Annotated in this window: 49 protein-coding genes and 1 pseudogene (1 of these 50 running past the window's edge); 32 read left to right on the forward strand and 18 right to left on the reverse strand. The window is 69.6% G+C overall.

Annotation, left to right across the window (positions count from 1 at the left end; genetic code table 11):
- The coding region (locus ACSGC5_RS10730) for a hypothetical protein (protein WP_434970612.1) at positions 1-1,101 on the reverse strand (1,101 nt) is incomplete at its 3' end.
- 742 nt (positions 1,102-1,843) lie between these two features.
- Between ACSGC5_RS10730 and ACSGC5_RS10735 the strand changes: the two genes are divergently transcribed.
- A complete protein-coding gene (locus ACSGC5_RS10735; protein WP_434970613.1) occupies positions 1,844-4,489 on the forward strand; it encodes a LuxR C-terminal-related transcriptional regulator in 2,646 nt (881 codons plus the stop codon).
- Here ACSGC5_RS10735 and ACSGC5_RS10740 read toward each other — a convergent pair.
- Positions 4,400-5,689, reverse strand: coding sequence for an MFS transporter (locus tag ACSGC5_RS10740; protein WP_434970614.1), 1,290 nt, complete (start codon positions 5,687-5,689; stop codon positions 4,400-4,402). The genes ACSGC5_RS10735 and ACSGC5_RS10740 overlap by 90 nt on opposite strands.
- A 354-nt stretch (positions 5,690-6,043) precedes the next feature.
- Between ACSGC5_RS10740 and rplM the strand changes: the two genes are divergently transcribed.
- The 3 genes from rplM to glmM are packed head-to-tail and all read left to right on the forward strand — an operon-like array spanning position 6,044 to position 8,388.
- Positions 6,044-6,490, forward strand: a complete 447-nt coding sequence (rplM, locus tag ACSGC5_RS10745; protein ID WP_434970615.1) for a 50S ribosomal protein L13 — start codon at positions 6,044-6,046, stop codon at positions 6,488-6,490.
- Between the two features lie 41 nt (positions 6,491-6,531).
- The gene (rpsI, locus tag ACSGC5_RS10750) at positions 6,532-7,002 is read left to right on the forward strand and encodes a 30S ribosomal protein S9 (RefSeq protein WP_434970706.1); all 471 of its coding nucleotides are present in this window, start codon (positions 6,532-6,534) and stop codon (positions 7,000-7,002) included.
- A 21-nt stretch (positions 7,003-7,023) separates the two neighbouring features.
- Complete coding sequence (glmM, locus tag ACSGC5_RS10755) at positions 7,024-8,388, forward strand: phosphoglucosamine mutase (RefSeq protein WP_434970616.1); 1,365 nt, start codon at positions 7,024-7,026, stop codon at positions 8,386-8,388.
- Between the two features lie 515 nt (positions 8,389-8,903).
- Here the strand turns inward: glmM and ACSGC5_RS10760 are convergent.
- Both ACSGC5_RS10760 and ACSGC5_RS10765 read right to left on the reverse strand, forming a co-directional pair.
- Positions 8,904-9,836, reverse strand: a complete 933-nt coding sequence (locus tag ACSGC5_RS10760; protein WP_434970617.1) for a Ppx/GppA phosphatase family protein — start codon at positions 9,834-9,836, stop codon at positions 8,904-8,906.
- Positions 9,837-9,918: 82 nt separating this feature from the next.
- The gene (locus tag ACSGC5_RS10765; RefSeq protein WP_434970618.1) at positions 9,919-10,494 is read right to left on the reverse strand and encodes a YdcF family protein; all 576 of its coding nucleotides are present in this window, start codon (positions 10,492-10,494) and stop codon (positions 9,919-9,921) included.
- Between the two features lie 133 nt (positions 10,495-10,627).
- Here ACSGC5_RS10765 and coaA point away from each other — a divergent pair, with 133 nt between their 5' ends.
- The 11 genes and pseudogenes from coaA to ACSGC5_RS10820 all read left to right on the forward strand — a co-directional run bounded on the left by coaA (position 10,628) and on the right by ACSGC5_RS10820 (position 25,501).
- On the forward strand, positions 10,628-11,590 hold the full coding sequence (gene coaA / locus ACSGC5_RS10770) for a type I pantothenate kinase (RefSeq protein ID WP_434970619.1): 963 nt from the start codon (positions 10,628-10,630) through the stop codon (positions 11,588-11,590).
- A 167-nt stretch (positions 11,591-11,757) separates the two neighbouring features.
- The gene (locus ACSGC5_RS10775) at positions 11,758-13,059 is read left to right on the forward strand and encodes an esterase/lipase family protein (RefSeq protein ID WP_434970620.1); all 1,302 of its coding nucleotides are present in this window, start codon (positions 11,758-11,760) and stop codon (positions 13,057-13,059) included.
- 156 nt (positions 13,060-13,215) lie between these two features.
- Positions 13,216-15,069 carry a glutamine--fructose-6-phosphate transaminase (isomerizing) gene (glmS, locus tag ACSGC5_RS10780; RefSeq protein WP_434970621.1) on the forward strand — a complete coding sequence of 618 codons (1,854 nt, stop codon included), beginning with the start codon at positions 13,216-13,218 and terminating at the stop codon, positions 15,067-15,069.
- A gap of 151 nt (positions 15,070-15,220) precedes the next feature.
- Positions 15,221-20,503 carry a lamin tail domain-containing protein gene (locus ACSGC5_RS10785; protein WP_434970622.1) on the forward strand — a complete coding sequence of 1,761 codons (5,283 nt, stop codon included), beginning with the start codon at positions 15,221-15,223 and terminating at the stop codon, positions 20,501-20,503.
- A 66-nt stretch (positions 20,504-20,569) separates the two neighbouring features.
- Positions 20,570-20,917 (forward strand): annotated as a pseudogene (locus ACSGC5_RS10790) (holo-ACP synthase); the annotation flags it as partial.
- Between the two features lie 164 nt (positions 20,918-21,081).
- A complete protein-coding gene (gene alr / locus ACSGC5_RS10795) occupies positions 21,082-22,221 on the forward strand; it encodes an alanine racemase (RefSeq protein ID WP_434970623.1) in 1,140 nt (379 codons plus the stop codon).
- Positions 22,218-22,724, forward strand: coding sequence for a tRNA (adenosine(37)-N6)-threonylcarbamoyltransferase complex ATPase subunit type 1 TsaE (tsaE, locus tag ACSGC5_RS10800; protein WP_434970624.1), 507 nt, complete (start codon positions 22,218-22,220; stop codon positions 22,722-22,724). Before alr ends, tsaE begins: the two co-directional genes overlap by 4 nt.
- A gap of 50 nt (positions 22,725-22,774) precedes the next feature.
- On the forward strand, positions 22,775-23,521 hold the full coding sequence (gene tsaB, locus ACSGC5_RS10805; RefSeq protein WP_434970625.1) for a tRNA (adenosine(37)-N6)-threonylcarbamoyltransferase complex dimerization subunit type 1 TsaB: 747 nt from the start codon (positions 22,775-22,777) through the stop codon (positions 23,519-23,521).
- Positions 23,518-24,018 (forward strand): ribosomal protein S18-alanine N-acetyltransferase, encoded by a 501-nt coding sequence (gene rimI / locus ACSGC5_RS10810; RefSeq protein WP_434970626.1) that lies wholly within the window; start codon positions 23,518-23,520, stop codon positions 24,016-24,018. Before tsaB ends, rimI begins: the two co-directional genes overlap by 4 nt.
- Complete coding sequence (tsaD, locus tag ACSGC5_RS10815; protein ID WP_434970627.1) at positions 24,015-25,136, forward strand: tRNA (adenosine(37)-N6)-threonylcarbamoyltransferase complex transferase subunit TsaD; 1,122 nt, start codon at positions 24,015-24,017, stop codon at positions 25,134-25,136. Before rimI ends, tsaD begins: the two co-directional genes overlap by 4 nt.
- Complete coding sequence (locus ACSGC5_RS10820; RefSeq protein ID WP_434970628.1) at positions 25,133-25,501, forward strand: hypothetical protein; 369 nt, start codon at positions 25,133-25,135, stop codon at positions 25,499-25,501. The genes tsaD and ACSGC5_RS10820 overlap by 4 nt, the downstream gene beginning before the upstream one ends.
- Positions 25,502-25,602: 101 nt before the next feature.
- Here ACSGC5_RS10820 and ACSGC5_RS10825 read toward each other — a convergent pair whose 3' ends face one another.
- Positions 25,603-26,802: a THUMP-like domain-containing protein gene (locus ACSGC5_RS10825; RefSeq protein ID WP_434970629.1), complete on the reverse strand. Its 1,200-nt coding sequence runs from the start codon at positions 26,800-26,802 to the stop codon at positions 25,603-25,605.
- Between the two features lie 40 nt (positions 26,803-26,842).
- Positions 26,843-28,207 (reverse strand): extracellular catalytic domain type 1 short-chain-length polyhydroxyalkanoate depolymerase, encoded by a 1,365-nt coding sequence (locus ACSGC5_RS10830; RefSeq protein WP_434970630.1) that lies wholly within the window; start codon positions 28,205-28,207, stop codon positions 26,843-26,845.
- A 348-nt stretch (positions 28,208-28,555) separates the two neighbouring features.
- On the opposite strand from ACSGC5_RS10830, the gene groES reads away from it, so the two are divergent.
- Complete coding sequence (gene groES, locus ACSGC5_RS10835) at positions 28,556-28,852, forward strand: co-chaperone GroES (protein ID WP_341577724.1); 297 nt, start codon at positions 28,556-28,558, stop codon at positions 28,850-28,852.
- Positions 28,853-29,239: 387 nt separating this feature from the next.
- Positions 29,240-30,181, forward strand: coding sequence for an EamA family transporter RarD (rarD, locus tag ACSGC5_RS10840; RefSeq protein ID WP_434970707.1), 942 nt, complete (start codon positions 29,240-29,242; stop codon positions 30,179-30,181).
- Between the two features lie 363 nt (positions 30,182-30,544).
- Here rarD and ACSGC5_RS10845 read toward each other — a convergent pair whose 3' ends face one another.
- Genes ACSGC5_RS10845 through ACSGC5_RS10855 form a run of 3 tightly spaced genes read right to left on the reverse strand, consistent with a single transcriptional unit; the run spans position 30,545 to position 33,509 of the window.
- Positions 30,545-30,913: a metal-sensitive transcriptional regulator gene (locus ACSGC5_RS10845; RefSeq protein WP_434970631.1), complete on the reverse strand. Its 369-nt coding sequence runs from the start codon at positions 30,911-30,913 to the stop codon at positions 30,545-30,547.
- Positions 30,910-33,306: a heavy metal translocating P-type ATPase gene (locus ACSGC5_RS10850; RefSeq protein WP_434970632.1), complete on the reverse strand. Its 2,397-nt coding sequence runs from the start codon at positions 33,304-33,306 to the stop codon at positions 30,910-30,912. Before ACSGC5_RS10850 ends, ACSGC5_RS10845 begins: the two co-directional genes overlap by 4 nt.
- Positions 33,303-33,509: a heavy-metal-associated domain-containing protein gene (locus ACSGC5_RS10855; protein ID WP_434970633.1), complete on the reverse strand. Its 207-nt coding sequence runs from the start codon at positions 33,507-33,509 to the stop codon at positions 33,303-33,305. Before ACSGC5_RS10855 ends, ACSGC5_RS10850 begins: the two co-directional genes overlap by 4 nt.
- A 241-nt stretch (positions 33,510-33,750) precedes the next feature.
- Here ACSGC5_RS10855 and ACSGC5_RS10860 point away from each other — a divergent pair, with 241 nt between their 5' ends.
- Positions 33,751-35,022 (forward strand): ABC transporter substrate-binding protein, encoded by a 1,272-nt coding sequence (locus ACSGC5_RS10860; RefSeq protein ID WP_434970634.1) that lies wholly within the window; start codon positions 33,751-33,753, stop codon positions 35,020-35,022.
- Between the two features lie 221 nt (positions 35,023-35,243).
- Here the strand turns inward: ACSGC5_RS10860 and ACSGC5_RS10865 are convergent, their stop codons facing one another.
- The 4 genes from ACSGC5_RS10865 to ACSGC5_RS10880 are packed head-to-tail and all read right to left on the reverse strand — an operon-like array spanning position 35,244 to position 39,306.
- Positions 35,244-36,008, reverse strand: a complete 765-nt coding sequence (locus ACSGC5_RS10865) for an ABC transporter ATP-binding protein (RefSeq protein WP_434970635.1) — start codon at positions 36,006-36,008, stop codon at positions 35,244-35,246.
- The gene (locus ACSGC5_RS10870) at positions 36,005-37,018 is read right to left on the reverse strand and encodes an ABC transporter ATP-binding protein (protein ID WP_434970708.1); all 1,014 of its coding nucleotides are present in this window, start codon (positions 37,016-37,018) and stop codon (positions 36,005-36,007) included. The genes ACSGC5_RS10865 and ACSGC5_RS10870 overlap by 4 nt, the downstream gene beginning before the upstream one ends.
- A gap of 4 nt (positions 37,019-37,022) precedes the next feature.
- Positions 37,023-38,003: a branched-chain amino acid ABC transporter permease gene (locus tag ACSGC5_RS10875; protein WP_434970636.1), complete on the reverse strand. Its 981-nt coding sequence runs from the start codon at positions 38,001-38,003 to the stop codon at positions 37,023-37,025.
- 13 nt (positions 38,004-38,016) lie between these two features.
- Positions 38,017-39,306 carry a branched-chain amino acid ABC transporter permease gene (locus ACSGC5_RS10880; protein ID WP_434970637.1) on the reverse strand — a complete coding sequence of 430 codons (1,290 nt, stop codon included), beginning with the start codon at positions 39,304-39,306 and terminating at the stop codon, positions 38,017-38,019.
- 237 nt (positions 39,307-39,543) lie between these two features.
- Here ACSGC5_RS10880 and guaB point away from each other — a divergent pair, with 237 nt between their 5' ends.
- The 8 genes from guaB to ACSGC5_RS10920 all read left to right on the forward strand — a co-directional run bounded on the left by guaB (position 39,544) and on the right by ACSGC5_RS10920 (position 46,165).
- Positions 39,544-41,046 carry an IMP dehydrogenase gene (gene guaB / locus ACSGC5_RS10885; protein WP_434970638.1) on the forward strand — a complete coding sequence of 501 codons (1,503 nt, stop codon included), beginning with the start codon at positions 39,544-39,546 and terminating at the stop codon, positions 41,044-41,046.
- Positions 41,047-41,271: 225 nt separating this feature from the next.
- Positions 41,272-41,919, forward strand: a complete 648-nt coding sequence (locus ACSGC5_RS10890) for a hypothetical protein (protein ID WP_434970639.1) — start codon at positions 41,272-41,274, stop codon at positions 41,917-41,919.
- A gap of 162 nt (positions 41,920-42,081) precedes the next feature.
- A complete protein-coding gene (locus tag ACSGC5_RS10895) occupies positions 42,082-42,360 on the forward strand; it encodes a DUF2277 domain-containing protein (RefSeq protein ID WP_434970640.1) in 279 nt (92 codons plus the stop codon).
- Between the two features lie 47 nt (positions 42,361-42,407).
- On the forward strand, positions 42,408-43,202 hold the full coding sequence (locus ACSGC5_RS10900) for a HesA/MoeB/ThiF family protein (protein WP_434970641.1): 795 nt from the start codon (positions 42,408-42,410) through the stop codon (positions 43,200-43,202).
- Positions 43,199-44,422: a molybdopterin molybdotransferase MoeA gene (locus ACSGC5_RS10905; protein ID WP_434970642.1), complete on the forward strand. Its 1,224-nt coding sequence runs from the start codon at positions 43,199-43,201 to the stop codon at positions 44,420-44,422. Before ACSGC5_RS10900 ends, ACSGC5_RS10905 begins: the two co-directional genes overlap by 4 nt.
- Entirely contained in the window at positions 44,419-44,889 is a 471-nt protein-coding gene (gene moaC, locus ACSGC5_RS10910; protein ID WP_434970643.1) for a cyclic pyranopterin monophosphate synthase MoaC, read from the forward strand. The genes ACSGC5_RS10905 and moaC overlap by 4 nt, the downstream gene beginning before the upstream one ends.
- Positions 44,886-45,932 (forward strand): DUF6457 domain-containing protein, encoded by a 1,047-nt coding sequence (locus tag ACSGC5_RS10915; RefSeq protein WP_434970644.1) that lies wholly within the window; start codon positions 44,886-44,888, stop codon positions 45,930-45,932. The genes moaC and ACSGC5_RS10915 overlap by 4 nt, the downstream gene beginning before the upstream one ends.
- Positions 45,932-46,165 carry a MoaD/ThiS family protein gene (locus ACSGC5_RS10920; RefSeq protein ID WP_434970645.1) on the forward strand — a complete coding sequence of 78 codons (234 nt, stop codon included), beginning with the start codon at positions 45,932-45,934 and terminating at the stop codon, positions 46,163-46,165. The genes ACSGC5_RS10915 and ACSGC5_RS10920 overlap by 1 nt, the downstream gene beginning before the upstream one ends.
- A 189-nt stretch (positions 46,166-46,354) precedes the next feature.
- On the opposite strand, the gene moaA is transcribed toward ACSGC5_RS10920, so the two are convergent.
- Genes moaA through ACSGC5_RS10940 form a run of 4 tightly spaced genes read right to left on the reverse strand, consistent with a single transcriptional unit; the run spans position 46,355 to position 50,842 of the window.
- A complete protein-coding gene (moaA, locus tag ACSGC5_RS10925) occupies positions 46,355-47,473 on the reverse strand; it encodes a GTP 3',8-cyclase MoaA (protein ID WP_434970646.1) in 1,119 nt (372 codons plus the stop codon).
- Positions 47,470-47,928, reverse strand: coding sequence for a molybdenum cofactor biosynthesis protein MoaE (locus ACSGC5_RS10930; protein ID WP_434970647.1), 459 nt, complete (start codon positions 47,926-47,928; stop codon positions 47,470-47,472). Before ACSGC5_RS10930 ends, moaA begins: the two co-directional genes overlap by 4 nt.
- Positions 47,928-48,485 (reverse strand): MogA/MoaB family molybdenum cofactor biosynthesis protein, encoded by a 558-nt coding sequence (locus ACSGC5_RS10935; protein ID WP_434970648.1) that lies wholly within the window; start codon positions 48,483-48,485, stop codon positions 47,928-47,930. The genes ACSGC5_RS10930 and ACSGC5_RS10935 overlap by 1 nt, the downstream gene beginning before the upstream one ends.
- On the reverse strand, positions 48,482-50,842 hold the full coding sequence (locus ACSGC5_RS10940; protein WP_434970649.1) for an FdhF/YdeP family oxidoreductase: 2,361 nt from the start codon (positions 50,840-50,842) through the stop codon (positions 48,482-48,484). The genes ACSGC5_RS10935 and ACSGC5_RS10940 overlap by 4 nt, the downstream gene beginning before the upstream one ends.
- Before the next feature lie 216 nt (positions 50,843-51,058).
- Here ACSGC5_RS10940 and fdhD point away from each other — a divergent pair, with 216 nt between their 5' ends.
- A complete protein-coding gene (gene fdhD, locus ACSGC5_RS10945; RefSeq protein WP_434970650.1) occupies positions 51,059-51,937 on the forward strand; it encodes a formate dehydrogenase accessory sulfurtransferase FdhD in 879 nt (292 codons plus the stop codon).
- A gap of 6 nt (positions 51,938-51,943) precedes the next feature.
- On the opposite strand, the gene ACSGC5_RS10950 is transcribed toward fdhD, so the two are convergent.
- Positions 51,944-53,434, reverse strand: a complete 1,491-nt coding sequence (locus ACSGC5_RS10950; RefSeq protein WP_434970651.1) for a DHA2 family efflux MFS transporter permease subunit — start codon at positions 53,432-53,434, stop codon at positions 51,944-51,946.
- A 67-nt stretch (positions 53,435-53,501) separates the two neighbouring features.
- Here ACSGC5_RS10950 and ACSGC5_RS10955 point away from each other — a divergent pair, with 67 nt between their 5' ends.
- The 5 genes from ACSGC5_RS10955 to guaA all read left to right on the forward strand — a co-directional run.
- The gene (locus ACSGC5_RS10955; protein WP_434970652.1) at positions 53,502-54,113 is read left to right on the forward strand and encodes a TetR/AcrR family transcriptional regulator; all 612 of its coding nucleotides are present in this window, start codon (positions 53,502-53,504) and stop codon (positions 54,111-54,113) included.
- 166 nt (positions 54,114-54,279) lie between these two features.
- Complete coding sequence (locus ACSGC5_RS10960) at positions 54,280-55,398, forward strand: GuaB3 family IMP dehydrogenase-related protein (RefSeq protein WP_434970709.1); 1,119 nt, start codon at positions 54,280-54,282, stop codon at positions 55,396-55,398.
- Positions 55,395-56,237 (forward strand): SURF1 family protein, encoded by an 843-nt coding sequence (locus ACSGC5_RS10965; protein WP_434970653.1) that lies wholly within the window; start codon positions 55,395-55,397, stop codon positions 56,235-56,237. Before ACSGC5_RS10960 ends, ACSGC5_RS10965 begins: the two co-directional genes overlap by 4 nt.
- Before the next feature lie 9 nt (positions 56,238-56,246).
- Positions 56,247-56,783, forward strand: a complete 537-nt coding sequence (locus tag ACSGC5_RS10970) for a DUF3817 domain-containing protein (protein ID WP_434970654.1) — start codon at positions 56,247-56,249, stop codon at positions 56,781-56,783.
- A 28-nt stretch (positions 56,784-56,811) separates the two neighbouring features.
- Positions 56,812-57,671 carry the 5' portion of a glutamine-hydrolyzing GMP synthase gene (gene guaA, locus ACSGC5_RS10975; protein WP_434970655.1) on the forward strand. 724 nt of this gene lie beyond the right edge of the window, so 860 of the gene's 1,584 nt are visible here — the first part of the coding sequence; its start codon is at positions 56,812-56,814; its stop codon lies beyond the right edge, outside the window.

Genomic DNA, 57,671 nt, shown 5'->3' on the forward strand with positions numbered 1-57,671 from the left:
AAGAAGCGCAGCGCTCAACAACGTCACCCGAAGGAACTCGAGTTGACGCAGGGGAGAGGTCTGGGCGTGCAGGCCGATCAGTCGACGGATGGCCTCAGCCGAGTCGCCGGATCCCACCGCGACGGCTTCGCGCAGCACGCGATAGATCGCCGGGCGCTCATCGATGCCGCTGAGAAGCACACGGGCCTGCGGGACGTCGCCTCGCAGGAGTGCCGCTGTCGCATGAGCCGCCGCGAACACACTTCCGGGCACGCCCTGGCCGGGAACGAATCCCGAAGCCGCGGGCTGAAAGCGAGCCACGCTCGCCTCAGCTTCATCGAGTCGCCCGCGACGCAGATGAAGTCGGAACAGGACATCCACGCGGTAGGGCCAGAGCTCACCCAGAAGCGGCACCGGGATCCGCTCGACCTGCTCAACCGCATCATCCAAGCCGCCGTCGCCGGCGACCGCTGCCGCTGCCAGCGCGGCGTGCGCGTCGATGACGTGCTCGACCCAGCTGGAGGTGCGCGGCAGCTCCGCGGCCAGCGCGAGCTTGCGCCGCGCTGTCCGAGGATCGCCGTGAAGCGCGTGTACGAGTGCCGGCTTCACATATGCGTCACGAAGGAGCGCGGTAAGCGGAGCCGGGGGCGGCGTCCGGCGCGCGAGCGTGAACGACGCCAGTGCCTCGGCCAGGTCGCCTGTCAGCATCTGTGACAGTCCCAGTTGCACGGCCTGGAAGGTCGCCATCCCGGCGGTCTCATCGAACAGCGCATTCATCCGGGGGGACTCGGAGGCCCGTCGCATGACGTCGGCTGCCTCGCGCGCCTCGCCGCGAGCGCGGGCATCGAAGAATGACGCCGCCATCTCGCTGGGGTCAAGGTCCGTCGTTGAGTGAGCCACAACGGGCCCGTTCAGGAACAGGCGGAACGCGCGCACCGCGCTGCCAGCCGGGATCGAATCCGGCGGGATGGCGCGCAGGATCTCGCGCATCTGGTCAGGAGGCACTCCGAACCACGCTTCGAGCGGGGAGCGGGTGATGATTGCGACGACCTCATCCGCATTGCCGGCATCGTGGGCCGCGAGAAGGCGCACCCCAGTGGTGACCTCGATCTGCGGCTCCATCGCGAACCCTTCACCCCCACCGCCCGCCGGGTATCGGGCGTCACCTGCACATCTTCACGCGCATTCGGCACGAGTCTAGGACGCGGCACCCGTGTCCCCAGCGCATTGGAGAGTGCGCGTCGAACCCCCGTGAGTTCCGCCGCGTGAGCCGCTGAGACGGGTCGAGCGATGGCCGCTCGGGAAAGCGGCCATCGCTCCGGCCCGAAGGCCGCCCCCCACGCGATCGCGAGCGTGATCTCCAGGTCGCATCGGATCGCGCTCCGCGGCAGGGATCGCTGCCGCACGAGTCGACGCTAGCCAAGCCGCCGTGCCGCCGAGAACCAGGGTGCGCAGGTTCACCCGACAGATCACCCGGGTCGCGGGTCTGAGGGCAGCCGCGCCAGGGTGAATGGGCGGGCGAATTTCGCGGTCGGTAGCTCCTACCTCGACGGCGGGGTGCTTACGCTCGCCACGGGACTCCCAGATCCCTCCAGCGGCGGGCCGCGTAATCTCCCCGAGTGGCGGCCCGCCGTCTGGATCCGCGCACCGATCATCCGCGCTAGAAAGGCACGCCCGTCATGACGAATCTGCGCTTGGCCCTCGCGTTCGCCAGCCTGTTTCTTCTGGGCACGTGTCTTCTGTTGGTCGGAGCAATCGTGCGCGGCACCGTTACGGGGCCTGTGCCCCTGTTCTGACGGCCCGTATCCTAGGGGAGGCGCCGCCACGCCCTCCCTCGCCCCGTGGCGATGCCGAGGTCGATTCGATGGGTCTTGCCGGAGTTCCGCGCCTTCCCGGCGCGCTGATCGATCGCGCACGCCTCGAAGCCGTTCTCGAGGAAGACTATGGCCTGGGTGTGCTGTGTGCGCCAGCAGGTATGGGAAAGACCGTCGCGATGGCCCAGTGGGCAGCCCGGACTCCACGCCGCGGCCTCTGGCTCCGCGTCACGGACGGCGGAGGCTCGCCGACCGTCTTCGCGGGCCACCTCGCCCTGGCCCTCCACGACTATGGCCTTCTCGACTCCGGGAACCCGCTCGCGGCAGGGCCCGCCGCCTTCCAGTTCGTCGCCGAGCCCTGGGATACGCTCCGCCGAGGGCTCGCCCGGCTCGGAGAGCTCGCACTCGCGATCGATGAGAGCGAATATCTCGAACCCGACACCGTCAGCGGCGTCATCCGGCTTCTGAACGATCTGCCATCGCTGTCGGTGCGCACCACCACCCGCGTGGCGAACGGTTTCGTCGAGCCCGCCCTCACGATCGCGCTCGACGTCGTCGTGCTGCGCGACGACGAACTCGCCCTCACTCGGGGTGAGACGGCGGCGCTCCTTCACGCCGATGAAGACACTCCGATCGTGTCGGATGTTCTCGACCACGGGGGCGCGCCCGGGCTCGCTCGGCTGCTGACCTTCGACGAGAGCGCGACGGGAGGGCGCGGCGGCGACCGGACCCTGCGGGAGATCGACTCGTCTCGCGTCTCGGAGATCGTCGACTCGTTCCTGCGCATCCGAAGGCCGTCCTGGGACTCGCGGTTCATCGACTTCCTCGAAGCGATCTGTCTCGCGGATGCCGTCGACATCGAGCTCGCTGTCCGCCTGACCGGAGAAGCCGATGCCGCAGCACTCCTCGACCGCGCGGAGCGGGAAGGGCTCGGTCAGTGGCGTGGGCACGGCAGCCACGGCCTCCGGCGGGAGGCTGCCGCCCTGTTCGAACCGTCGCCGTTCGCGCAGCGGGCACTCTCGGCATCCGCTCGCCGCAACATGCAGGCAGAGCGGCTTCGGGAACTCGAACTCTCAATTGCGCGCTGGGAGAGCGAGCACGGCCGACCGTTCGAGGCGTTGCGGAGGGCAACCACCCAACGGGACTGGCCGTTCGTGACCGACATCGTGCGGCGTTCGTCGAGCGAGTTGCTCCCGTATGGCGGGCAGATCAGCCAGCTGTTTCGCGACGTTCCGCTCACCACGCTCGGTCGCCTTCCCCTCGTGACCACCCTGTTGGCGCTCATCGCCAACGCGCGACCCGATCACCGGCTGCGCGCGCTCGAGTACTTCCTCCTGGCGGCCTACGGATCCCGCCAGCGGTCGGCGACCCGAGACCCCGCGGACCGCGTGCTTCTGGGCACGCTCGAATCCGTGGCGCAACGTGTCTCCGGCAGGGACGGTGGAAAGGCGGCGCGGAAGGCGTTCGATACAATCGAGGCGCTGTCCCCCAGCGACCGCTCACGGCTGGGGCGCAACGAGCCCAGTGTCTGGAATCAGATCGGGACGAGCCTGCTCTACAGCGGTGATGTCCCCCGGGCCATTGCCAGTTTCCGGCAGGCCATCGCCGCCAGCGACGCCGGGGGGTATCGAGCCGGACTCCAGGGACTCGCGCTCCTAGCCGGCACGCATGCGCTGAACGGAGAGATGACGCAGGCACGCGCCGTCGCGGATCGAGCCGAATCGCGCGAGTGGCCCGACCGGTGGAAGACCGGCTACCCCGGGAGCTTCCTCCAACTGGCGCATGCGCTGATCGCTCTCGAGTCCGGGGACGCCGCAACGGCACAGGCTCACCTGCACACACTCGACGAGCATCGCGAGACGATCGAGCACTGGGCCCCACTCCTGCACGTGGACGTCCTCATCGAACTGCGTCTTCACCGAGCCGACACCGCTCGCGAGCGCATCCGGAGCATCGCGAGCGCACAGCGGGCCCGGCGGGCAGTGTCACATTTCACGGGCGATCGGCTGCGACACACCAGCGCGCTGGCCGCTCTCGCGGCAGGGGACCTCTCAGGCGCTGAGCGAATCCTCGGCCGTGCCGGTGACCCGCGCACCGCCGTGAGCCGCGCGCGCATTGCTCTCACCGGCGATGACCCCGAGCGCGCGCTCCGGCTCCTCACCGCGGCCCCGGGTGAAGCCATGTCGGCGCGGACGCGCGCCGAACACCTCGCCCTCACCGCTGCTGCCGTCGCTGTCCTGGGACAAGACGATGCGCATGCTCGCGCCGCGAACCAGCGAGCCGACGCTGCGCTCGCTGAAAACGCGCAGATGCTCGCCCTGGCGCTGGTGCCGGATGCCGCACTCGAGAAGTTGGCCACCAGCGCACATCGCCTCGCGCAGCGCGCCTTCGCGAGGCGGGTGGAGCGAGCCCGGGGCTGGGGGATGATTCCATCCCCGGGTGTGGCTCCACGACTCACATCCCGTGAACTGGCCGTTGCCAGCGAACTCGGCCGCCATGAGGGTGTGTCGCAGATCGCCGCCGCCCTCAACGTCTCGCCCAACACCGTCAAGTCCCAGTTGCGTGCGCTCTACCGCAAGCTCGGCGTGAACACCCGAACCGACGCGCTACGCGTGCTCGCGGCCTGGGGGCTCGTACGGCCGGGCGTCGACACCGGCTTCGACGACCTTGACGCTCGCGGACCGCAGGAAGGGTAGGACCGCCAAGCCGGCGAGGCTCACCACGGCGGCGCCTACGCACAGGGCCGTGAAGTTGTCGGCGGCGCCCGAGATCGGATCCGAGCCGCCGAGGGTGAGCAGCCAGGCGGCGATGCTCGGGACCATGATCTGGGGCAACGTATCGGCGATATTCAAGGCGCCCAGATATCGGCCGCCGGCGCCGACGGGGATGCGACCCAGCGCTGTCGTGAGATTCACCGCTAGGAACATCCCCATGGCGATCCCGCCCAGAACCGCGCTCACCACCAGGGCCGGCGCGCTCCCGGCGCCCGCCCGAACGATTGCTGCGATCGCCAGGAGGAGAGCCGAGGCAGCGAGCAGGATGCGCGGATCGATCCGGTCGGCGACCCAGCCGACGGCGAGGGCTGCGCCGACGATCGCCGCGCCGCCCGCCAGCGTCGACAGCGATGTGAGCGCGGTGGCGCCGCCCGCCGTTCCGGTGATTCGGTCTGCCACGAGGTAGAGCATGAACGAGGTCACGAGACCGAACGCCACCGACTGGATGAACCGGCTGACCCACACCGGGGCGAATCGGCGGATCGAGCCGATGCCGCCAGGTCCGGCATCCGGGGTTTGCTTCGCCATCACGGCGCGCGGCGGGAGCATCGCTGCCGCGATGACGGCAATGGCTACTGCCACAAGCGACATGGACATCGTCACCGTTCCGATGTGATCAGGAAGAACACTCGACAAGAGCAGGGGAGGGACGGTGCCGAGGAACGCCGCAGCAGAGAAAGCTCCCGACGCCCGCCCACGCTCGGCATCCGGAACGGCGTCAGCCAGAAGGCCCGCCGCCGCTGCAAGGAGTGCGTTGTAGGACACCTGCACGAGAACCCACGCCGTCAACAGGATCCCGATCGAGGGCGCGACCACGAGCAGGGCGGTCGAAGCGAGCCCGAAGACGGCGCCGCCGATGATCCACGGATGCCGCGCCCCGAGCCGCGAGCGCGTGCGGTCTGAGAGTGCCCCGAAGAGAGGATTGGCGATCGTCGCCGCCACCGCGCCAAGGGTCACAGCCAGCGCGAGGATGCCGGTTCGCTCTGTCGGGGGAGCGAGAAGATCAACAGCCAGCGGCAGACCGGTAATCGCGGGCGCCGTCATTGCCCCGATCCCGACAAGGTTCAGGGCCGCCGGAACCAGTGCCCCCCGTCCCAGTCGACGACGCAGGGCAGGAGGCATGAGCGCCAGGGTAACCTCTCGCGAGTTCGGGTGCCGACGAAAAGCGCCGGGAGCGACCGGGATGCTAGGTCGCAACGGCGCACCGTTTGGCGCACACGCCGGCGCCGCCGCCACGCCTGCGGCGTGTCGCGGTCGGGGTGCGCCGTTGCGACAGGGCTGGTACCACGGGCACGGCGCGGATGGTTCGCGCGCAGCATCCGGATGCCGTAAGCTATCCCTTTGGTGCTTGCCTCACTGCGGCAGACACCTGCGAACGTGAGCCCTCCACTGGCGTGTTCGGCGGCCTTCGGCCTCGGAACCACCCCGGAGCGGGATTCACGAACTCCTCCGTTCGAACCAGAAAGCAGCACTATCGTGACGCGCACATTCACCCCCAAGGCTGGCGAAATCCAGCGCGAATGGCTCGTGATCGACGCCACCGACGTCGTTCTCGGCCGCCTCGCCTCCCACGCCGCAGCGCTCCTGCGCGGCAAGCACAAGGCCACCTTCGCGCCGCACGTCGACAGCGGCGACCACGTCATCATCATCAACGCCGACAAGGTCGCCCTCACCGGCCAGAAGCTCGAGCAGAAGAAGGCCTACCGCCACTCCGGTTACCCGGGCGGCCTGAAGGCCGTCTCGTACAGCGAGCTGCTCGAGAAGAACCCCGTCCGCGCCGTCGAGAAGGCCATCCGCGGCATGCTCCCCAAGAACAGCCTGGGTCGCCAGCAGCTGTCCAAGCTGAAGGTGTACACGGGTGCCGAGCACCCGCACGCCGCTCAGCAGCCCAAGACGTACACGCTCGACCAGGTCGCCCAGTAAGCGCCGGACAGACCCAGAAGGACATACTCGTGGCGAACGACATCACCGCAACCGAGCCCACCAGCTACACCACCGAATCCGCCGTCGACGTCGAGGCCGTCGAGGCCGCGCGCCCCGTGCTCAACGTGCCCGGCGCAGCCGTCGGGCGCCGCAAGGAGGCCATCGCGCGCGTGCGCCTGGTCCCGGGCACCGGCACGATCACCGTCAACGGCCGCACGTTCGAGAACTACTTCCCGAACAAGCTGCACCAGCAGCTCGTGACCGACCCGTTCACGCTGCTGAACCTCACCGGCGCCTACGACGTCATCGCCCGCATCCAGGGTGGCGGCCCCTCGGGCCAGGCGGGCGCCCTGCGCCTCGGGATCGCGCGCGCTCTCAACGAGATCGACGCCGAGAACAACCGCCCGGCTCTCAAGAAGGCCGGCTTCCTCTCGCGCGACGCCCGCGTGAAGGAGCGCAAGAAGGCCGGTCTCAAGAAGGCGCGCAAGGCTCCGCAGTACTCGAAGCGTTAATCGCTTCGCGCAGCGCGTACCATGCCGCTTTTCGGCACGGACGGCGTGCGAGGGCTCGCCAATGGCGCCCTCACCGCCGATCTCGCACTTTCCCTGGCCCAGGCGACCGCCGTCGTCCTGGGCCAGGGGCGCACCGCTGAGGCCCGCCGCGCGGCGGGTAAGCGGCTCACCGCTGTCGTCGCACGCGATCCGCGCGTGTCGGGGGAGTTCCTTGTCGCCGCCGTCTCGGCAGGCCTTGCCTCCTCTGGCGTGGATGTGCTCGATGCCGGCGTGCTGCCGACCCCGGCGTTGGCGTACCTCGTCGGCGACCACGATGCCGACTTCGGCGTCATGGTCTCGGCATCCCATAACCCTGCCCCCGACAACGGAATCAAGATCTTCGCGCGCGGCGGGGTGAAGCTGCCCGACGTCGTCGAGCAGCGCATCGAAGCCGCCATGAGCGGTGACAAGCTGCAACCGACCGGCGCCGCCGTGGGTCGGATCGCTCGGTTCTCGGATGCGGAGGACCGCTACGTGCTGCACCTGCTGCAGTCCCTGCCGCATCGCCTCGAGGGTCTGCACGTCGTGCTCGACTGCGCGCACGGCGCGGCATCCGGGGTCTCGCCGCAGACCTTCTCGGATGCCGGAGCGCGCGTGACCGTCATCGGCGCCGATCCCGACGGACTGAACATCAACGATGGTGTCGGGTCGACCCACCTCGACCAGCTCGCGGCCGCGGTCGTCGCGCACGGCGCCGACCTCGGCATCGCCCACGACGGCGACGCCGACCGCTGCCTGGCCGTGACGGCCGAGGGCACCGTCGTCGACGGCGACCAGATCATGGCGATCCTCGCCGTCGCGCTCAAGGAGCGCGGGGAACTCACCGCCGACACGCTCGTGGCGACCGTCATGAGCAACCTCGGTCTACACCGGGCGATGGCCGCTCACGGCATCCGTGTCGAACAGACGGCCGTGGGCGACCGGTACGTACTCGAGCGGATGAACGAGGGCGGCTTCGCGCTCGGCGGCGAACAGTCGGGCCACGTCATCATGTCGCGGTTCGCGACCACCGGAGACGGACTGCTGACGGGCCTGCACCTCATGTCGGAGATGGCGCGGACGGGGCGCTCGCTCGCCGAACTCGCCTCGATCATGACCGTCTACCCGCAGGTGCTCGTGAACGTGACGGGAGTCGACCGTTCGCTGGTGGCGACAGACGAGACCGTGCAGGAGGCCGTTGCGCGAGCATCCGCCGCCCTGGGGCTGTCGGGCCGCGTGCTGCTGCGCCCCTCGGGGACCGAGCCGCTCGTACGCGTCATGGTCGAAGCGGCGGATGCCGAAACCGCCCACGCCCACGCCGAAGCGCTCGCCGACGTCGTCCGCGAGCGGCTGAGCCTGCCCTCCTGACACCGGAACGGGCATCCGTCCCCGGCGTGGCGGGTGTGACGGGCGTGGTGAGGCGGCGCAGCGGCGCGCGGGGGCTAACTCCTCAATCCCGGCCGCCGCACCGCCGCGTCCGCGCGCACGTGCGCCCATCGGCGTCGACCGTTGAAGAGTAGGCAACGGTCGAGATCCCTGTGCTGCCTCCGCGCGCTCGGGGATTCGTGTGTAGAGGACGCGCAGAGGCGCCGACACGACGACGGCGACTGGAGGCAGCGTTCCGGCGGGTGGGTCCGGGCGGCCCTGAGGTCCAACGGCGCAGGTATCCGGCGACACGCCGCGGGCTGCGTCCTGGGGCCGGCGTGTCGGGCACGGTATGCGCCGTTGCGTTAGCGGACCCCGTCGCGCTGCCGAGCCTGATCAGCCCAGCCCGCCCGCCGACCCCACAAGTCCGGCGCCGAACCCTCATGTTTCGGCAGCGCAGGGGTGTGTGTTCGCAACCGGAGCTGTGGGTTCGCGCCCTCGAGGGGGAGGGGGAGGGATCAGCCCCAGCCCATGGACTCGATGTACCGCAGCAGCACGCCCTCGCGCAGCGCCCACGGGCTCACCTCGAGCTCGTCGACATCCATCGCCCGCATCGCCTCGTGCAGGACGACCGCGCCGGCGACGATCTGGAAGGTGCGGTCGGCGGTGATTCCGGGAAGCTCTTGCCGGGCGGATGCCGGGATCCGCGCCAGCCGCGGAATCCACGACCCGAGTGCGGCGCGAGGGAGCATCATCCGTTCGCTTCCGGACCATCCTGGAAGCGGGTAGCCGACGAGTTTGGCCAGCGACCGGATCGCCTTGGAGGAGCCGACGGTGTGGTCCGGGCGGGGAAGCGCACCGAACGTCTTGGCGAGCGGCTTGAGCGTCTGGCGGGCGTGGGCGCGCAGCCGATCGACAGCCTCCTCGCCGGGCGGATCGTCGGGAAGGTAGGCGAGGGTCATCCGTCCGGCACCGAGGGGAACGGATGCCGCCTCATCGGGAAGCTCGTCGGCGCCCGCTGCGATCTCCAGGGACCCGCCGCCGATGTCGAAGAGCAGGATCTGACCGGCGGACCACCCGAACCAGCGGCGGACGGCGAGGAACGTGAACCGGGCTTCGGCGACCCCGCCGAGCACCTGGAGCGGCTGACCCAGCGCCTCCTCGATGCGGGCGATGACCTCCGGTCCGTTCGTCGCCTCGCGCACGGCCGACGTCGCCGTCGCGAGGAACTCGTCGACGTTCTCGCTCTCGGCGACGGTGCGGGCCTGCGCGACCGCCTTCACCAGTGCTCGGATTCCGGCCTCACTGATTGCGCCATCCGCCGTCAGGTAAGTCATGAGCCGGAGGACGGAGCGGTGACTGGTGGTCGCCAGGGGGCGGCCGCCGGGGTGCGCGTCGGCAACGAGAAGATGCACGGTGTTCGAACCGATGTCGAGAACTCCCAGACGCACGGGGGACAGCCTATCGGTGGTGCGGATCGGGCCGCCGACCGGCGCCGGGGAGGGTGAGCCCAGACCAGGGCCCAGACCACGCTCAGGTCAGGGCGTCCGCGGGCGGCTCGGCGCAGCCGAGGATCCACGCCTTCACGAACGCGGCAGTTTGGTAGGCGTAGTTGTAGATCCACCGCGACAGGGTGAGGTGCTCGTCGACGGGGATCACGGTGGTCGCGGCATCCGCGCACAGCCCGAAGATGTAGCTCGTGCGCAGGACGTGCGGCGTGTATGTCAGGACGATGACGTCGTCTCCCGCCGCGGCGTACGCCTCGAGCATCGCCGCTTCGCCTCGCGTCGTGAACGGATCGGGAGTGCGGCAGGTGACGTAGGAGCGCCAGCAGTAGGCGAGGTCATCGGCGGAATCGGCGCCCGACGGCGGAACGGACACGAGCACCTCGTCGGCGACGCCGCGTTCCCGCAGGCTCTCGGCATCCGCGATCCGGGGCGCCGTGGGCGGTCCGATCACGTAGATCAGATCGGCCTTCGGCGGCGTCGGGGTCGGCGGGAAGACATACAGCGGAAGCCCGACGAGTCCCACGAGCGCGAGAGCACTCAGGATGCCGAGAGCAGCACGCCGGGCCCACCGCGCTCGCCTGATGATCGACTCGTCGTCCACGCACAACCTCCGTCTCCTCCTGCGGCGACCTCGGCGTCGACGTGCTCCGACGAGCCACAGTGTACTGAGCCGATGCGGACTCGAGCTGCCCGCAGGTGCAGGAGGATCGCGTGTGCGGGGATACGATGGCCCCGTGCCCAGCGATGCCGCCGCCCTCGACGCCCGCGAGCAGCTGAATCCACAGCTGTACCGAGAGATCCTGCGACACGACTGGGCGCGGCTGGCCGCTGACATGCGCCAGCCCCTCACCGAGACCGAGATCGTGTCGCTGCGGGGACTGGGCGACCGCCTCGATCTCGACGAGGTCCGCGAGGTCTACCTTCCGCTCAGTCGCCTGCTGAGCCTGTACGCCGGCGCCACCCGCCGGATCGGCGCCGACACGAGCGCATTCCTGCAGGAGGCCGACACGACGACCCCGTTCGTCGTGGGCGTGGCCGGGTCGGTCGCGGTCGGAAAGTCCACGATCGCCCGTCTGCTGCGCGAACTCATGAGCCGCTGGCCCGACACCCCCCGCGTCGAGCTCGTGACAACCGACGGCTTCCTCTACCCCAACGCCGAACTCGAGCGTCGCGGCATCATGCACCGCAAGGGGTTCCCGGAGTCCTACGACCGGCGCGCACTCGTGCAGTTCCTCACCGACGTCAAGAGCGGAGCGCCCGAAGTGCGCGCTCCGTTCTACTCCCACATGAAGTACGACATCGTCCCGGATGCCGTCATCACGGTGCGCCGGCCGGACGTCGTGATCGTCGAGGGGCTGAACGTGCTGCAGCCGCCGCCCTCGCCGAACGAGGTAGCCGTCAGCGACCTTTTCGACTTCTCGATCTACGTGGATGCCGACCCCGAGCACATCACCCAGTGGTTCGTGGACCGGTTCCTCGCGCTCAAGCACAGCGCGTTCGCGGATCCGGGATCCTTCTTCAACGTGTTCTCGGACCTCACCGACGAGACTGCCGTCGAGACCGCGTTGGGGTTCTGGAACGAGATCAACCTGCCGAACCTCATCGAGAATGTCCTCCCGACCAAGCATCGGGCGACACTAGTCCTGCAGAAAGCTGCCGACCACGCCGTCGACCGGGTGCTGCTTCGCAAGGTGTGATCTGACGCAGTCGCCAACGCTCTCGAGCTGAGAGCGGTCCCATACCGCCCCCGCGCACCCCGATATCGCGACACGCCGATCGTCATGATAAAGATGAACTATGCGGGGTGGTCACCGGGGGCCGTATGAAAGCGCTGCACCCTAAGAGGTACGCGCGCTCTTTCGGCGTGACGTTCCTGTCGGCGATAGCGGCAGGGGCGCTGATCGGAGTTCCCGGATTGGCGTCCGCGGCGCAGGCCGATCCGGCGGTCTCTGCCGCATCCGTCGCCGCGATCGTCTCCGCCGCCGCCCGTCCGATGGTGTCCAGCACCGCCCCCGCGCCGGGCACCGTGACGGATGCCGCATCCTGCCTGTCGGGAACGTCCCCGTATCTCATCCGGCTCACGGGGACCGACGGCGACCCCGTCCGAAACCCCGTGCTGCTGGTACACGGATGGCTCAGCACCGCCATGCCCGAGGCCGAGGCAGGGCCTCGCCCCGTCACGACGAGCACCGGGATCGCGAACTCTCCGTTCTCGCGCCCTGTGGAGTGGTCATCGGACGGCGAGCCCGCGGTGGATCTGCGTTCGCTGCAGGAGCGACTCACGGAACTGCCCGACACATCGGTCTTCGCCTTCGACTATTCCTCGATCGCCGCGCTCTGGGTCGGCCACACGGCCACCTCGCCGGCGCTGGCGGGCGCGATCGAATGCCTCGCGGCTCTGTCGGGGGAGAAGGTCGACATCGTCGCGCACTCGATGGGCGGGCTCGCCCTGCGCTATGCCCTCGGTGGCAGCGACGAGGGCGTCACCGTGCACGTCGGGCAGGTCATCACCGTCGCGACGCCGAACGAGGGGTCCGAGGTCGCCTCCGTCGTCTCGGGGATCGGTGAGGCGACGGAGGCGGTGTTCTCGTCGGCATCCGTGCTCGCGCAGATCGCCCTGCCGGCGATCGTCGGCATCTGCAACCGCGAGATGGAGTCGGACGCGCGTGTCGGGTGCGACATCCCGCCGAGCGTGCGGACGGTGTTCGCGGTCGCGGGAGACGGTGGCCAGGCCCTGCGGGCGGGGTCGGTCGAACTGTCGAGCGTGCCCGCCTGGCCGACGAGTCTGCGCATCCACGCCATCGCGGGCGACTACCGCATCCACCTCACCTCGGGGCTCGTGCCGCCCGAGGCCTTCACGGCGATGCGCGACCTGGCGCGCGGGTTCGGATTCGATCTGGCCCCGGCCGTCGACGAGACGATCGAGGCGGGCGACGGGATCGTGGAGGTCAGTTCCTCGACCGCGGACGCCGCATCGACCTTCATCGCGCGCTGCGAGGTCTCGATCGATCTCACGACGACCGACGGCGCGGCGCAGTTCGGTGACATCGCCGATCGTTTCGGCGGCATCCCGCCGCTGGCGGGCCCCTGCGCGCACGACCGGTTGTTCGAGAACGACGACGTCGTCCGGGACATCGTCGAGACGCTCGAAGCGTCCCGCGGATAGGTCGGTCGAGACGCTCGAAGCGTCCCGCGGATAGGTCGGTCGAGACGCTCGAAGCGTCCCGCGGGGAGGTCGGTCGAGACGCTCGAAGCGTGCCGCGGACCGTATTCCCGGCGGCGACGCAGGATGACGGCATCCATGCCCCGTACCATGTGTGGAATGTGTGGAATCGTCGGCTACGTCGGGCCCCGTGAGAGCCAGCCCATCCTCATCGCCGGACTGTCGCGCCTGGAGTACCGCGGGTACGACTCGGCCGGCATCGCCGTCATCGACGCGGAGGGCCACCTCGGGATGCGCAAGCGCGCCGGAAAGCTCAGCGTGCTGCGGAACGACCTCAGCGAGCATCCGCTTCCGGCCGGTACGACCGGCATCGGCCACACCCGCTGGGCCACCCACGGCGGACCCACCGACGCCAACGCCCACCCGCACCTCGCCGACGACGACAAGCTCGCGCTGATCCACAACGGCATCATCGAGAACTTCGCCGGCATCAAGGATGAGCTCCGCGAGGAGGGCTACGAGTTCCGCAGCGAGACCGACACCGAAGTGGCGGCGGTGCTGCTGGGCCGGGAGTACCGTGCCCACGAGGGGGATCTCGTCGCCGCGTTCCGCGCCGTCGTCCGCCGCCTCGACGGGGCGTTCACGCTCCTCGCGATGCACCGCGACAACCCGGGCCTCGTCGTCGGGGCGCGTCGCAACTCCCCGCTCGTGATCGGCCTCGGCGAGGGAGAGAACTTCCTCGCCTCCGACGTCGCCGCGTTCGTCGAGCACACGCGCCAGGCCCTCGCGATCGGTCAGGACGAGATCGTCGCCATCACGCCCGCCGGCGTCGAGGTGACCGACTTCGACGGCAACCCGGTCGGCGTCGAGCCCTTCGAAGTGCTGTGGGATGCCGCGGCCGCCGACAAGGGCGGATGGTCATCGTTCATGGCCAAGGAGGTGTCGGAGGAGCCGGAAGCTGTCGCGAACACCGTGCGTGGCCGCGTCCGCGACGGTCTCGTGTCGATTCCCGAACTCGACGGTCTCGACGATCTGTTCGCGGGCATCACCCGGGTCATCATCGTCGCCTGTGGCACCGCCGCCTACGCCGGCATGGTCGGCAAGTACGCCATCGAACAGTGGGCGCGAGTGCCGGCGGATGTCGAGCTGGCGCACGAGTTCCGCTATCGCGATCCCGTGATCGGCCCCGACACCCTCGTCGTCTCGATCAGCCAGTCCGGCGAGACGATGGACACGCTCATGGCGGTCAAGTACGCCCGAGAGCGGGGAGCCAAGACCCTGTCGATCTGCAATACGCAGGGCGCGACGATCCCCCGCGAGTCCGACGCGATCGTCTACACGCACGCCGGCCCCGAGGTCGCGGTCGCCTCGACGAAGGCGTTCGTCGCGCAGATCACCGCGCTCTATCTGCTCGCACTGCACATCGGGCATGTCCGTGGCACGCTCAGCGACACCGAGATCCGGCAGCAGGTGCTCGAGCTCGAGGCGGTTCCGACCAAGATCGCGCGCGTGCTGGAGGGCGAGCAAGAGCACATCGAGCAGTTCGCCCGGTGGATGGCCGACACGCAGTCGGTGCTGTTCCTCGGTCGGCACGTCGGTTACCCGATCGCGCTCGAGGGTGCGCTCAAGCTCAAGGAGATCTCGTACATCCACGCCGAGGGCTTCGCGGCCGGGGAACTCAAGCACGGCCCGATCGCGCTCATCGAGCCGGGTCAGCCGGTGTTCGTCATCGTCCCGTCCCCGCGGCACTCGCCGCTGCTGCACTCCAAGGTCGTCTCCAACATCCAGGAGATCCGCGCGCGCGGCGCCCGCATCATCGCCGTCGCGGAAGAGGGCGACGCCGCTGTTCTGCCCTACGCCGACGAGGTGCTGCGCATCCCGCTGGCCGACCCGCTCTTCGAGCCGCTGCTGGCTGTCGTGCCGCTGCACATCTTCGCGATGGGACTCGCGACGGCCAAGGGGCTGGACGTCGACCAGCCGCGCAACCTCGCCAAGTCCGTCACGGTGGAGTAGTCGCCGCTCGGCTCGCGGGGCATCCGTAGAGCTGGCCGCACCCGTAGCGCACCGAGATCTCACCCGCTGGTTACGCCGTGTTCACCCGGGCGTCGCCGGTGGTCACGTGGGCTTCATAGGTTCGCAGGGTTGCTCCAGACGAAAGCTGTTCATGCCCCTCTCCACCCCCGCACGCCTGTTCCGCCCCTTCTCCCTCCTCACCGCCGCCGCAGTCTTGGTGACACCTCTTGTGGTCGCCGCTCCCGCTGCTGCAGCTCCCGAGACGCCGAGCCTGCTGATCACCGAGATCGCGCCCGATAACTCCGGGTACGACGACTTCGAGTTCATCGAGGTCCACAACGCGGGAGGCACCGCGGTCGACCTGAGCGCTGAGGGCATCGAGCTGTCGTACATCTACGCCGACAGCGACGACACCGCCTCGGACGTGCCGCTGACCGTCGCGCCGGGCACGACGGTTGAGGCAGGGGAGACGATCGTCCTCTGGTTGAGCTACGCCACCTCGACGGTCGACAGCTTCGCCAAGACGGTCGAGGACTTCCGAGCGCACTTCGCCGCGACGCAGCCCGAGCTGGGGTACGACGTCGTGCGCGTCACCGGCCAGGCGGGGATGGCCAACGGTGGCGACCGCGGGGTCCGGCTGAGCGCGGATGACGTCGAGATCGCGCGCTCCTTCGTGCCCGTCGGGGCCGCGGGAGCAGACCTCAGCGTCCACTTCCAGGTGCCGGCATCCGGAATCTCGGCGGCTGTCCTCGAGACCCGCTCCGCTCCCACCCCCGGCGCGATCGTGCCCGAGGCACTCGTGGCCGAGGAGCCCGAGCCGGTCGTCGAGATCGCCCCGCGCGACCTCGTCATCACCGAGTTCGCGCCCGACAACGCCGGCACCGACCGGTGGGAGTACGTCGAGGTCTACAACACCACCGACCACGACATCGACCTCACGGCGACGGGCACGAGCGTCGTCTACGACTACGTCTCGAACGCCAAGGCGCTCGAGGTCCCCGCGGGCAGCGTCATCCCCGCCGGCGAGGCCGCGGTGCTGTGGCTGCAGTACTCGCCCAACACCGACGGCTACACCGCTGCCGACTTCCGCACTTTCTACGGCGCGGATGCCGATCTCACGGTGATCCCGATCACCGGCCAGTCCGGGTTCGCCAACGGCGGGGGCCGCGGCATCCGTCTCGTCTCGGGCGAGGAGGTCATCACGGAGGCCTGGTACGCCGCCGGGGAGGTGGGGAGCGCCCTGAGTGTGGACTACCGCCTGCCCGCACGCCTCACCGAGACGATGATGGCGGTGCTCGCGACACAGGTCGCCCCGACGCCGGGCGTCATTCCGGCAGACACCCTCGTTCCGGCCCCGTTCGACCCGCAGCCCGACGCCGACCTCGTGACGGCGCCCCTGCAGGTCACCGAGGTGGCGCCCGATACGTCCAACATGGGCGGCTCCGACGCGTACGAGTTCATCGAGGTCTACAACGCCACCAGCGCACCCGTCGACTTCTCGGACTACACCCTGAAGTACCTGTACCCGCTGGCCGACCTGACCAACTCCTCGACGACGCTGTGGCCGGCGACCGTCCGGAATGCGACGATCCCCGCGGGCGGTGTGATCGTCTTCTGGATCAAGAACGGCGCCAATGACGCCCTCACGGCTGCCGACTTCAACTCCCACTTCGGCAGTTCGCTGGTCGCCGACGAGAGCCTCTTCGAGATCCGCTCCGGCGGAATGGCCAACTCGGCAGCGCGAGGGCTCGAGATCACGACGAACACGGGCTTCACCGTCAACCGCGCGTACTACAACCTCGGTGGCGTCGACGACACGACCCCCGACCAGCCGATCCAGTACGCCGTCAACCACGACGACCTGACCCTGCAGACCAAGCTCGGTACCGCGAGCGCCACGCCCGGCGCGATCGCGCCCGAGCAGGTCGACGACGGACTCATGATCGTGCCCGGTGACACCACGGCACCCCAGATCACCGACCAGACGGCCGCCGAGATCGCCGCGGGCGTCGACTTCGAGATCGCCGTCGTGGCGACCGACGATGTGCAGGTCAAGACCGTCTCGATCGCCGTGCGCAGCAACCTGGATGCCGAGCCGGTGCGCTACGAGATCGTCTCGGACGGTGCCGATCGCTACGCCCTGCCGATCGCGGCCGCGGACCTCACCGGCAAGCGCTGGTTCGAGTACACCGTCGTCGCCGACGACGGTGCGAACGAGACCGTCGTGGGTCCGGTGCGGGTTCCGCTCGCCGGGGTGGACACCTCACCGGTGCGACTCAACGTCACCGACGAGCAATGGGTGCGCGGCAACGTCGACCTGATCGCCGGCGGCGATACGTATCCCGCCGACGTCGAGCTCACGATCGACGGAACCCCCGTCGAGGCCTCGCCCCAGCTGGAGGCCGCACCGGTCTTCGCGTTCGAAGCCAGCGGCGTCGACACGTTCTTCCGCAACGGTGTCAAGGTCGGCGGCGACGTCCTCACGATCTTCGACGACGGGATCTACTCGGGCTGGGAGACGATCTCCACCTCCGTACCGCTCGCGTACGTCACCGCGGGGCAGACCGTGACCGTCAGCGTCTGGGCAGGCACGAAGGCCGCACCCGAGATCGACCCCGACGAGAACAACGACGACTTCAGCATCCGCGGTCTGCGTCTCATCCTCCCCGACGGCCGGACTCTCACGCCGACCGGGTACGACGACCCCACCCTCGTGCTCTCGATGGGTGACAGCGCCGGAAAGTACGAGTTCTACGAGGCGACCTTCACTGTGCCGTCCGACGCGGCCACCGCCGTCGGCTACACGTGGGACACGACGACGGTCACCGACGGCGAGCACGTGGTCGCGGCATCCGTCACCGGCACCGAGGTCGACGCGAACGTCCGGGTCGACAACACCCTGCCCGAGATCGTGACCGACCTCGAGACCGGCAGGCTCTACCAGGGGGCGTTCACGATCGATGCGCAGGCGACCGATCTCGGCTCGGGGCTCGTGTCGCTCGAGACGACCCTCGACGGTCGTGTCGTGACGCTGCCCTACGCGACCTCGTCGCTGATCCTCCCCGAGGGCGACCACGAGGTGGTCATGACCGCGACGGATGCCGCCGGCAACGTCGCCGAGAGGATCATCACCTTCCGCACCCCCGTCGAGAACCCCGCCGTCACGCTCGTGACGCCGGAGGACGGCGCGACAGTCGAAGAGGGCTCGGTGACGCTCGAGGCCCGGGCCGTGGACCCGACCGGCGACGTCCTCGACGTCACCTTCGCCGAGGGTCACGCGCTGAGGGTCGGTGACGGTGTGACGGCGTCGACCGGGACCGTGGGCACCGCCGACACCACCGACCGCACTGCCGCGCGGACGCTCACTGCCGACGAGGTCAGCAGGATCGGGGAGTTCGACGGTCAGACGCTTGTCGAGACATCCGGAACTGCCTTCCCGTACCAGCTGTTCGACGTCGCGGTGCCCGCGGATGCCGGAGACGACGCCCGCGTTCGCGTGCACTGGGAGGGTTCGGCCAACGCCGACGCGAAGCTCCTGCTGTACGCGCTCGGAACCGACGGCAGCTGGGACGAGGTGGATCGCCTCGTCACCGAGGACGACGTCACGACCGTCGCGCTGGACGCGGTCCTGCCGGTGGCCGGCTACGCCGCAGGCGGCACCGTGCGTCTGCTCGTGCAGCACTCCGAGGGCTTCGCCGGCGAGAACCTCTCGACCCGCGACAGCGTCGTGGAGCCCGAGCACGCCGAAGACACTCCTCGGTCGGACTACGACTTCACCCTCGCGGTCGAGTCGGACACGCAGTACTACAACGAGGAGTTCCACCAGCACCAGACGGCGATCCACGACTACCTGCTGCGCGAGCGGACGGATCTGAACCTGCAGTACCTGTTCCACACCGGCGACATCGTGGACGACTACGACCAGCTGTGGCAGTGGGACTTCGCCGACCCCGAGTACCAGAGGCTCGACGACGCCGCCCTGCCCTACGGCGTGCTGGCGGGCAACCACGACGTGGGCCACAAGGAGGTCGACTACACCAACTACGGCACGTACTTCGGCGCCGACCGCTTCGACGCCAACCCCTGGTGGGGCGGGGACTACGCGAACAACCGCGGCCACTACGACCTGGTCACCGCGGGCGGCATCGACTTCCTCATGCTCTACATGGGCTGGGCGCCCGGGGACGCCGAGATCGCCTGGATGAACGAGGTCCTCGCGCAGTACCCCGAGCGCATCGCCGTGCTGAGCCTGCACGAGTACATGCTCACGACCGGCGGGCTCGGACCCATTCCGCAGCAGATCTACGACGAGGTCATCGCCACGAACCCCAACGTGCGCATGGTCTTCTCGGGCCACTACCACGACGCCTACACCCGCATCGACGGGTTCGACGACGACGGTGACGGCACGGACGACCGGCAGGTCTACCAGATCCTGTTCGACTACCAGGGTCTGCCCGAGGGCGGTCTTGGCTACCTGCGACTGCTGCACTTCGACAACGAGGGCAAGCAGGTCATCGCGCGCACCTACTCGCCCTCGCTGGGCGACTACAACGCCGATGACCCCTCGCTCGACCCCGAGCACCAGGAGTTCACGATGCCGTATGCGGCGCTGGGCATCGAGCCTGCTGAGAAGGTGCTGCGCACCGACGGCGTGCGGGTCGACGTGCTGACCTCGCACACGATCGGTGCCGTGAGCGATGTCGAGAGCGGCTCGACCCCGTCGGTGACGTGGGATGCCGCACCCGGCGAGTACGGGTGGTACGCGTCGTCGGTCGACCCGTACGGGGCGACCGCGGACTCCGAGGTGCGCACCCTGACGGTGGTCGCGCCCTCGGGCGGTGACGGTGGCTCCGGTGACGGTGGCTCCGGTGACGGCGGCTCCGGTGACGGCGGCTCCGGTGACGGCGGTTCGGGTGATGGTGGTTCGGGTGACGGTGGCACCGGTGACGGTGGCGCGGGTGATGGCGGCTCGGGCAACGGCGGCATGCCGACCCAGAACACGGTTCCCGTGAGCGTCCCAGACCTCGATCCGTCCCTCGAGGGTCTCATCGCGCCCACTGGCACGCTGCGGGTCGGCGACCCGGTGACGATCTCGGTGCCGGGCCGCGACGGCGAGTGGGTGCAGGTGTGGTTGCACTCCACACCCACCCTGATCTCGGGATGGACGCAGGTGGCAGGCGGAACCGTGACGGCCACCGTCCCGGCCTCGATCCCGGCGGGCACGCACACACTCGTCGTGCAGAACAGCAGCGGCGTCATCGGCTGGGCCACGGTCACCGTCTCGGCGGCGACCGGTCAGGCCGCCATCAGCGACGGCGTGATCGCCGACACGGGCGCCGATGCGCGACCGCTCGGCCTCCTCGCCGTCATCGCGTTCGCCGTGATCCTCGCCGGTGGGGCGATCCTGGTCCGGCGTCGCATCGCCTCCTGACAGGAGCCGGCGGTAGGGTGGCGGATGCTGCGGCATCCGTCACCGCCGCCGGCTGAGGAGTGGTCCATGATCGTCGGGATCGGCGTCGACCTGGTCGACATCGCGCGGTTCGAGCGCACGATCGCCCGGACCCCGAAGCTGCTGCCCCGACTGTTCTCGCCGAACGAACGGATGCTGAAGCCGCGCTCGCTCGCGGCCCGTTACGCCGCGAAGGAGGCGCTCATCAAGGCGCTGGGCGGATCCGACGGCGTGCACTGGACCGAGATCGAGGTCACGCCCGAGGCATCCGGCCGCCCGTGGTTCACCCTGACCGGATCGACGGCCGAGGTCGTCGCCGCCCGGTCGATCACGACCCTCCACCTCTCGATGTCGCACGACGCCCACCTCGCGACCGCCTACGTCATCGCCGAGTCCGGCACCGTCATCGAACCCGGCGTCAGCCCGGGGGCGCGAACCCACACATCCGGCACCGAGCCCACAGCATCCGGCGCGCGAAAGGTGTGGGCTGGTGCAGATGGTGTGGGTTCGGCGGCCGAGGCTGGGGCCGAGGTCGGGGGCGGCGCCGGGGTGGAGGAGCGATGAGCGTCATGCCTGGGTCGAGGGTGCCGGAGGGCGTGCTGCGGGAGGCGGTCGTCGACGTCGCTGCCATCGCCGCGAACGTGCGGCACCTGCGCACCCTGACCGCGTCCGAGGTCATCGCCGTCGTCAAGGCCGACGGCTACGGACACGGCGCGACCCGGTCGGCCGTGGCCGCGCTCGCGGGAGGCGCGACCAGGATCGGCGTCTCCGACATCACCGAAGCCCTCGCGCTGCGCCGAGCGGGCATCACGGCGCCGATCGTCGCGTGGCTGCATGCCCCCGGGACCTCCTTCCGCGAGGCGGCGCACGCGGGGATCGAGCTCGGCATCTCGAGCTTCGCTCAGCTGCAGGAGGCGGCAGCTGCCGCATCCGTCGACCGCCCCGTCGGGGTGCACCTCAAGCTCGAGACGGGCCTCGGTCGCAACGGCATCGCCCCCGTCGACTACGGCATCGTGTTCGCCGAGGCCGCCCGACTCGAGCGCATCGGGAAGCTGCGGGTCATCGCCCTGTTCAGCCACCTCTCGAACACGAGCCCCGAGGACGATCGGGCGGCGCTGCGCGTGTTCCTGGATGCCGCCGGCTCGGCGGCCGCGCTCGGCCTTGCCCCGCCGCTGCGTCACCTTGCCGCCACCCATGCCGCGATCGCGCTGCCCGAGACGCGCCTGGGCTGCGTGCGCCTGGGCATCGGAATCTACGGGCTATCCCCGTTTGCAGACCGTACCTCCGCCGACCTCGGGTTGCGTCCCGCCATGACCCTGCGCGCAGCGGTGGCGGCGGTGCGCCGGGTGGATGCCGGACACGGCGTCTCGTACGGCTATCAGCACCGCACCGAGCGCGAGACGACCCTCGCGCTCGTATCGATCGGGTACGCCGACGGCGTCCCCCGGAACGCATCGGGACAGGGGCCTGTCACGATCGGCGGGCGAACCTTCCCGGTGGCCGGACGCATCGCGATGGACCAGTTCGTCGTCGACGTCGGCGACCACCCTGTCTCGGTGGGGGACGAAGCAGTCCTGTTCGGCGACTCCACGCTGGGCGTGCCCTCCGCTGATGCCTGGGCGCGCGCGGCCGACACGATCAACTACGAGATCGTCACACGCATCGGCCCGCGTGTCCCGCGGCGGCAGGTGTCCTCGTGAGCGGTCTCGACGACCTCGTCGGCGAGCGCCAGATCGCGAGTCCCGCCGACATGCACGCCCTCGGGGTCGAGATGGGACGGATGCTTCGCCCGGGCGACCTGGTCGTCCTCACCGGTGTGCTCGGGGCCGGCAAGACGACTCTGACGCGCGGTATCGGCGAGGGGCTGGGGGTGCGAGGCCCCATTCAGAGTCCGACGTTCGTGCTCGCGCGCACCCATCCGTCACTGGTCGGCGGGGCGCCGCTCGTCCACGTGGACGCCTACCGTCTGGGATCCGCCGCCGAGCTCGACGATCTCGACATCGACTACGACGGATCGGTGGTCGTCGTGGAGTGGGGTCGCGGCATGGTGACGGGCCTGCGAGATCACTGGTGGGATGTCGAGCTGCAGCGCGAATGGCACGGCACCGGCGTCGACACCGCCTGCGGCACCTACGGGCCCGCCGCGGCCGAGCTCGACGCCGACGCACCGCGCCTGGTCAGCATCCGTCGCGAGCCCTCGTGACCGCGCCTGACCGCGCCTGACCCGGGTCGTCTCGCGGATACCCTGGAAGGATGATTCTCGGCATCGATACCTCGGTCGGCACCGCGGTCGCGGTCGTCGAGGCCGACGGTGTGGTCTTGGCCGATGTCTCGAGCGCGAATCCGCTCGGACACGCGGAGGTCATCGGCGACCTGCTGCAGACGGTGCTCGGCACCGCGCGCGCCGATGCTCCCCTCGGCCACGCCGGAGCCGGCACGCCGGGAGAAGCGGCGGACATCACGGCGGTCGCCGCGGGCATGGGCCCCGGCCCGTTCACGGGGCTGCGCGTCGGCATCGCCGCCGCCCGCACATTCGCGCTGGGGCGGGGCGTGCCGCTCATCCCCGTCGTGAGCCATGATGCGGTAGCTCTCGGCATCCTGCTCGACGAGGCGCTGCGCGAGGGCGCGACGGCGACGGATGCCGAACCGGCGCGTTTCGCCGTCGTCACGGATGCGAGGCGCCGTGAGTTCGCTTACACGGTCTACGCCGGCATGGACGACGACGGTCTGCCCGTACGGGTCACCCAGCCCGCGCTGAGTCCGCGCGATGACCTCGATGCCGTCCTGGCCGAGGTGGGCGCGCAGCGACGCGACGCCTCGGCAGTGTCAGCGGCGATGATCGCGCTGGTCGCGGCGCGCGCGTCGGCGGCCGGGCGAGAGGTCGGCCCGCGCGACGCTCTGTATCTGCGCTCACCCGACGTGACCGTGCCAGCCGGGCCGAAGGCCGTGTCCGCCGGGCCGAAGGCCGTGTCCGCCGGGCCGAGGAGGGTGGGCGCATGAGTCTGCGCCGTGCCACCAGCGCCGACCTCGACGCGATCATGGCGATCGAGCGGGCCTCCTTCCCGACGGACGCGTGGTCGGAGGCGATGATGGCGGCGGAACTGGCCTCGCCGCATTCGATCTACCTCGTCGTGGCCGACAGCGACCGGGTGATCGGCTACGGCGGTGTGCGCGCCGTGCGCGGGGCCCCGGATGCCGACATCCAGACGATCGCGCTCGCCGAAGCCGCCCGCGGCACGGGGAGGGGGCGCGACCTCCTCGTCGCTCTGCTGGCCGAGGCGCTCGCCGCGGGCGCGAAGACCGTGTTCCTCGACGTGCGCGAGGACAACTCTGTGGCCCGCGCCCTGTACCGCAGTGTCGGGTTCCTCGAGGTGGGGCGCCGGCCCCGCTACTACCAGCCCGACGACATCGACGCGGTCGTCATGCAGCTCGACCTCGCTTCCTGGGACGCCGCACGCCAGCCCGGGGCGATCGCGACCGGGGGAGTGTGCTCATGAGCGTCATCCGACCGCCCCGCGAGCCTCTCGTGCTCGGGATCGAGACCAGCTGCGACGAGACCGGCGTCGGGATCGTCCGCGGCCGCACCCTGCTCTCGAACACCATCGCCTCGAGCATGGACGAGCACGCGCGCTACGGCGGCGTCGTCCCCGAGGTCGCGGCGCGCGCCCACCTGGAGGCGCTGCAGCCGACGATCGAGGCCGCCCTCGCGGAGGCGCAGGTCGAGCTCACCGACATCGACGCTGTGGCGGTGACCTCCGGCCCGGGCCTTGCCGGCGCCCTCATGGTCGGGGTGGGAGCGGCCAAGGCGCTCGCGGTCGCCCTCGATGCGCCGCTCTACGCCGTGAACCACCTCGTGGGTCACATCGCCGCCGACCTCCTCGATCCGGATGCGCCGCCGCTGGAGTACCCGACCGTCGCGCTGCTCGTCTCCGGAGGCCACACGTCGCTTCTGCTGGTGCGCGACCTCACGAGCGATGTGGAACTCCTCGGCGAAACCGTCGACGACGCCGCCGGTGAAGCATTCGACAAGATCGCCCGGATCCTCGGGTTGCCCTACCCCGGCGGGCCCGAGATCGACCGGGCGGCGGCATCCGGATCCGACGGGCGCGGCGGCACCCGCGCGGGCGACCCGAACGCGATCCGCTTCCCGCGCGGACTCTCTCGCGCCAGCGACATGGCCGAGCACCGATACGACTTCTCGTTCTCGGGCCTGAAGACCGCCGTGGCCCGGTGGGTCGAACAGCAGGAGGCCGCCGGCCAGCCCGTCTCGACCGCCGATGTCGCGGCATCCTTTCGGGAAGCGGTGGTCGACGTGCTCGTCACGAAGGCGCTCGCGGCGTGCGCGGACCTCGGTGTGCCGCGCCTGCTGCTCGGCGGGGGCGTGATCGCCAATCGGCGGCTGCGGGAGGTCGCGCTCGAACGGGCGGCTGCGGCGGGAGTCACCGTGCGGATCCCGCCGCTGTCGTTGTGCACCGATAATGGGGCCATGATCGCCGCTCTCGCATCGGAACTGATCATGTCCGGACGGGCACCCTCGACGATGGCGTTCGGCGCGGACTCGACCCTGCCGGTCACCGAGATCCAGGTGGCCTCCTCGGTGGGGGACGAAGCATGAGCGATCGCGGACGCGGATTCTCGCGGTTGCCCACCGCGCCGGTGGACGTGCCGACGACCCTCAGCGGACCCGACCTGTCGGAGGATCGTCCCGGCTGGGAACCGGATGCCGCCCCCGTTGACGCATCGAGCTTCGACCGGGGGTTCGCCGCGTGGGCCCTCGGCTTCGGGATCGTCGGACTGGCCGTCTCCCTCTTCGTCGGGTGGGGCTTTGTCATCGGGATCGTCGCAATCGTCTCGGGCATCATGGCGCTGCGGCATCCGCGGGACAGCCGCCGCGTCGCGGTGTGGGCGGTCGTTCTCGGCGCCGTCTCGATCGTCTACAGCCTCGGCTGGCTCGTCTACGCCTGGACCGTGCTGACCTGACCGGCGCGTCAGCGGGCGGGCACGCGTTTCGGTCGCGTCGCGGTGCGGGTACCGTGCGACGGATGCGCAGAAGGGCGCGACCGAACGGAAGGGTGGCCAGGTCAGGATGCGGGTGGCACGCGGTCGGCAAGGATCGCGGCGCGGGCGCCGGCGATGCGCGTCATGATGAGGGTCGCTGACTCGTCGCCCTTCAGACGCAGGCTCTGACGCAGCGCAGCGGGGTCGACATCCACCCCGCGCTTCTTGATCTCGAGGATGCCGATGCCGCGCTCCCGCAGCGCCCGCGCGAGCTTCTTCGTGTCGGCCGGCAGCACCTCTCGCACGCGGAAGGTCTGCACGAAAGGGCTCGTGAGCGGCTCATCGGCGGTGAGGTACGCGACCTTCTCCGACAGCATCCCGGCGCGCAGCGACCGGGCGACCTGCCCGATGAGCCGGGCACGGATGACGGCACCGTCGGGCTCGTGGAGGAACTCCCCGATCGCGCGCACGGGTTCGTCCTCGGTGTCCGCGGGCGCCGTCAGCTCGGCAGCATGCTGCCCGCGCAGCACGAGGGCCGACCGGGTCACTCCCTCGCGCGCGAGCTGCCCCGACCACAGGACGAGCTCGACGGTCGAGCCGTCCGCGCTCACCCACTGCGCCTCGAGCCCTCCCGGGATCCGGTCGCGATCCAGACCCGGACCCAGCTTTGCCCCACCCGGCATCCTGCCGAGGAGGTCGAAGACCCATTCCAGCGACGGGGACCAGTCGTCCGCGCGCGATCGGCCCGTCTCGCCGTGCCCCGACGTGCGGCGCGCCGGATCCAGCCAGACCGCTTCCACGTCCGCGAGATCCTGGTCCTCGGCGCGGCCGACCCGGACGGTCGCGGACGGCCCGAACGGGGAGAGGTTCACGGTCGCGAGGGCGGCGGTCACCTCGTCGGCATCGACGGCGTCGACACGGATGCCGAGACTGGCCAGCGCGAGAGCGTCGCCGCCGATCCCGCACCCCAGGTCTGCAACGCTCGCGATCCCGGCCCGCTGGAAGCGACCGGCGTGGTGGGCGGCGACCGCGAGCCGCGTCGCCTGCTCGAGACCGGCGCGAGTGAACAGCATCCGTGCCGCGAAGTCGCCGAACTTGGCACGCGCCCGCTCGCGCAGCCGCGCCTGCGTCACGACCGCCGACACCAGGTCGGGGGAGTGACCCGCGTTCCGCAGCCGCGACACCGTGCGGGCGACCTCATCGCTGGAGGTGACGGGGTCCAGACTGTTCAGCAGTTCGAGCCCCGCCGGCGTCAGCAGCGCCCGCACCTCGGCGATGTCCATTCATCCACCCTAGGTGCGGGCGCCGCTCACGCTGAGCGCGTCAGCTGCAGCCGCTGACGAGGTCCCACGAGGATGCCGAGACCCGCTGCAGGCTCGTGACGGTGGCGTCTCCGAGCCCCAGATAGTCCTGGGTCCCCACCGCGTAGTAGGGGTTGTAGGGGTTCACTCCGTACGACGTGGCCCGGCCGGCGGTCTTGTGGGTCGCGTTCGTCGCGGTGACGCAGTCCGTCGGCGTCGGCGTGCTGGTCGGCGTCGGCGTCGGGGTGGCCGTCGGCGTCGGGGTGGCCGTCGGCGTTCCGGTCGGCGTGGGCGTCGGTGTGGGGGTCGGTGTGGGGGTGCCCGACCGGTCGACGCGCCGGTTGTTGTCGAAGAAGAAGTCGGTCACGTACGCCGGGTAGTCGATGCTGTTCGCGCTGATGTAGGAACCGCCCGCGCCCGCGCCGGCTGGCCAATTGTGCCCGAGACCCGTGTTCTGGATCACCGACACCCGCGGTCCCTCGGCGTCGGAATACAGCGTCCCGCTGCCGGAGGTGTTGGTGCCCGCCAAGCCGGACAGACCGAAGGTGGAGGCCTGGTCGGCGTCATAGATGTCCGCCATGATCTGTCCGTTGAGCGTGTTGTACCCGGTCGCGACCGTGGAGTCGTTGTTCCCGTAGACGACGGAGGTCAGCTGCGTCTCGAACGCCCCGGATGCCGACCCGGCGAAGCTCGTGCAGGTCGACACACCCTGGTTCTTCGACACCGCCACCGACGAGATCTGCCCCGAGGAGGTACCCACGGTGGGACCGGCGTTGATGCCGATGCCGGCGAACACGTCGGGCGCGAGGCATCCCATCACCATCGTCTGTCCACCGCCCGAGGACAGCCCCGACACGTACACCTGGTCGCCGTCGATTCCCAGACTCGCGCGCGCCGTGAGGGTGGAGGCCAGGGAGAGCAGGTTGTCGTCGTGTCGCGCCGGGGCGGTGCGCGAGTGGTTCGCGTCGTAGTAGTCCCAGCATCCGAGGATCACCCCGCCGTTGGGGGCGTCCGGAAGCGCAACGACCATGCCGTACTCGTCGGCCGTGCGGGCCCAGTTGCCCGCGGACTGCAGATCCGACGCCTTCTGCACACAGCCGTGGAGCGAGATCATCAACGCCCGGCCGGCGGGAAGCGCGGCATCCGTGGTCGGAGTGTAGAGCCGCACCGACATCCCGGCGATCGTCTCGGTCGTCCACGTGCCGGTGCCGTCCGTCGATCCGCCCGAGCCGCCACCGCCCGAGCCATTGGTGCAGCCGGGCAGGGTTTCGAACCCCGGCGGACAGGTGATCGCCTGAGCCGCCGGAGCGAGAGCGGTCAAGCCTGCCACGGCCACGCCGGCTGCCACGAGCGCGCCGAGAGCGCGCTGTCGGAAACGAGAGAGCATGCGTCATCCCTTCGTCGACTCCGGCCATCGCCCCGGGCGCCATTGCGCGGGCATCCCGGTCGGAGCCAGCATCCGTCTGCGTCGAGCGGATGCCGAACGTGCGTCATCGCACGGGGGTCACGCTATATGAAAGATGATTCAGTTACCAGGTTAAGCAGGGGTGGATGGCAGCTTTCTCACGCCCGGAATCTCCGGAGCGGGCGGAGCGGGCCTTGTGAGGCGGTGAGCCGGGATTCGTGTTGGCACTCGCGTTGCGTGAGTGCCAGTGCTTCAATACACTGGCGTTAGCACTCTCAGTGTGTGGGTGCTAACGAGTCTTGGTATCTCAAGGAAAGCAGAGGTAGACCCGTGTCGGTTTCCATCAAGCCGCTCGAGGACCGCATCGTCATCAAGCAGGTCGAGGCCGAGCAGACCACCTCGAGTGGTCTCGTCATCCCCGACACCGCGAAGGAGAAGCCCCAGGAGGGCGAAGTCATCGCGGTCGGACCCGGTCGCATCGATGACAACGGCAACCGCGTTCCCCTCGACGTCGCCGTCGGCGACCGCGTCATCTACAGCAAGTACGGCGGGACCGAGGTGAAGTTCGGTGCCGACGAGTACCTGGTGCTCTCGGCCCGCGACGTGCTCGCGGTCGTCGTCCGCTGAGTCGACAACTCTTCGACGGGGCTCGGATGCTGCGGCATCCGGGCCCCGTCTGTCGTTTCCGCATGACCGCCTCTGCGTGGCGTGCCGCCCACCGGCCTCAACCCCCCCACGCCTCTCGCGCCGAGCCCACGCCTCTCGCGCCGAGCCCACGCCTCTCGCGCCGAGCCCACGCCTCTCGCGCTGAGCCCACACATTCCTTGTGACGGATGCTGTGGGTTCGGCGGGGAAGGTGTGGGTGCAGCGCCAGGGAGCGGGCGGAGCGGGGACCGGGCCTAGAGTGAGGGAGTGACGCGCGACTCGCTCCCCGGGGACGGGGGTTCTGCACCGGCGACGGGGGATGTTCCCGCATCCGGCGCTGCCCAGATCGCGGGCTCCGACGCGGCGGGGCTGGCTCAGGAGGCTCCCGCGGACGCTGCACGCGAGCGGTTTATCGGCGGTGTGTTCGCGTTCTCGGCCTACTTCCTCTGGGGCTTCCTGCCGCTGTACTTCATCCTGCTTGCTCCGATGACTGGCTGGGAGCTGGTGGGATGGCGCATCCTGCTCTCCCTCGTCTTCTGCGTCCTCCTTCTGACCGTGATGCGCGCCTGGCGGCCATTTCTCGCGATCGTCCGGCAGCCTCGACTGCTCGGCTGGACGGCGCTGGCTGGCGCGGTGATCTACGTCAACTGGCAGGTGTTCATCCTCGCGGCCCTCTCGGGCCACGTCATCGAGACAAGCCTCGGGTACTTCATCAACCCGATAGCCACGGTGCTTCTCGGCGTACTCGTCCTACGAGAGCGGCTGCGCCTGACGCAGTGGGTGGCGATCGCGATCGCCGGGCTCGCAGTCATCGTCACGATCGTCGGCTACAACGCGGTGCCGTGGGTCGCGCTTACCCTTGCAGCATCCTTCAGCATCTACGGTCTGATCAAGAAACGCATCGGACCGTCGGTGGATGCGGTCAGCGGGCTGACACTGGAATCGGCCTGGCTCGCACCGCTCGCGGTCGTGCTGCTTGTCGTCACGTCGCTCACCAGCGGACTCACCGTCGGATCGTACGGGATCTGGCACACGGTCCTGGTCAGTCTCGCCGGCGCCGCGACAGCCGTGCCCCTCCTGCTCTTCGCGGCCGGCGCGCGGCGCATACCCCTCACCGTCGTCGGACTGCTGCAGTTCATTGCGCCGATCATGCAGTTCATCACGGGCGCATGGATCCTGGGCGAACCCATGCCGCCGGAGCGATGGATCGGCTTCGGCCTGGTCTGGGTCGCGTTGGCGGTTCTGACCGTGGACTCGCTCGTGTTCGCTCGCCGTTCGCGCGGGGTCAGCGACGTCGCCGAGGTCACCTGAACCGAGCGCGCCGCGGAGCCGCATCCGCGTCGGCGACCCTCGAGCGGCGTCCCGCCGCGATTCGTTTGCCGCAACACGCCGCATCTTCTTCGCGAGCAGGCGGTGTGCGGCAACTGAACGGCCGCCGTCGCCGGCGCGCTCGATTCGTTTGCCGCAACACGCCGTATCTTCTTCGCGAGCAGGCGGTGTGCGGCAACTGAACGGCCGCCATCGCCGGCGCGCTCGATTCGTTTGCCGCAACACGCCGCATCTTCTTCGCGAGCAGGCGGTGTGCGGCAACTGAGCAGCGGCCACCGCAGCGGGCCACCGCAGCGGGCCGCCGCAGCGGGACCAGGCCGACCCGGCCGTGCAGTGAGCTGATCCTCAGCGCACGAAGCGCGCGATAGCCGCTGTGGCCTCGCGGATCTTCTCCTCGGCCTGCTCATCGCCCTGTCGCGCTGCATCCACGACGCAGTGCCGCAGGTGATCCTCCAGCAGACCGAGGGCGACGGACTCCAACGCCGCCGTCACCGCGCCGATCTGAGTGAGGATGTCGATGCAGTACTTCTCGTCCTCGATCATCGACCGGATGCCGCGCGCTTGACCCTCGATGCGCTTGAGGCGGTTGAGATACCGCTGCTTGTCGCCGATGTACCCGTGGTGGGACGCCGCGGCCTCCGGGGGCGTCGCCGCCTCCGTGGGGTGCGCGATGGCGGAATCGGCCGCTGCCGGGTGCCCGGTCACGTGACTCATCCCTGTCTCCGTTCGTTCACTGCTGTGCTCTCTTTCGCCGCTGTGCGCGACCCGACGGCGGGGTCCACGCTCTGAAAGCGACGCAGCCGCAGGCTGTTGCCCACGACGAAGACGCTGGATGCCGCCATCGCCGCCCCGGCGATCATCGGGTTCAGCAGCCCCAGCGCGGCGAGCGGAATCGCCGCGACGTTGTAGGCGAAAGCCCAGAAGAGGTTCCCGCGGATCGTCCGCAGCGTCGCGCGCGACAGCCGGATCGCGTCCACCGCCCCCAGCAGGTCGCCGCGCACGAGGGTGAGATCGGACGCCTCGATGGCGGCATCCGTGCCCGTTCCCATCGCGATACCGAGGTCGGCCTGCGCGAGGGCGGCGGCATCGTTGACGCCGTCGCCCACCATCGCCACGACACGGCCGCGTCCTTGAAGGGCGGCGATCTGGGCCGACTTCTCGGCCGGCAGCACTCCCGCGATGACCTGACGGATGCCGACCTCGTCGCCGACCCGCCGCGCGACGGTGTCGTGATCGCCCGTGAGCAGGATCGGCTCCAGCCCCAGCCCGCGCAGCCGGGCCACGGCATCCGCGCTGGAGCTCCTCACCGAATCCGCCACGGTCAGCAGGCCACGCGCCTTTCCGTCCCACGCGACGAGGACGGCGGTCATCCCCTGCGCGCGAGCGGCGTCCGCGGCACGGCCGAGTTCGGCATCCGGGTGCACCGACCATTCGGCCAGCAGCGCGACCGACCCGACCACGACGGCGTGACCGGCGACGACCCCCGTCGCGCCGCGCCCGGGAGCCGAGGAGAACGACTCGACGGCGGGGAGGCGAACCTGCGCAGCATCCGATGGCTCCGCGTCGCTCCCGACGCGGAGAGCCTCCCGCGCGGCCGCCGCGATCGCCTGGGCGATGGGGTGCTCGGATGCCGACTCCACGGCTCCGGCCAGGCTCAGCACCTGCGCGGGGTCCTCCCCGGCGGCGGGCACGACCTCGACGAGTGACATCCGTCCCTCGGTGACGGTGCCGGTCTTGTCGAGTACGACAGTGTCGACGCGTCGTGTCGATTCCAGGATCTGCGGGCCCTTGATGAGGATGCCCAGCTGCGCGCCGCGGCCGCTGCCGACCAGAAGCGCGGTGGGCGTTGCCAGGCCCAACGCGCACGGGCAGGCGATGATGAGCACCGCGATGGCGGCGGTGAGCGCCATCGCCACACCGCCGCCGATCAGAAGCCACGTCGCGAGCGTCGCTGCGGCGATCACGATGACGATCGGGACGAACACCCCCGCGACGCGGTCGGCGAGCCGCTGCACCTCGGCCTTGCCCGCCTGCGCCTGCTCGACCAGGCGTGCCATCTGCGCCAGCTGGGTCTGCTCTCCGACGCGGGTGGCCCGGACGATCAGCCGCCCGCCGACGTTGACGGTCGCGCCCACGACCGCGTCGCCCTCGCGTACCTCGACCGGCACCGACTCACCGGTGATCGTGGAGGTGTCGACCGCCGAGGTTCCCGACACGACCACGCCGTCGGTGGCGATGCGTTCGCCGGGCCGCACGACGAACTCATCGTCGACCCGGAGCTGGGCGACCGGAACCCGCGTCTCGACGCCGCCCCGCAGCACCGCGGCATCCTTCGCGCCGACTTCGAGCAACGCGCGCACGGCGCGACTGGCCTGCCGCTTCGCGCGCACCTCGAGGTAGCGTCCGAGCAGCAGGAACATCGTCACACCCGCCGCGACCTCGAGATAGATCGTGCTCCCCGCCTCTCCCGGCTGGGCGATCCACGTGAAGCCGTGCGACATACCCGGCATCCCCGCCTCGCCGAGGAACAGCGCGTAAAGGGACCACAGATAGGCGGCCGACACCCCCATCGAGACGAGGGTGTCCATCGTCACCGCGCCGTGACGGAGGTTGATCGCCGTCGCGCGGTGGAAGGGCCACGCCGCCCACACCACGACCGGGGACGCGAGCGCCAGCGACGCCCACTGCCAGTAGGTGAACTGGAGGGCGGGGATCATGGCGAGAAGGATCACGGGCACCGACAGCACGACGGCCCCGATGAGACGCTGTCGCAGCGCGTGGAGCTCGGGGTCGGCGTCGGGCTCGGACGCCGGTTCGTCGTCACGGGGTGGTGCGGGCAGCGTCGCGGTGTACCCGGTGCGTTCGATCTCGGCGATCAACGCCGCGGTGTCCGGCCGGTCGAGAACCGGTGCGCCGGCGGCCGCGGTGTCGTCGGCGATCCGCACGATCGCCTTCTCGGTTGCGTAGTTGACGGATGCCGAGACTCCCGGCATCCGGTTGAGGCGCTTCTCGATCCGTGCCGCGCACGACGCGCACGTCATCCCGCCGATCTCGAGCTCGATCGGGGCGGGGGAGGCCCCCCGATCGGCGCGAGCGGCAGTGGTCACAGCCGGGCCGCGTCGTAGCCGGCCTCGTCGACGGCGCTGAGGACGGCATTGTCATCGAGGGTCTCGGCGCTCACGGTGAGCAGGCCCGTCGACGCGCTGACCTCGATGGCCGTGACGCCGGGGATCCGCGAGACCTCATCGCGCACTGCCCGCTCGCAGTGGCCGCAGGTCATTCCGGTGACGAGGTATTCGTGTTGTGCCATGGCGGTTTCTCCCTGTGCTGTTCGCATCGATACCCGTACCCCCTAGGGGTATGGAGCACAACGATACGCGCCTTCTCGGTGTTTCGCACGGGTTGACCGGCTGGCGGGGGCGTTTGGTAACGATTCGTCGGCGTTACACATCGTTAACGCACCGCAACACCCGCGAGACCAGTCCACGGATAGGTTATTGGCACTATGCGGGTGCCCCACGGGCCCGCGTCCATCCACAGCAAGGAGCATCATGGGCGTCTTCACACGATCCCGCGCAGGCTCGATCCTCGGCGGTATCGCCGTCGTCGGTGTCAGCGCGGTCTTCCTGGCGGGTTGCGCCGGCGACTCTGGCGGCGGGAGCGGTTCCACTGAGCCGGGCGAGTCCCTCGATCTCAAGATCGGCACGGCGCTGCCCGTCACCGGTAACCTCGCCTTCCTCGGCCCGCCCGAGATTGCGGGCACCGAGTTCGCCAAAGCAGAGATCAACGCCGCCGACATGGGCATCCAGGTCGAACTCATCCAGGGCGACTCGGGTGACACCGACAACAAGGCCTACGAGACCGAGATCCCGCGTCTGCTCGGTGAAGGCGTGTCGGCCATCATCGGCGCCGCATCCTCGGGTGTGTCGTTGCAGTTCATCGACCAGGTGGTCGGGGCGGACGTGATCCAGTTCTCGCCAGCCAACACCTCGGCGGCCTTCACGACCTACGACGACAACGGCCTGTACTTCCGGACCGCGCCGTCGGACATCCTGCAGGGTGAGGTGCTCGGCAACCTGATCGCCGAGTCGGGTGCGCAGACGCTCGGCATGATCGTCCTCAACGACTCGTACGGAACCGGACTCGCCGAGTTCGTCACCGAGGCGTTCGAGGCTGCCGGCGGCGAGGTCGTTGCGGCCCCGACGTACAACACCGGTGACACCAACTTCTCGGCTCAGGTCTCGGAGGTCGTCGCGGCCAACCCCGACGCGATCGCCCTGATCACGTTCGAAGAGGTCACGACCATGCTCCCCGAGCTGTTCGCAGCCGGTGTGACGGCAGACCAGCTGTACTTCGTCGACGGCAACCTGTCGAACTTCGGCACGAACGGTGTCGACGTCGGCGGTTCGCTCGAGGGCGCGAAGGGCACGTACCCCGGTCTCTCCCTCGACACGATCGAGGACTTCACCAGCGCGCTGCAGGAGTTCTGGGTCGGCGAGGGCAACGAGGAGCTCGCAGAGTTCGTCTACGCCGCCGAGTCCTACGACGCGGTCATCCTGCTCGCGCTCGCCGCGCTGGCTGCCGGTTCGACCGACTCGCTCGCGATCGCGGAGAAGCTGCAGGAAGTCTCGGGCGGCTCCGGTGACGGCGAGGTCTGCACGACGTTCGCGGAATGCGCCGAGATCATCAACAGCGGAGGTGTCGCCAACTACGACGGTCCCTCCGGCCCGATCACCTTCGACGAGGTCGGCGACCCGACCGAGGCCACGATCGGCATCTACGAGTACACCGCCGAGAACAACTACGTCCCCTACGCGGGCTGAGTCGTCTCGACACCAGCGGGGCCTCGACCTTCGGGTCGGGGCCCCGCCTCTGTGTCTCCGCCATCCGACGCGGCATCCGTCGTGCGGCATCCGGTGCGGCACGCCGAACCCACAGCATCAGTGCCGAACCCACAGCATCCGCAGGACCAAAGGTGTGGGCTCGTGAGTGAATGTGTGGGTTCGCGCGGGTCCGGAGAGTTGGATGCCTCGCGTGGCGGGCCTTACGCGCCCAGGGTGCCGAGGTACAGACCGATGACCTTCGGGTCGTTCAGGAGGTCGCGACCCGTGCCGGTGTAGGCATCCTTGCCCTGATCGAGCACATACCCGCGGTCGCAGATCTGCAGGCACCGGCGGGCGTTCTGCTCGACCATGATCGTCGTGACCCCGGCCTTGTTGATCTCGCTCACCCGCAGGAAGGCGTCGTCCTGACGTGCCGGCGACAGTCCCGCGGAGGGCTCGTCGAGCAGAATGACAGCCGGGTCCATCATCAGTGCGCGGCTCATCGCGACCATCTGGCGCTCACCGCCCGACAGCGACCCGGCACGCTGGTTGAGGCGCTTGCCGAGTTCCGCGAAGATCCCCGTGACGAACTCCAGCCGCTCGGCGTAGAGCTTCGGGCGCTGGAACAGGCCCATCTGGAGGTTCTCGGCGATCGTGAGGCTCGGGAACACGTTGTTGGTCTGCGGCACGAACCCGACGCCCTTCGCGACGAGCTTGTTCGCCCGCAGGCCCGTGATCTTCTCGCCGTTGAGCGAGATGTCGCCCTGCCGCACCTTGACCTGTCCGAAGATGGCCTTCAGCAGCGTCGACTTGCCGGCGCCGTTCGGTCCGATGATGCCGATCAGCTCGCCGTCCCAGGCAGTGAGCGTCGTGCCGTTGAGGATGTTCACCCCGGGAAGGTAGCCCGCGTGGACGTCGTCGACGAGGACGACCGGTGTGCCCTCGCGCGCGGCAGGACGCTCGTCGGTGGAGATCGCGTCGGTCATGAGTTCTCCGTCTCCGTGCCCTGAGCCGGCCGCCGTGCGCCGTCGGACTCGTGATGGTGTGACTTCTCGATCGCGGCGTCGAACTCCGCGACCTCGTGCTGCAGCTCGATGGCCGCGGTGTTGAGCTCACCCGGCACCCGACCGGTGACGACGCCCAGATCGACGTCCTGGTGCGATCCGAGATAGGCGTCGATGACGGCGGGGTTCTGCATGACGGAGTCGGGTGGCCCTTCCGCGACGATCCTGCCCTCGGCCATCACGACGACCCAGTCGGCGATGTGACGGACCATGTGCATGTCGTGTTCGACGAACAGCACCGTCATCCCCTCTTCCTTGAGATCGAGGATGTGGTCCAGCAGCGATTCGGTCAGCGCCGGGTTCACGCCGGCCATCGGCTCATCGAGCATGACGAACTGCGGAGAACTCATCAGGGCGCGGGCCATCTCGAGAAGCTTGCGCTGGCCGCCGGACAGGCTCGCGGCGAAGTCGGACTCCTTCGCGTCGAGCTTGAACTTCTTCAGCAGGACCCGCGCGCGCTCTTCGATCTCGGCATCCTGTGTGCGCCACAGGAACGGGAACAGGGAGGCGAAAAATCTCTCGCCGCGCTGGTGGGTGGCGCCCAGCTTCATGTTCTCGAGCACCGTGAGCAGACCCAGCGCCTTCGTGAGCTGGAACGTGCGCACCGCTCCCATCCGCGACACCTTGAACGCCGGAACCCCGGCAAGCGCTGTCCCGTCGAAAGTCCACGACCCCTCGTCGGGCTTGTCGAAGCCGGTCAGCAGGTTGAAGAAGGTCGTCTTTCCGGCGCCGTTGGGGCCGATGAGCGCCGTGATCGCGTTCCGCGGAATCTCGAGGTGCTCGACATCCACGGCGGTGAGTCCGCCGAAGGTGCGCTTGACACCATCGGCGACGATGATCGGGTCGACCTTCGCGACTCCCGGCCGGATCTGCCCATCGGGGTCCTCGCCTTTGTGGAGCCCGGTCGTCTTGGGGCGCGCTACGGGCGCCAGTGGCTCATCGGACAAAGCTCAACTCCTTCTTGTTCCCGAGGATCCCCTGCGGGCGGAAGATGATCAGCAGCATGAGCGCGACCCCGATCAGCACGAACACCAGCTGCTGCGCCTGCTCCCGGGAGAGGAAGGGCAACAGCCCCGCATCCACCATGGCCGGCAGCAGGTTCGACAGCAGCGCGCGCACGACCCAGAACAGCACCGCGCCGAGCACGGGACCGAAGATCGTCGCGGCGCCGCCGAGCAGCAGCGCTGTCCAGATGAAGAACGTCTGCGACGTGACGTAGATGTTCGGATTCACGTTCGTGCCCATCGCGGTGACGATCCCGCCGGCGGCGATGATGATCCCGCCGATCACGAGCGCCTGCAACTTGAACGAGAAGACGTTCTTGCCGAGCGAGCGCACCGCATCCTCGTCCTCACGGATGCCCTTGATGACCCGGCCCCAGGGGCTGCGCATGAGCGACCAGGTGAACAGAACCGCGATGGCGGTCAGCACCAACCCGATGATGATGACCCACCACTGATCGCTCGTGTAGGTCCACGGACCGAAGCCGTATGTCCCCTCCGGAAGCGGATTGGATGCCCGGAACTCGGCCTGGAAGCCGAACAGACCGTCGGCCGACCCGGTGACATCCTTGTAGGCCGTCGAGAGGAAGAGCAGCCGAACCACCTCAGCGGCGGCGATCGTCACGATTGCGAGGTAGTCCCCGCGAAGCCGCAGCGTCGGGATGCCGAGGATCAGCGCGAAGACTGCCGCGAGCACGAATCCGACCAACGCTGCCAGCCACCACGGCAGACCGAACGTGAGGATCGAGATCGCGAAACCGTAGGCGCCGACGGCCATGAAGCCGGCGACACCCATATTGAGCAGGCCCGCGAATCCGAAGTGGATCGACAGGCCGATCGCCGCCAGCGCGAAGCCGAAGGTCGTGGGGCTGAGGATCTGGCTCAGCGTGTTGCTCAGAATCTGACCGAAGTCCATCGTCGTACCCCCTTCAGCCCACTCGCTCTGTTCGACCCAGGATGCCCTGCGGTCGGAAGAGGAGGATCAGGATCAGGACGACCAGCGCGCCCACGTACTTGAGATCGTCGGGAACCCCGAACAGGCTCGTCGTCTCGACGAGGATGCCGACGATGAGCGAGCCGACCAGAGCGCCCAGCGCCGTCCCGAGGCCGCCGAGCACCACGGCGGCGAACAGCAGCAGCAGGATGCTCGAGCCCATGTCCCACTTGATGCCCGGGCGGAAGTACGCCCAGAGGACACCGGCCAGACCGGCAAGTGCCGCAGCGAGGACCCACACGATCCGAACGATCGCATCGACGTCGATGCCGGATGCTGCAGCGAGCGAGGGATTGTCGGAGACTGCCCGGGTGGCGCGGCCGATGCGGCTGCGCGTCAGCCACAGCGCGAAGATGATGATCACCACGACCGAGATGAGCATGCTCACCAGGTCCATCCACGTCAGCACGATCGAGCCGGGGAGCGGGATCACGCCCGACAGGGGGTTCGGCAGCTGCAGCGTGCCGCCGCCGATGAACATCTGGAAGACGTAGCGCAGGGCGAGCGAGAGTCCGATCGAGACGATCATCAACTGCACGATGCCCAGGCCTTTTCGACGGAGGGGTCGCCAGAGCCCTGCATCCATCGCGTAGCCGAATCCCCCCGACACGATCACCGCCAGGGGGACCGCGACCAGGAGCGGCAGACTCAACCCCACGGCGAACAGCAGCGCCATCAGCGCTCCGAACGTCACCATCTCACCGTGCGCGAAGTTCGAGATGCCGGTCGTGCCGTAGACCAGGGACAGACCGATCGCGGCCAGCGCGAGCATGAGCCCGAAGTTGACGCCGTTGACCAGCCGCTCCATGAACTGGTCGAAGAAGGCCGTCGTATGGCGTTCCCCCTCCCCGATGAAGAAGTTCGTCGTCACGCGTCCACCGGGCCCGACCGTGACCTCCCGCACGTTGGGGGTCGGGTCCTCGCCGGTCTCGTCGATCACGGCGATCCCCTCGGGAAGCGTGTCTTCGTTGAGCGTCACGGTGTAGTCCGCGTTGCGTTCGGGAACGCCCACCGACCACTGACCCTCGGCATCCGTCTCGACCGACTGCTCCCCGCCGGGGCCGTCCACCGTCAGCTCGACGCCCTCGAGCGGTTCACCCTCCAGCTGAACGTTGCCGCTGATGCGGTAGGGATCGTCGTCGGCGGCGATCGCCGCGGTGGGCAGGGCGAGGAGGCCGACGAAGGTCAGTACCAGCGCGAGAAGCGAACCGAGGCGATGGCGCATCGTCCTGGCTCGGGCATTCGGATGTGTCACTCAGACCTCCCGGACGGCAACGGCCGAGGAAGTCGCTTCGACCGTGATAGACGACCGTACGAGCGTAATGTGTCCACGGTGTTTCCGGGGCATATTCGAGTGAGAACGATCCCAATCCGTTGCCGAGCCGGACGCCGAGCTCGACGGGGAATGCGCGCGGGTGCGCGAACGTAGAATTCTCTAAAGGCCGCCGTCCCCAGGAGAAGCATGGACACTCACGACCCGTTCGGATTCGTCGGACTCACCTATGACGACGTCCTGCTCCTGCCCGGACACACCGACGTCATCCCGAGCGAGGCTGACACCTCTTCACGGGTCACGCGCCGGATCACGGTGGCGATCCCGCTCATCTCGAGCGCGATGGACACGGTGACCGAAGCGCGCATGGCGATCGCCGTCGCGCGGGAGGGGGGCCTCGGCATCCTGCACCGGAACCTGTCGATCGAGGAGCAGGCTGCCCAGGTCGATCGCGTCAAGCGGAGCGAGTCCGGAATGATCTCGGACCCGGTCACCACGACGCCGGATGCGACGATCGAAGAGGTCGACGCGATGTGCGCGACCTACCGGATTTCCGGGCTCCCGGTCGTGGATGCCGAGGGGACTCTGGCCGGGATCGTCACGAACCGGGACATGCGCTTCGTCTCCGGTTTCGAGCGCAAGACGACGCTCGTGAAGGATGTCATGACCAGCGAAGGTCTGATCACCGCGCCCGTCGGCATCGGCGCGAACGACGTGATCGCGACGTTCGCCAAGCACCGCGTCGAGAAACTGCCCCTCATCGACGAGCACGGCAAGCTCGCGGGGCTCATCACGATCAAGGACTTCGACAAGAGCGAGAAGTACCCGCTCGCGACCAAGGACGAGCACGGGCGCCTCCGGGTGGGGGCTGCGATCGGGTTCTTCGGCGACGCGTGGGAGCGGGCCGAGGCGTTGCGCGATGCCGGGGTGGACGTTCTGGTCGTCGACACCGCCAACGGTCAGTCGGCCGGCGTCATCGACATCGTCCGCCGGCTCAAGGCCGACCCGTCGTTCGCGGCGATCGACATCATCGGCGGGAACGTCGCGACCCGTGAGGGTGCGCAGGCGCTGATCGATGCGGGGGTGGATGCCGTCAAGGTCGGCGTCGGTCCGGGGTCGATCTGCACGACGCGTATCGTCGCGGGCGTCGGCGTTCCCCAGATCACCGCGATCTACGAGGCGTACCTGGCCGCGCGCGAGGCGGGAGTACCGGTCATCGCCGACGGTGGCCTGCAGTACTCGGGCGACATCGCCAAGGCGCTCGTCGCCGGCGCGGACTCCGTCATGATCGGGTCGCTGTTCGCCGGTACCGACGAGGCGCCGGGCGAGATCGTCTTCCAGGGCGGCAAGCAGTTCAAGCAGTACCGGGGCATGGGTTCGCTCGGTGCGCTGCAGACCCGCGGTAAGAAGACCTCGTATTCGAAGGACCGGTACTTCCAGGCCGACGTCCCCACCGACGACAAGCTCATCCCCGAGGGGATCGAGGGTCAGGTCGCCTACCGCGGACCTCTCGCAGCTGTCGCGTATCAGCTCGTCGGAGGCCTGCGGCAGTCGATGTTCTACGTCGGTGCCCGCACGGTCGAGGAGCTCAAGGCCAAGGGCAAGTTCGTGCGCATCACCTCGGCCGGTCTCAAGGAGTCGCACCCGCACGACGTGCAGATCGTCGTCGAGGCCCCCAACTACAAGCGCTGACCCCCCCAGCCCTAGCCCCCAGCCGTCCTAGCCCCCGGGCATCCGCGAAGTTCGCAGAATCGCGCGAAGGTCGCATCCCTCGCCCGGAATCCTGCGGAGTCGGTGCGATTCTGCGACGGTGGCAGCCGTGCCCTCCGATCCTCCCCAGGGCTGCGGGCCCGTCGCTCGTGCGCAGACGGATGCCGAGAGCAGTCCCCGGCGCGGGGTGCACGCGAGGCTGCGGGGATGAGGGCAGATCTGGATGAGTGGCTGCGGCTCAGGGAGGGCATCGCGCACCGCGCGGACATCCTGCGTGCGGGGTATGCCGTGGCGACGATGCGTCGGTTCGTCCGTGACGGGCCGGCGCGCGTCATCCGTCGAGCGTGGGTGACACTTCCCGATGCTGCGCCCGATCTGGTCACCGCCGCGACCGCGGGCGGACGGATCTCGTGTGTGTCCGTCGCGCGCCGGCGAGGGTGGTGGGTACCGCCCGGCCTGGACCCGCATCCTCACCTGCACCTGGTTCCCGGCTCCGGGTCCGCGCGCCTGCCCGAGGGATGGCTCGGCCGTCTGCACTGGACGATGCCTCTCGCGCCGCAGGGCCGCAGTCTCACGACGACGGTCGAGGACGCACTCGCGCATATCGCAGTGTGCGTGCCCCACGATGCGGCGCTCGTGCTGTGGGAGTCGGCGGTGCGCGTCGAGGGTCTCGCGCCCGAGTCGCTTCGGCGCATCCGGTGGACCACGCGGGTTGCACGTGAGTTGGCGGCGGAGCTCACGCTCCGCGGGTACACCGTGCTGCGCGTGAGCTATGTGCAGATCGTGCACGACTGGCCGTCGGTCGAGCGCCGCATCCGTAGCGCCATCGCGGCACGTCTGCACCTCGCCTCCTGACCCGCACCAACCCCACAGAACTGCGCGAGCTTCGCAGGATGCCGCGTGGATTGTGCGAACCTCGCGTGATTCTGCGAGGTTCGTGCGGGCGGGAGGGGGACAGGGGAGGAAGAAGTGGGTGAGGGGGAGACGGATGCGGCGGGGCCGCGTATCGTCGGGGCCATGTGCCGGAACATCCACACTCTTCACAACTTCGAGCCCGCCGCGACCGATGACGAAGTGCGTGCGGCGGCGCTGCAGTACGTCCGGAAGATCGCCGGGACCACAAAGCCCTCGAAGGCCAACCAGGAAGCCTTCGATCGTGCCGTCGACGAGATCGCGCACGCGACGCAGCACCTTCTGGATGACCTCGTCGCCGTCACCCCGCCGAAGAACCGGGAGGAGGAGGCGGCCAAGGCACGCGCCCGGGCCATCGCGTCGGGCCGGTACTCGGCGGCCTGACGCCGCGCGCCAGGCCATGCCCGCGCGTCCGGGGCTAGCGTAGGGGCATGGCACTTCCCCCTCTCGTCGAGCCCGTCGATGCGCTGACGGATGCTGAACTCGAGCGCACGGCGCGGCACCGGGCGCTCTTCGCGATCGGCGATATCGGACAGCGGCGGCTCGCGGCCGCTCGCGTTGCGGTCGTCGGCGCCGGAGGGCTGGGGTCCTCGGTCATTCTCGGGCTGGCTGCCGCCGGCGTCGGCACGATCGGCATCATCGACGACGACGTCGTGGACCTCACCAACCTGCACCGGCAGATCATCCACTCCGTGGACACTCTCGGTGAGCCGAAAACGGAAAGCGCTGCGGCGCGCGCACGGGGCCTTGCTCCCGAGGTGCGCATCCTCGAGCATCCGGTGCGCCTCACCGCCGCCAACGCGCGGGAGATCCTCGGCGCCTACGACCTCGTGCTCGACGGCTCCGACACCTTCGAGACCCGCGACGTCGTCGACGCCGCCGCTGCCGAGCTCGCAATCCCGGTGGTCTGGGGGAGTGTGCTGGAGTTCTGGTCGCAGGTCACCGTCTTCTGGTCGGCACCGCCTGCCGGTGCCCAGCCGGTGCGACTGAGCGACCTGTTCCCGACCGGGTCGACCGGGCAGGTCTTCACGTGCGCACAGGTCGGTGTGCTCGCATCCGTCTGCATGCAGACCGGGTCCCTCATGGCCTCCGAGGCGATCAAGCTGATCGTCGGCGTGGGTCGGCCCCTCCTGGGGCGGGTAGCGGTCATCGACGCTCTCGCGGGAACGATGCGCGAACTCGAGGTCCGTGCCGCCGCGGCAGCTGCCGTACCCTCGCACGCATGAGCTTCACGCGCACCGTCGCCGAGCACCGCGACGCCATCCTCGCCGCGACGCCGCCACTGACGCCCAGACGGCTCCCGATCGAAGAGGCTCTGGGGCGCACGAGCGCCGAGGACGTCGTCGCGACCCTTGAAATACCCGCGTTCGAGAACTCCGCGATGGACGGGTACGCGGTCCGCTCCGCCGATGGGGCCGCGCCGCGAACCGTCGTCGCCGATATTCCGGCGGGCGCGGTCCCGAGCGTGGAGATCGGGCTTGGCGAAGCGGCGAGGATCATGACCGGCGCGCCGCTTCCGGTCGGCGCCGATGCGATCGTGCCCCACGAGCAGACCCACGAACCGTTCCGCGAGGTCGCGCCGGGTGCCGTCGTGCGTATGGATGCGGCCCCCGCGGCGGGTGCCCACATCCGGCGCCGAGGCGACGACGTATCTGTCGGGGATGTCGTCGTGGCCGCCGGGCAGCGCCTCGGCCCGCTGCAGCGTTCCGCGGCCGCCGCGGCGGGTGCGGCATCCGTTCTTGTCCGCCCCGCGCCGCGCGTGGTCGTGATCGCCAGCGGCGACGAGCTCGTCGCGCCCGGCGAGCCGGTCGGGCCGGGGCAGATCCCCGAATCCAACGGACTTCTCCTGGACGGCCTCGTGCGGGGAGCGGATGCCGAGATCGCGGGTCTGCTCCGCGTGGGTGACGACCCGGCGGCGCTGCGGCGCCTGCTCGCCGATGTCGAAGCTGACGGTCCGGACGCGATCGTGCTCACGGGCGGGGCGAGCGTGGGCGCGTATGAAGTGGTGCGGGACGTGCTCGAGCCGACCGGAGTGCAGTTTCTCACCGTCGCGATGCAGCCGGGCAAGCCGCAGGGGTACGGCACGGTCGGCGGCGGCATCCCGGTGTTCTGCCTCCCCGGAAACCCGGTGAGCGTCGCCGTGTCGTTCGAGGCGTTCGTGCGGCCGGCGCTGCTGCAGATGCAGGGACGCCGGGAGGTGCTGCGTCCCGTCATGCGCCTGCGTACCGCCGCGGGGTGGCGCACGCCGCCTGGCCGCGAGCAGTTCATGCCCGTCGCGCTCGACCGTTCCGACTCGTCAGCGTGGACCGTTCGTCCCGCGACCGCCGGCGGGTCCGGCTCTCACCGCGCCGGCGCGCTCGCGCTCGCTGAGGCATGGGCGGTCATCCCGGCATCCGTCGAACAGGTCGCCGAGGGCGACGCGGTCGATGTCATGCTGGTGCAATGAGCTTCACGCACCTCGACGAATCCGGCAACGCCCGCATGGTGGACGTCACGGGGAAGCAGCCGACGGTGCGCGCGGCATCCGCGCGAGCCTTCGTGGCGATGGCCGCCGAAACCGTGGCAGCGTTGCGCGACGGCGCCGTTCCCAAGGGCGATGTGCTTGCGGTCGCGCGCATCGCCGGCATCCAGGCTGCCAAGCGCACCCCCGAGCTCCTGCCGCTGGCACACGTGATCGGCGTGCACGGGGTCGTGGTGGATCTGCAGATCCAGGAGTCGGGAGTGCAGATCGCTGCGACCGTTCGCACCGCCGACCGCACGGGCGTCGAGATGGAGGCGCTCACGGCCGTCACGGTCGCGGCGCTCTCGATCGTCGACATGGTCAAGGGCATCGACCGCACCGTCACGATCGCCGAAGCGTTCATCACGGCCAAAGAGGGCGGCAGATCCGGATCGTGGACGCGCCAGGCGTGATCTCCGGCACTCCCACGCCTGCTCGGCGGGCTCGCCTGGCGGCGATCATCCTCTCGGGCGGGCGCGCAACCCGGATGGGCGGGGTGACCAAGACCGCCCTGACGGTGGCCGGGCGCTCGCTTCTGGCACGCACGACGGATGCCGCGCTCGCGGCATGCGACGGCGCCGTCGTCATCGTCGGAGAAGCTCCCGACGACGTGCGGGTGGACGGCGACCGGACAGTCGTGGTGCGCGAGGACCCGCCGGGCGGGGGACCGGTGGCGGCGCTCTCGGCGGCGCTTCCCTTCGTGGATGCCGACCGCGTCCTGCTCCTCTCGGGCGACCTCGTCGCGGGCGATGCTGCCGTGACCACGCTCGTGGCTGCGGGCGCGGCGCTCGACGCATCCGTAGACTCCACATCCGTAGACTCCGGGCCCTCGCGGCGCTCGGGGTCGGCTCCTTCGGGGTCATCGGATGTCGGCGCAGGGGGCGCTGTGCTCGTGGACTCCGGCGGCCGCACGCAGTGGCTGTGCGCCCTGGTCTCAACGCGCGCGCTCGGCGACGCGGTCGCTCGGCGCCAGGCGGGGGCACCGGGCGCCGGCTCGCTCCACGGCGCGCGGATGAGTGAGGTCGTGGGAGCCCTCGGCCTCACGGAGGTTCCGGACACCGCCGGGGTGTCCGCCGACATCGACACATGGCAGGATCTGTCCCGTGCCCGATCCCGAACGTCAGGAGCGCACATGAGCGATCGCACCCTTCCCCCCGAAGCCCTCGACGAGTGGTCGTCGGTGCTTCGGGACCGCTTCGGGTTGGATGCCGACCAGGTGCCGATCGGGCTCGTGCTGGATCTCGCGCGAGATGTCGCGCATGATGTCGCGCGTCCCGCGGCGCCGCTGAGCGCCTTCATCGCCGGCCTGGTCGCGGGCAGGGCCGGGGGTTCCGGCGACGACACGGCAGCCGCGATCGCCGAGATCGTCTCCCTCGCCGCGGCGTGGGCCGAGGGGCGCGAGGAGAGCGGGCAGCCGGCCGATCGCGGGCCCGGCGGTGGCGGAGGTGGCCTCTGATGGCGACAGTTCGTTACTTCGCGGGTGCTGCTGAGGCCGCGGGTGCCGACGAGGAGATCCGCGCCGAGGCGACTCTCGACGCGCTGCGTGCTGCCGTCGTGGCAGATCACGAACGCCTCGGGCTCGTCCTCCCGCGGTGCGCCGTGCTCGTCAACGGCGAGCGATCGGATGCCGATATGCCGCTGTCGGCATCCGATGTCGTCGACATCCTGCCGCCTTTCGCCGGCGGCTGACCCGCGCTCGACATCCTGGCCCACCCGAGCTTGTCGGCGCGCTCTGCCCAACTCGGCCGCCGAACCCACTGGTCTCGCGCCGAGCCCACACGTTTCTGTGCGTGGAAGGTGTGGGTTCGGTCAGGAAGGTGTGGGTTCGCGGGACTGGCAGAGGGTACGGCGCAGGGGCCGCCGCTCAGGATGCGGGGCTCAGCCGCCGATGGCGCTCATGGGGCGCTGGGGCTGCAGAAAGCCGGGGTCGTCGATGCCGTGACCGGCGCGCTTGCCCGCGATCGAGCGTCGCAGCAGGTCGGCGAGGGCGTCGTCATCCGCCGGTCCTCGGCCGTGGCTCCCGCGCAGCAGCGGAAGCAGGTCGGACTCCTCCCGGGCGAACAGGCAGTTGCGGAGCTGGCCGTCGGCGGTCAGTCGCACTCGATCGCACGCGCCGCAGAACGGCGCCGACACCGACGCGATCAGGCCGACGGTCGTCGGCCCCCCATCGACGAGGTAGTCCTGCGCCGGTGAGGAGCCCCGCTCGCCGATCGGGGTGAGGGTGAACCGTCGCGTGAGGCGGTCGAGGATCTCGTCGGCGCCCACCATCTCGGTCCGTGACCAGGTGTGTCCGGCATCCAGCGGCATCTGCTCGATGAAACGCATCTGCGCACCGTTGTCGATCGCGAACTGCACGAGATCGACGAGTTCGTCGTCGTTGACCCCGCGCATCGGCACGGCGTTGAGCTTGAGGGGCGAGAACCCGGCGCGGCGGGCCGCACGGATGCCGTCAAGAACGTCATCGAGCCGATCCCGGCGGGTGAGCTCGGCGAAGCGGTCTGGCCGCAGGGTGTCGATCGAGATGTTGACCCGCGTCAGTCCCGCGTCGCGCAGCGGGTCCGCCAGCTCGGGGAGCTTCAGTCCGTTCGTCGTCATCGACACCTCGAGCGGACCCGAGACGCCCTCGATCGCCGATATCCGTCTGACCACGTCCACGATGTCCCGTCGCAGGAGGGGTTCCCCTCCGGTCAGGCGCACCTCGACGATCCCGAGGCTCGCGAGGACCTCGGCGACCCGCACGATCTCATCGGTGGTCAGGATGCTGCTCTTGGCGAGCCACTCCACACCCTGCTCAGGCATGCAGTAGGTGCACCGCAGGGAGCACCGGTCGGTCAGCGAGATACGCAGATCCCGGTGGACGCGCCCGAACCTGTCGACCAGCTGTCCGCGCGAGCCGGCGCCAGCCCGCGGGCCCCGCGTTGCGCGCCCGCTGCCTGCCTCGTCCGTCGGCTCCGGGCGTGCGAGGGTCGCGGGCATCGGCAGCGGTACGGCGCTCATACGTCCAGTCCCACCCAGCTCGCGGTGCCGTCGTGCTCGTGCTGGCGCTTCCAGATCGGGAGATCGGTCTTGATGCGCTCGATGAGCGCCCGGCACACCTCGAACGCGGGCGCGCGGTGCGCGCTGGCGACCGCGACGACAACGGCGAGCGCGCCGACCTCGAGTCTGCCGACCCGGTGCGTGACGGCGACCGTGCACTCGGCATCCGTCTGTGCTGCGCACGCCGCGGCGAGCTCGGCGAGGATCCGCTCGGCGTCGGGATGGGCCGAGTACTCCAGCAGCGTCACATCGCCGCGCGCTCCGGGGTCATGATCGCGGACGGTTCCCACGAAGGTTGCGATGCCGCCCATCGTCGGGCCCGACACGGCGGCGATGTGCGCCGCCAGGTCCAGGGGCTCGTCGCTGATCCGAGCGATTCGCACGGTGCCCGCGGCAGCCCCGACGTCGGCGGCCATCAGTGATCACCACCGGTCAGCTGGTCGAGCACGTGCGGCAGCAGCGGCAGCAGGGTGTCGAGGCCTTCGGTGGCACCGCGCGAGGACCCGGGTAGGTTCACGACCACGGCACCGGGTCCGTCGATGACGCCGACGATCCCGCGAGAGAGCGCCGCCATCGGCGTGGATGCCGCTCCTTCCCGGCGCAGCAGCTCGGCCATCCCCGGGATCTCCCGGTCGATCACGGTCCTCGTGGCTTCGGGGGTGCGATCGCGCGGCCCGACGCCGGTTCCGCCGGTCGTCACGACCACGCGGGCTCCCGCCTCGAGTGCACGTCGGATGCCGGTGCCGACCGACTCCTCGCCGTCGGCCACCACGATCGCGGGGTCGCACACGTAGCCGGCTTCGACAAGGCGGTGAACGAGGGCGGGGCCGGTCGTGTCGGGGCGCTCGCCCGATGCCGCGCGGTCGGATGCCGTCACCACCGCCGCGCGTACCCTCACGTCCTCTGTGATCGGCGCGGAGCGGGGGGCGACGGCAGCGGTCGCGTCGGTGACAGCATCCGGAGCGGCTGTCACGATCCTGGCTGCCCGTTCCGCAGTGCGGGCGTGCCCGCTGTGCGGCGTTCGATGCGGACGATCACGGACTTCGAGGTCGGGGTTCCCGACCCGTCGGCGGTCGAATCCAACGGCACGAGGACGTTGGTCTCGGGGTAGTACGCGGCGGCGTTGCCGACCGGGGTGTCGTAGTGCACGACGCGGAACTCCTCGGCGCGGCGCTCGGTGCCGTCGGTCCAGACCGACACGAGGTCGACGATCTCGCCGTCGGTGACGCCTGCGGCATCGGCGTCCGCACGGTTGACGAGCACGACGCGGCGGCCGTCGCGGATACCGCGGTACCGGTCATCCTTCCCGTAGATCGTGGTGTTGTACTGGTCGTGGCTGCGCAGCGTCTGCAGGAGCAGATGCCCCTCGGGGATGCGCGGGTACTCGAGGGTGTTCGCCGTGAAGATCGCGGTTCCGGTCACGGTCGTGAAGCGGCGCGCATCGCGGGGGCCGTTGGGGAGGAAGAACGTGCGCCCCTTCGCGATGCGCGCCTCATAGTCCTCGAAACCCGGGATGACCGCTTCGATGTGCGCGCGCACGCGGGCATAGTCGGCTTCGATGGCCTTCCAGTCCGCCTGCGGCGCGTTGGGCAGGGCGTTGGGCCCGGTGAACAGGCGCTCGGCGATCCGCGCGACGATCGCCACTTCCGACAGCATGTCGTCGGCGGGGGGCTTCAGGCGCCCCCGGGAGGCGTGCACGGCACCCATCGAGTCCTCGACGGTGACCCGCTGGTCGATGCCGCCGCGGTGGTCGCGGTCGGTCCGGCCGAGCGTCGGGAGGATGACGGCGCGCGCGCCGGTCACCAGGTGCGACCGGTTGAGCTTGGTCGAGACCTCGACAGTGAGGCGAAGGTTGCGCATGGCAGCCTCGGTGACGGCGGTGTCGGGGGTCGCCGACACGAAGTTCCCGCCCATTCCCATGAAGAAGCGGGCCTTTCCGTCGCGCATGGCGCGGATCGCCTCGACGGTGTCGTAGCCGTGCGTGCGGGGCGCGGTGAAGCCGAACTCGGCGTCGAGCGCCGCGAGGAACGGCTCGGGCATCTTCTCGTAGATCCCCATTGTGCGATCACCCTGCACGTTGGAGTGGCCGCGTACGGGGCACACTCCGGCGCCGGGGCGCCCGACATTGCCCTGCAGGAGGAGCAGGTTCACCACGTCGCGCAGCGTCGCGACCGAATGCTTGTGCTGCGTCAGACCCATCGCCCAGCACACGATCGTCGCGGGCGATGCGATCACCAGGTCGCCGATCTCCCGCATCCGTGCCTCGCTGAGCCCCGTCGCGGTTTCGAACTCGGTCCAGGATGCCGCCTGCAGGCCATCGGCGTAGGCGGCGAAGTCGCTCGTGTGCTGCGTCAGGAAGTCGGTGTCGAGGATGCCGGGCTCGCCGGCCTCGATGCGCCGGTCGTGCTCCTCGAGCAGGTGCTTGCCAAGGGCCTGGAACAGCGCCTGATCGCCGCCCATGCGGATCTGGACGAACTGGTCGGCGATCGGGGTGCCGTCACCGATGACGCCGCGGGGGGTCTGCGGGTTCTTGAACCGCATGAGACCCGCCTCGGGGAGCGGGTTGACCGCGACGATCGTGGCGCCCTTGAGTTTGGCCTTCTCGAGTGCACTGAGCATCCGGGGGTGGTTGGTCGCCGGGTTCTGTCCCGCGACGATGATGAGGCTCGCGTTGTGGATGTCCTCGATGGAGACGGTGCCTTTGCCGATCCCGAGCGTCTGCGAGAGCGCGACGCCGCTGGACTCGTGGCACATGTTCGAGCAGTCGGGCAGGTTGTTCGTGCCGATCCCCCGCACCAGGAGCTGGTAGAGGAATGCGGCCTCGTTGGAGGTGCGACCCGACGTGTAGAAGATCGCCTCGTGGGGGCTCTCCAGGGCGCGCAGCTCGTCGGCGATGAGGTCGAGCGCCTCGTCCCAGCTCGCCGGGCGGTAGTGCGTCGCGCCCTCGTCGAGGATCATCGGTTCCACGAGACGTCCCTGCTGGCCGAGCCAGTAGTCGTCGTGCTCGAGCAGGTCGGCGACCGAATGCTGCGCGAAGAACTCCCGCGTCACCCGGCGCACGGTTGCTTCTTCGGCCACGGCCTTCGCGCCGTTCTCGCAGAACTCGGCGATGTGTCGCTTGTCTTCTTCGGGCCACGCGCATCCCGGGCAGTCGAACCCGTCCTTCTGGTTCACGCGCAGCAGCGTGCGGGCGCTGCGCACGACGCCCATCTGCTCCAGCGACATCCCGAGCGCGTGCATCACGGCGGGCACCCCGACCGCCTCGGTCGCCGGCGGCGAGACGCGCACCTTCGACTCGTCGATGTCTGCAGTGGGGGCGGGCTTTGCCATGGTGAATTCTCCGGGTGGACTCTCCGGCGGGAGTGGCCGCGCGGTCGATGCCGACGCCGGTCGACGCGCACGCCGGTCCACGCCGACCTCTCCTGACGAGACTAACGCCGATCCCGGCATCCGGTCCCCACCTCAGGAGAGGTCGATCGCTCGGTGGTCGGTCTCCCCGCGTTCCCCCGGCGGCAGGCACAATGGGAGAGGACGAAGGGGTTTCGTATGGCAACGGGGATGGCACGCCACCGGGTCACGCGCGTGCGCATGGGCGACGGGGCGGATGCCGCGACGACTTCGACGCGCGAGGACGTGGTCGCCCGCGAGGAGCCGCTCGAGATCCGCATCGATGGAACGTCCTGGTCGGTGACCATGCGCACCCCGGGCGACGACTTCGACCTCGTCGCCGGTTTTCTCGTCTCCGAGGGCGTGATCGCCGCGCGCGACGAACTCGCCTCGCTGCGGTACTGTGCCGGATTCGACGAGTTCGGCCGCCGCGAAGAGAACACCTACAACGTGATCGACGCCGTGCTCGGTCCCGGTGCCGTCCCGCCCACGGATGCCCACGCTCGCCACTCCACGACGACCTCCGCGTGCGGTATCTGCGGCACCACCTCCATCGAGGCTGTCGGCAAGCAGTCCCGTTTCGAGGTGGCTGACGACGGCATCCGTGTCGACGCGGCCGTCCTTGCCCGCCTGCCCGACGTGCTGCGCGAGAAGCAGGCGCTGTTCGACCGCACCGGTGGCGTCCACGCGGCCGGGCTGTTCACCAGCGACGGTGAGCTGCTCTGCCTGCGCGAGGATGTCGGACGCCACAACGCCGTCGACAAGATCGTCGGCTGGGCGGTGCGAGAAGATCGCCTGCCGCTGACGGGAACGGTGCTGCAGGTGTCGGGGCGGGCCTCGTTCGAGCTCGTCCAGAAGGCCCGGCTTGCGGGTATTCCGGTGCTCGCCGCGGTCAGCGCGCCGTCGTCGCTCGCAGTGGACCTGGCCGCGGCATCCGGCATGACCCTCGTCGGTTTCAGCCGCGGCACGAGTCTTGCCATCTACACCCGTCCCGATCGCGTCCTCGTGCCGACGGCCGCCGAACTCGCCGCGCGGTGAGCCGGCCTACGCTCTGACGGCGCGCCGGGACCCGTCCTGTGCGGCGCGGGTCGCGGGGTTCGAGGCGATGACGGATGCGGCATCCGCACGGCCCGCCGGGAGCCAGAGTGCAGCGATCGCACTGAGCACGAGCACGAGACCGCCGACGACCACGGCCGGGCGCGCAGCGGTGACGTACAGGTCGGGTACCAGTTCGCCGCCGGCACCGAGGAAGACGGCGGTCAGCACCGCCGTACCGAGCGCGAGTCCGATCTCGCGAACTGTCGAGTTGACGCCCGACGCCTTCGCGTGATCGACGAGGTGGAGGGTTGCCAGCAACGCTGTCGCCGACGGCGCGAACACGAGACCCATCCCCACCCCCGCGATCACGAACGGCACGACCATGGCGGCGTACGGGGTGTCGAGATCGATGATGACGCCGAGCCAGAGCAACGCTGTCGCCTGCAGGACGAGACCGAGGACCATCAGGATGCGCGTCCCGACGCGAGGGGCGAGCATGCCCGCCAGCGGTGCGACCACCATCGGGGCAAGGGTCCACGGCGTCGTGCGGAGGGCGGCCTCCCACGGGGACGCGCCCTGGACGACCTGCATGTACTGGATGAGCAGGAAGATCGCGCCGAACGTGCCGAAACTGAACCCGAAGCCGGCGATGTTGGTGACCGTGAAGCTGCGGTCGCGGAACAGCCGCAGTGGGACCAGGGGAGCGGCGGTGCGCGCTTGCCATCCGACGAATCCCGCGAGCAGGGCAGCGCCGGCGACCAGTTCGGCGATGACGCCGAACGATGCCCACCCGTCGTCGTTGCCGCGGACGATCGCGTGCACGAGAAGCACGACGCTCGGGGCGATGAGCGCCGTCCCGACCAGGTCGAGGCGCACGCGCGCGCCGCGATCGTTGCGCAGCGCCCACAGGGCGAACGGGATCGCGATGATCGCGATCGGCACGTTCAGCCAGAAGATCGCCTGCCAGTTCCAGCCCTCCATGATGGCGCCGCCGACGAGCGGTCCGACAGCCACACCCAGCCCCGACACGCCGCCCCAGATGCCGATCGCCAACGGCCGGCGCTCGGGGCTCACTCCGCCCGACAGGAGTGCCAGCGAGAGTGGGAAGATCCCCGCGCCGCCGATGCCCTGCACGGTGCGCGCCACGATGAGCTGGGACGGGTCGGCGCTCAGCGCTGCGAGAACGGATCCGATTCCGAAGACCGCGATTCCCAGCGCGAAGACGGTGCGTCGTCCGAAACGGTCGCCGAGCGCGGATGCCAGCAGGATCGTGCCCGCGAACGCAAGTGTGTAGGCGTTGACGAACCACTGGAGTTCCTCGACGCTCGCGCCGAGGTCGCGGTGCAGCACGGGGAGCGCATTGGTCATCACCAGGTTGTCGAGGGTCGCCATGAACATCGGGACGGATGTCGCAGCCACGACGAGCCCGAACGCGCGCGGCCGCGATCCGGGGCCGATGCCACTGTGCCGGGCGGCGGAATCGAGGGCGGTGGACACGAATGCCTCCAGGGTTGTAATCGGATGATTACTTGGAATGTAGTAATCGACTGATAACCTGTCAAGCGTGAGTCAGCACACCACGCAACGGCGCATGAGCTCCGAAGAACGTCGCGCGGACATCCTCCTCGCGGCGCACGCGGTCTTCGGCGCTCGCGGGTACGAGGGGGCGACGACGGATGAGGTGGCGCGCGCGGCCGGTGTGAGTCAGCCCTACGTCGTCCGGCTCTTCGGCACGAAGGAGTCGCTCTTCCTTGCCGTACTGCACGATGCCCTCGAGCGGCTGCTCGAAGGGTTCCGCGCCGAACTGGCCTCGACGCACAGCGACGCGCCGGTGCAGGAACGCATGGGTGCGGCGTATCTCGAGCTGCTGCAGGTGAGGGGGCTGCACCAGACGCTTTCGCACGCCTTTCTCCTCGGCGGGCACCCCGTCATCGGGCCCGCCGCACGCGAGGGGTTCGTGCGGGTCTGGCGTTTCCTTCGCGACGAGGCGGGCTTCGACCCCGATACGGCGCAGTCTTTCCTCGCGGAGGGGATGCTGATCAACACCATGATCGGGCTTCGCCTGATCGACCACGTCGACGCGGATGGCGGCATCCGTGAACTGTTCGAAACCTGCTTCCCGACGACGATGCGGGCGGTGCGCGACGTGGCCCCCCGCGGAGACGAACCGTGGTGAGTGCCGACTGCCGACTTTCCGATCGCCGAACCCGCACCTTTCGCCGCGAACCCACGCGATCCGGCGCGCATCGCGTGTGGGCTGGGATAGAAAGGTGTGGGTTCGGTGCGGGCTGGGATCACGCGCGGGATCATTACAGCCCGACGGTAGGCTGGGGCGCGTGACCATGGAGATGGAGATCGGACGCGCCAAGCGCGCCCGCCGCGCGTACTCGTTCGACGACATCGCCGTCGTCCCGTCGCGCCGCACCCGCAACCCCGAGGATGTCTCGACGGCATGGTCGATCGATGCGTTCCAGTTCGACATCCCGGTGCTCGGTGCCCCGATGGACTCCGTTGTGAGTCCGCGCACCGCGATCATGCTCGGTCAGCTCGGTGGCCTGGGGGTGCTCGACCTCGAGGGGCTGTGGACCCGGTACGACGACCCCGATCCGTTGCTGGCGGAGATCGCCTCCCTCGATGAGGCCACGGCGACTCGTCGGATGCAGGAGATGTACGCCGAGCCGATCAAGCCCGAACTCGTGCGCGACCGCCTGCAGGAGATCCGGGACGCGGGCGTGACGGTCGCGGGCGCCCTGACGCCGCAGCGCACGCAGCAGCTCTACGAGACCGTCGTCGCCGCGGGCGTCGACCTCTTCGTCATCCGGGGCACGACCGTCTCGGCCGAGCACGTCTCGAGCGTCGACGAACCGCTGAACCTGAAGAAGTTCATCTACGACCTCGACGTTCCCGTCATCGTCGGAGGTGCGGCGACCTACACCGCCGCGCTTCACCTCATGCGCACCGGTGCGGCGGGCGTCCTCGTCGGCTTCGGCGGCGGGGCTGCCTCCACGACGCGCGGTGTGCTCGGCATCCATGCGCCGATGGCCACGGCTGTGGCCGACGTCGCCGGCGCCCGTCGCGACTACCTCGACGAATCGGGGGGACGCTACGTCCACGTCATCGCCGACGGCGGCGTCGGGACATCGGGCGACATCGTCAAGGCGCTCGCGATGGGCGCCGACGCGGTCATGCTCGGCGTCGCGCTGTCGCGGGCGACGGATGCGCCGGGCCGCGGCTATCACTGGGGTCCTGAGGCCCACCATCCCAAGCTGCCCCGCGGTCGCCGCGTCAAGGTCCAGCAGGTCACGAACCTCGAGTCCGTGCTGTACGGCCCGGCGCCGGTCGCCGACGGGACGGCCAACCTCATCGGCGCGTTGAAGAAGTCGATGGCCACCACCGGGTACTCGGACCTCAAGGAGTTCCAGCGGGTCGAGGTGGTCGTCGCGCCGTACACGGGCGGATGACAGACCAGATCTCCTTTCCGCCGACCCTGCGGGAGGTCATGCTCCGCCCCCGCTGGATCGGGGTCCTTCTCTTCGCGCTGGTGGTCGCGGGCGTCTTCGCCTGGCTCGGGCAGTGGCAACTCGCCCGCGCCATCGACACCGACCCGCTGCCTCCCGGGGCCACCGAGCAGGTTCGTCCCCTCGCGGAGGTCGCGTCCCCCGGCGAGTATCTTCCCGAACCCCTGGTCGGTCAGCGCGTCGAGGTGACCGGTCGCTGGGTGCCCGGCGACTTTCTCATCGTCTCGTCGCGGTTCAACGATGGGGTCGAAGGGTACTGGGTTACAGGCCAGCTGCGCCTTGCTGATGCGGCGGCCCCCACATCCGTTGCCGTCGCTGTCGGCTGGGCGCCGACTCTCACGGATGCCGAATCCGCCGCCCAGGCGCTGGAAGCGCTAGCCGCCGCGGGGGAGCCGGTCACGATCGTGGGGCGATTGATCTCCGATGAGGGGCCGCTTCCGCCGCCGCGCGGGGAGCCGCCGCTCACGATGATCCGGATGTCGCCTGCGGCGCTCCTGTCGCAGTGGCACGATACGGCGGGACTGGACGTGTATCGCCCGTACGTCGCGTCGCAGTCCGCGTCCGGCGGTTTGGTCGACATCGTCTCACCGGCGCCGAACGCCGGCTCGACCGTGAACTGGCTCAACATCTTCTACGCCGCCGAGTGGGTGGTCTTCGCCGGCTTCGCCTTCTACTTCTGGTATCGCCTCGCCAAGGACGCGTGGGAGAAAGAGGTCGAAGAGTTCGAGGATGCCGTGGCGGACGCATCCGGGTCGGGAAGCGTGACCGCAACCGGCGACTAGAATGGGCCCATGCCTCGCGAGCCGAAACCGTCGTCTTTTCCGGCCATTCGCGGAGCCCTGACCTTCTACCAGGTCGCCTCGATCATCACCGGCGTGATGCTCCTTCTGCTCCTCGCGGAGATGATCCTCAAGTACTCGCCGCTGCACGTCGAGCTGTTCGCCGGCGGATCGGGCGGCTTCTTGTGGTTCGCTCCGGTCATCGTCGGCCCCGGATGCGAGTGGTACTCCTTGTTCGTGCCCGGCGGGCTCGGCTGCGAACTGGAGTCTGCGGGGGACGGGGTCAACGTCTCGCTGTCGATCCTCGTCGGCCACGGCTGGTTCTACGTCGTCTACCTGTTCGCCTGCTTCCGGGTATGGAGCCTCATGCGGTGGCGCTTCGGCCGCTTCATCACGCTCGCCCTCGGCGGAATCGTTCCCTTCCTGTCGTTCTTCATGGAGGCTCGGGTCGCACGCGAGGTCAAGAGCTACCTCGCCTCCCGCGAGTCCGAGACGCATGACCTCGCCGAGCACTCCACGCTGACCCGCCAGACCCCCACCGCGTCCTGAACCCGCACGCGCCGACCGAAAGCATCCGGTGACAGAACAGACCGAGACCTCGCAGCGACCCGTCCTCGTCGTCGACTTCGGCGCGCAGTACGCCCAGCTCATTGCCCGTCGCGTGCGAGAGGCGGGCGTCTACAGCGAGCTCGTGCCGCACACCGCAACGGCCGCCGAGATCGCCGCGAAGGACCCGATCGGCATCATCCTGTCGGGTGGACCCTCATCCGTGTACGAACCCGGTGCGCCGACGCTTGACCCGGGCGTGTTCGATCTGGGCGTGCCGACCCTCGGTATCTGCTACGGATTCCAGGTCATGGCTCAGGCTCTCGGCGGCGTCGTCGCCAACACCGGCCTGCGCGAGTACGGCGCGACGGATGCCAGCATCATCCGCGACGAGAGCGTGTTGTTCGACGGTCAGCCCGCCGAGCAGAACGTGTGGATGAGTCACGGCGACCAGGTCTCGGAGGCTCCCGCGGGGTTCGAGGTGCTCGCTCGCACCGGAGCCACCCCGGTGGCCGCGTTCGGAAACGACGCGCGTCGCATGTACGGCGTGCAGTGGCATCCCGAGGTCAAGCACTCCGATCACGGACAGCGGATCATCGAGAACTTCCTGCACAAGGCCGCGGGCCTTCCCGCCGACTGGAACAGCGGCAACGTCATCGCCGAGCAGGTCGAGCGGATCCGCGCGCAGGTCGGCTCGGGACGCGTGCTTTCGGCGCTGTCGGGCGGTGTGGACTCTGCCGTGTCGACAGCCCTCGTGCACAAGGCCGTCGGCGACCAGCTCGTCGCGGTCTTCGTCGACCACGGGCTGCTGCGCAAGGGCGAGCGTGAACAGGTCGAGCAGGACTACGTCGCCTCGACCGGTGTGCGTCTGGTGACCGTCGACGCCCGGGA

This window comes from Microbacterium sp. bgisy207, assembly GCF_965345035.1.
GTDB lineage: Bacteria > Actinomycetota > Actinomycetes > Actinomycetales > Microbacteriaceae > Microbacterium.

Coding starts and splice junctions, on each gene's coding strand:
- ACSGC5_RS10970 (WP_434970654.1), top strand. CDS start 56,247: ATGCCTCGCGAGCCGAAACCGTCGTCTTTTCCGGCCATTCGCGGAGCC.
- glmS (WP_434970621.1), top strand. CDS start 13,216: ATGTGTGGAATCGTCGGCTACGTCGGGCCCCGTGAGAGCCAGCCCATC.
- ACSGC5_RS10900 (WP_434970641.1), top strand. CDS start 42,408: ATGGCACTTCCCCCTCTCGTCGAGCCCGTCGATGCGCTGACGGATGCT.
- ACSGC5_RS10965 (WP_434970653.1), top strand. CDS start 55,395: ATGACAGACCAGATCTCCTTTCCGCCGACCCTGCGGGAGGTCATGCTC.
- rimI (WP_434970626.1), top strand. CDS start 23,518: ATGAGTCTGCGCCGTGCCACCAGCGCCGACCTCGACGCGATCATGGCG.
- ACSGC5_RS10860 (WP_434970634.1), top strand. CDS start 33,751: ATGGGCGTCTTCACACGATCCCGCGCAGGCTCGATCCTCGGCGGTATC.
- ACSGC5_RS10895 (WP_434970640.1), top strand. CDS start 42,082: ATGTGCCGGAACATCCACACTCTTCACAACTTCGAGCCCGCCGCGACC.
- ACSGC5_RS10825 (WP_434970629.1), bottom strand. CDS start 26,802: ATGGACATCGCCGAGGTGCGGGCGCTGCTGACGCCGGCGGGGCTCGAA.
- moaA (WP_434970646.1), bottom strand. CDS start 47,473: ATGAGCGCCGTACCGCTGCCGATGCCCGCGACCCTCGCACGCCCGGAG.
- ACSGC5_RS10890 (WP_434970639.1), top strand. CDS start 41,272: ATGAGGGCAGATCTGGATGAGTGGCTGCGGCTCAGGGAGGGCATCGCG.
- ACSGC5_RS10930 (WP_434970647.1), bottom strand. CDS start 47,928: ATGGCCGCCGACGTCGGGGCTGCCGCGGGCACCGTGCGAATCGCTCGG.
- ACSGC5_RS10785 (WP_434970622.1), top strand. CDS start 15,221: ATGCCCCTCTCCACCCCCGCACGCCTGTTCCGCCCCTTCTCCCTCCTC.
- ACSGC5_RS10875 (WP_434970636.1), bottom strand. CDS start 38,003: ATGGACTTCGGTCAGATTCTGAGCAACACGCTGAGCCAGATCCTCAGC.
- ACSGC5_RS10845 (WP_434970631.1), bottom strand. CDS start 30,913: ATGAGTCACGTGACCGGGCACCCGGCAGCGGCCGATTCCGCCATCGCG.
- glmM (WP_434970616.1), top strand. CDS start 7,024: ATGCCGCTTTTCGGCACGGACGGCGTGCGAGGGCTCGCCAATGGCGCC.
- ACSGC5_RS10855 (WP_434970633.1), bottom strand. CDS start 33,509: ATGGCACAACACGAATACCTCGTCACCGGAATGACCTGCGGCCACTGC.
- ACSGC5_RS10905 (WP_434970642.1), top strand. CDS start 43,199: ATGAGCTTCACGCGCACCGTCGCCGAGCACCGCGACGCCATCCTCGCC.
- ACSGC5_RS10830 (WP_434970630.1), bottom strand. CDS start 28,207: ATGCTCTCTCGTTTCCGACAGCGCGCTCTCGGCGCGCTCGTGGCAGCC.
- tsaD (WP_434970627.1), top strand. CDS start 24,015: ATGAGCGTCATCCGACCGCCCCGCGAGCCTCTCGTGCTCGGGATCGAG.
- tsaB (WP_434970625.1), top strand. CDS start 22,775: ATGATTCTCGGCATCGATACCTCGGTCGGCACCGCGGTCGCGGTCGTC.
- ACSGC5_RS10920 (WP_434970645.1), top strand. CDS start 45,932: ATGGCGACAGTTCGTTACTTCGCGGGTGCTGCTGAGGCCGCGGGTGCC.
- ACSGC5_RS10960 (WP_434970709.1), top strand. CDS start 54,280: ATGGAGATGGAGATCGGACGCGCCAAGCGCGCCCGCCGCGCGTACTCG.
- ACSGC5_RS10865 (WP_434970635.1), bottom strand. CDS start 36,008: ATGACCGACGCGATCTCCACCGACGAGCGTCCTGCCGCGCGCGAGGGC.
- alr (WP_434970623.1), top strand. CDS start 21,082: ATGAGCGTCATGCCTGGGTCGAGGGTGCCGGAGGGCGTGCTGCGGGAG.
- ACSGC5_RS10880 (WP_434970637.1), bottom strand. CDS start 39,306: ATGCGCCATCGCCTCGGTTCGCTTCTCGCGCTGGTACTGACCTTCGTC.
- ACSGC5_RS10740 (WP_434970614.1), bottom strand. CDS start 5,689: ATGCCTCCTGCCCTGCGTCGTCGACTGGGACGGGGGGCACTGGTTCCG.
- ACSGC5_RS10940 (WP_434970649.1), bottom strand. CDS start 50,842: ATGGCAAAGCCCGCCCCCACTGCAGACATCGACGAGTCGAAGGTGCGC.
- ACSGC5_RS10820 (WP_434970628.1), top strand. CDS start 25,133: ATGAGCGATCGCGGACGCGGATTCTCGCGGTTGCCCACCGCGCCGGTG.
- ACSGC5_RS10735 (WP_434970613.1), top strand. CDS start 1,844: ATGGGTCTTGCCGGAGTTCCGCGCCTTCCCGGCGCGCTGATCGATCGC.
- fdhD (WP_434970650.1), top strand. CDS start 51,059: ATGGCAACGGGGATGGCACGCCACCGGGTCACGCGCGTGCGCATGGGC.
- guaB (WP_434970638.1), top strand. CDS start 39,544: ATGGACACTCACGACCCGTTCGGATTCGTCGGACTCACCTATGACGAC.
- moaC (WP_434970643.1), top strand. CDS start 44,419: ATGAGCTTCACGCACCTCGACGAATCCGGCAACGCCCGCATGGTGGAC.